At 60.9% G+C, this 56155-nt stretch carries 54 protein-coding genes and 1 tRNA gene (1 of these 55 cut by a window edge); 27 read left to right on the top strand and 28 right to left on the bottom strand.

Annotation, left to right across the window (positions count from 1 at the left end):
* The 4 genes from LGH70_RS06225 to LGH70_RS06240 all read right to left on the bottom strand — a co-directional run.
* A partial coding sequence (locus tag LGH70_RS06225; protein ID WP_226183751.1) for a TonB-dependent receptor plug domain-containing protein occupies window positions 1-1337 on the bottom strand: 1337 nt, incomplete at its 3' end.
* A gap of 181 nt (window positions 1338-1518) precedes the next feature.
* Window positions 1519-1878 (bottom strand): winged helix-turn-helix domain-containing protein, encoded by a 360-nt coding sequence (locus LGH70_RS06230; protein WP_226183753.1) that lies wholly within the window; start codon window positions 1876-1878, stop codon window positions 1519-1521.
* 191 nt (window positions 1879-2069) lie between these two features.
* Window positions 2070-2957, bottom strand: coding sequence for a 4,5-DOPA-extradiol-dioxygenase (gene ygiD / locus LGH70_RS06235; protein ID WP_226183755.1), 888 nt, complete (start codon window positions 2955-2957; stop codon window positions 2070-2072).
* Window positions 2958-3122: 165 nt separating this feature from the next.
* Window positions 3123-3704 (bottom strand): Crp/Fnr family transcriptional regulator, encoded by a 582-nt coding sequence (locus LGH70_RS06240; RefSeq protein WP_226183757.1) that lies wholly within the window; start codon window positions 3702-3704, stop codon window positions 3123-3125.
* A 322-nt stretch (window positions 3705-4026) separates the two neighbouring features.
* Between LGH70_RS06240 and LGH70_RS06245 the strand changes: the two genes are divergently transcribed.
* The 4 genes from LGH70_RS06245 to LGH70_RS06260 all read left to right on the top strand — a co-directional run bounded on the left by LGH70_RS06245 (window position 4027) and on the right by LGH70_RS06260 (window position 10142).
* Window positions 4027-6450: a TonB-dependent receptor gene (locus LGH70_RS06245; RefSeq protein ID WP_226183759.1), complete on the top strand. Its 2424-nt coding sequence runs from the start codon at window positions 4027-4029 to the stop codon at window positions 6448-6450.
* Between the two features lie 136 nt (window positions 6451-6586).
* Window positions 6587-7858, top strand: coding sequence for a PepSY-associated TM helix domain-containing protein (locus tag LGH70_RS06250; RefSeq protein WP_226183761.1), 1272 nt, complete (start codon window positions 6587-6589; stop codon window positions 7856-7858).
* Between the two features lie 197 nt (window positions 7859-8055).
* The gene (locus LGH70_RS06255; RefSeq protein WP_226183763.1) at window positions 8056-9312 is read left to right on the top strand and encodes a pyridoxal phosphate-dependent aminotransferase; all 1257 of its coding nucleotides are present in this window, start codon (window positions 8056-8058) and stop codon (window positions 9310-9312) included.
* Window positions 9313-9482: 170 nt separating this feature from the next.
* Window positions 9483-10142 (top strand): HAD family hydrolase, encoded by a 660-nt coding sequence (locus LGH70_RS06260; protein WP_226183765.1) that lies wholly within the window; start codon window positions 9483-9485, stop codon window positions 10140-10142.
* 228 nt (window positions 10143-10370) lie between these two features.
* On the opposite strand, the gene dnaB is transcribed toward LGH70_RS06260, so the two are convergent.
* Entirely contained in the window at window positions 10371-11903 is a 1533-nt protein-coding gene (gene dnaB, locus LGH70_RS06265) for a replicative DNA helicase (RefSeq protein WP_226184689.1), read from the bottom strand.
* Between the two features lie 289 nt (window positions 11904-12192).
* Between dnaB and LGH70_RS06270 the strand changes: the two genes are divergently transcribed.
* The gene (locus LGH70_RS06270; RefSeq protein WP_226183767.1) at window positions 12193-13578 is read left to right on the top strand and encodes a UDP-N-acetylmuramate--L-alanine ligase; all 1386 of its coding nucleotides are present in this window, start codon (window positions 12193-12195) and stop codon (window positions 13576-13578) included.
* An 85-nt stretch (window positions 13579-13663) separates the two neighbouring features.
* Window positions 13664-14362 carry an alpha/beta fold hydrolase gene (locus LGH70_RS06275; RefSeq protein WP_226183769.1) on the top strand — a complete coding sequence of 233 codons (699 nt, stop codon included), beginning with the start codon at window positions 13664-13666 and terminating at the stop codon, window positions 14360-14362.
* 64 nt (window positions 14363-14426) lie between these two features.
* Here the strand turns inward: LGH70_RS06275 and LGH70_RS23535 are convergent, their stop codons facing one another.
* From LGH70_RS23535 to LGH70_RS06285, 3 genes are read right to left on the bottom strand one after another with little or no spacing between them, the layout of a single operon-like run.
* The gene (locus LGH70_RS23535; protein ID WP_262905260.1) at window positions 14427-14558 is read right to left on the bottom strand and encodes a hypothetical protein; all 132 of its coding nucleotides are present in this window, start codon (window positions 14556-14558) and stop codon (window positions 14427-14429) included.
* Entirely contained in the window at window positions 14555-15127 is a 573-nt protein-coding gene (locus LGH70_RS06280; RefSeq protein WP_226183770.1) for a hypothetical protein, read from the bottom strand. The genes LGH70_RS23535 and LGH70_RS06280 overlap by 4 nt, the downstream gene beginning before the upstream one ends.
* Before the next feature lie 24 nt (window positions 15128-15151).
* Entirely contained in the window at window positions 15152-15946 is a 795-nt protein-coding gene (locus LGH70_RS06285) for a M48 family metallopeptidase (RefSeq protein ID WP_226183771.1), read from the bottom strand.
* Window positions 15947-16164: 218 nt separating this feature from the next.
* Here LGH70_RS06285 and LGH70_RS06290 point away from each other — a divergent pair, with 218 nt between their 5' ends.
* The 7 genes from LGH70_RS06290 (at window position 16165) to LGH70_RS06320 (ending at window position 23844) form a co-directional block, all read left to right on the top strand.
* A complete protein-coding gene (locus LGH70_RS06290) occupies window positions 16165-16779 on the top strand; it encodes a fumarylacetoacetate hydrolase family protein (protein ID WP_226183772.1) in 615 nt (204 codons plus the stop codon).
* A 66-nt stretch (window positions 16780-16845) separates the two neighbouring features.
* On the top strand, window positions 16846-18777 hold the full coding sequence (locus LGH70_RS06295; RefSeq protein WP_226183773.1) for a M23 family metallopeptidase: 1932 nt from the start codon (window positions 16846-16848) through the stop codon (window positions 18775-18777).
* A gap of 101 nt (window positions 18778-18878) precedes the next feature.
* Entirely contained in the window at window positions 18879-19454 is a 576-nt protein-coding gene (locus tag LGH70_RS06300; protein WP_226183774.1) for a lipocalin family protein, read from the top strand.
* A 19-nt stretch (window positions 19455-19473) separates the two neighbouring features.
* Window positions 19474-19923: a thioredoxin-dependent thiol peroxidase gene (gene bcp / locus LGH70_RS06305; RefSeq protein ID WP_226183776.1), complete on the top strand. Its 450-nt coding sequence runs from the start codon at window positions 19474-19476 to the stop codon at window positions 19921-19923.
* A gap of 374 nt (window positions 19924-20297) precedes the next feature.
* Window positions 20298-21176 carry a transketolase gene (locus LGH70_RS06310; protein WP_226183778.1) on the top strand — a complete coding sequence of 293 codons (879 nt, stop codon included), beginning with the start codon at window positions 20298-20300 and terminating at the stop codon, window positions 21174-21176.
* A gap of 269 nt (window positions 21177-21445) precedes the next feature.
* Complete coding sequence (locus tag LGH70_RS06315) at window positions 21446-22852, top strand: vWA domain-containing protein (protein ID WP_226183780.1); 1407 nt, start codon at window positions 21446-21448, stop codon at window positions 22850-22852.
* A 32-nt stretch (window positions 22853-22884) separates the two neighbouring features.
* On the top strand, window positions 22885-23844 hold the full coding sequence (locus tag LGH70_RS06320) for a transketolase family protein (protein WP_226183782.1): 960 nt from the start codon (window positions 22885-22887) through the stop codon (window positions 23842-23844).
* Window positions 23845-23942: 98 nt separating this feature from the next.
* Here LGH70_RS06320 and LGH70_RS06325 read toward each other — a convergent pair whose 3' ends face one another.
* Together LGH70_RS06325 and LGH70_RS06330 are read right to left on the bottom strand one after the other, a co-directional pair.
* Window positions 23943-24530 (bottom strand): hypothetical protein, encoded by a 588-nt coding sequence (locus tag LGH70_RS06325; RefSeq protein WP_226183784.1) that lies wholly within the window; start codon window positions 24528-24530, stop codon window positions 23943-23945.
* Window positions 24531-24775: 245 nt separating this feature from the next.
* Window positions 24776-25354, bottom strand: coding sequence for a hypothetical protein (locus LGH70_RS06330; RefSeq protein WP_226183785.1), 579 nt, complete (start codon window positions 25352-25354; stop codon window positions 24776-24778).
* A 461-nt stretch (window positions 25355-25815) separates the two neighbouring features.
* On the opposite strand from LGH70_RS06330, the gene LGH70_RS06335 reads away from it, so the two are divergent.
* Window positions 25816-26523, top strand: a complete 708-nt coding sequence (locus LGH70_RS06335) for a hypothetical protein (protein WP_226183787.1) — start codon at window positions 25816-25818, stop codon at window positions 26521-26523.
* 82 nt (window positions 26524-26605) lie between these two features.
* Here LGH70_RS06335 and LGH70_RS06340 read toward each other — a convergent pair whose 3' ends face one another.
* The 6 genes from LGH70_RS06340 to LGH70_RS06365 all read right to left on the bottom strand — a co-directional run bounded on the left by LGH70_RS06340 (window position 26606) and on the right by LGH70_RS06365 (window position 32026).
* Window positions 26606-27370 (bottom strand): sterol desaturase family protein, encoded by a 765-nt coding sequence (locus LGH70_RS06340; protein ID WP_226183789.1) that lies wholly within the window; start codon window positions 27368-27370, stop codon window positions 26606-26608.
* 176 nt (window positions 27371-27546) lie between these two features.
* Window positions 27547-28020, bottom strand: coding sequence for a hypothetical protein (locus LGH70_RS06345; protein ID WP_226183791.1), 474 nt, complete (start codon window positions 28018-28020; stop codon window positions 27547-27549).
* An 88-nt stretch (window positions 28021-28108) separates the two neighbouring features.
* Window positions 28109-29716 (bottom strand): ABC-F family ATP-binding cassette domain-containing protein, encoded by a 1608-nt coding sequence (locus LGH70_RS06350; protein ID WP_348533739.1) that lies wholly within the window; start codon window positions 29714-29716, stop codon window positions 28109-28111.
* Window positions 29717-29860: 144 nt separating this feature from the next.
* Window positions 29861-30706 (bottom strand): class I SAM-dependent methyltransferase, encoded by an 846-nt coding sequence (locus LGH70_RS06355; protein ID WP_226183793.1) that lies wholly within the window; start codon window positions 30704-30706, stop codon window positions 29861-29863.
* A gap of 154 nt (window positions 30707-30860) precedes the next feature.
* The gene (locus LGH70_RS06360; protein WP_226183795.1) at window positions 30861-31457 is read right to left on the bottom strand and encodes a hypothetical protein; all 597 of its coding nucleotides are present in this window, start codon (window positions 31455-31457) and stop codon (window positions 30861-30863) included.
* Window positions 31458-31516: 59 nt separating this feature from the next.
* Window positions 31517-32026: a hypothetical protein gene (locus tag LGH70_RS06365; RefSeq protein ID WP_226183797.1), complete on the bottom strand. Its 510-nt coding sequence runs from the start codon at window positions 32024-32026 to the stop codon at window positions 31517-31519.
* A 125-nt stretch (window positions 32027-32151) separates the two neighbouring features.
* Between LGH70_RS06365 and LGH70_RS06370 the strand changes: the two genes are divergently transcribed.
* Window positions 32152-32883, top strand: coding sequence for a DUF481 domain-containing protein (locus LGH70_RS06370; RefSeq protein WP_226183799.1), 732 nt, complete (start codon window positions 32152-32154; stop codon window positions 32881-32883).
* 12 nt (window positions 32884-32895) lie between these two features.
* Here the strand turns inward: LGH70_RS06370 and LGH70_RS06375 are convergent, their stop codons facing one another.
* From LGH70_RS06375 to LGH70_RS06385, 3 genes are read right to left on the bottom strand one after another with little or no spacing between them, the layout of a single operon-like run.
* Entirely contained in the window at window positions 32896-33219 is a 324-nt protein-coding gene (locus LGH70_RS06375; RefSeq protein WP_226183801.1) for a hypothetical protein, read from the bottom strand.
* Window positions 33220-33228: 9 nt separating this feature from the next.
* The gene (locus tag LGH70_RS06380; RefSeq protein ID WP_226183803.1) at window positions 33229-33378 is read right to left on the bottom strand and encodes a DUF2628 domain-containing protein; all 150 of its coding nucleotides are present in this window, start codon (window positions 33376-33378) and stop codon (window positions 33229-33231) included.
* Between the two features lie 18 nt (window positions 33379-33396).
* A complete protein-coding gene (locus LGH70_RS06385) occupies window positions 33397-34110 on the bottom strand; it encodes a hypothetical protein (RefSeq protein WP_226183805.1) in 714 nt (237 codons plus the stop codon).
* A gap of 298 nt (window positions 34111-34408) precedes the next feature.
* On the opposite strand from LGH70_RS06385, the gene LGH70_RS06390 reads away from it, so the two are divergent.
* The 4 genes from LGH70_RS06390 to LGH70_RS06405 all read left to right on the top strand — a co-directional run bounded on the left by LGH70_RS06390 (window position 34409) and on the right by LGH70_RS06405 (window position 37352).
* Entirely contained in the window at window positions 34409-34960 is a 552-nt protein-coding gene (locus LGH70_RS06390; protein ID WP_226183807.1) for an RNA polymerase sigma factor, read from the top strand.
* A gap of 30 nt (window positions 34961-34990) precedes the next feature.
* Window positions 34991-35443 carry a hypothetical protein gene (locus LGH70_RS06395; RefSeq protein WP_226183809.1) on the top strand — a complete coding sequence of 151 codons (453 nt, stop codon included), beginning with the start codon at window positions 34991-34993 and terminating at the stop codon, window positions 35441-35443.
* 35 nt (window positions 35444-35478) lie between these two features.
* Window positions 35479-35976: a hypothetical protein gene (locus LGH70_RS06400; protein WP_226183811.1), complete on the top strand. Its 498-nt coding sequence runs from the start codon at window positions 35479-35481 to the stop codon at window positions 35974-35976.
* Window positions 35977-36149: 173 nt separating this feature from the next.
* Window positions 36150-37352 (top strand): aspartate aminotransferase family protein, encoded by a 1203-nt coding sequence (locus LGH70_RS06405; RefSeq protein WP_226183813.1) that lies wholly within the window; start codon window positions 36150-36152, stop codon window positions 37350-37352.
* Between the two features lie 20 nt (window positions 37353-37372).
* Here LGH70_RS06405 and LGH70_RS06410 read toward each other — a convergent pair whose 3' ends face one another.
* Window positions 37373-37831, bottom strand: coding sequence for a tellurite resistance TerB family protein (locus LGH70_RS06410; protein ID WP_226183815.1), 459 nt, complete (start codon window positions 37829-37831; stop codon window positions 37373-37375).
* A gap of 250 nt (window positions 37832-38081) precedes the next feature.
* On the opposite strand from LGH70_RS06410, the gene pfkA reads away from it, so the two are divergent.
* Window positions 38082-39053, top strand: coding sequence for a 6-phosphofructokinase (gene pfkA / locus LGH70_RS06415; RefSeq protein ID WP_226184693.1), 972 nt, complete (start codon window positions 38082-38084; stop codon window positions 39051-39053).
* Window positions 39054-39261: 208 nt separating this feature from the next.
* Here pfkA and miaA read toward each other — a convergent pair whose 3' ends face one another.
* Both miaA and LGH70_RS06425 read right to left on the bottom strand, forming a co-directional pair.
* Complete coding sequence (gene miaA, locus LGH70_RS06420) at window positions 39262-40167, bottom strand: tRNA (adenosine(37)-N6)-dimethylallyltransferase MiaA (RefSeq protein WP_226183817.1); 906 nt, start codon at window positions 40165-40167, stop codon at window positions 39262-39264.
* Window positions 40164-41291: a glycosyltransferase gene (locus LGH70_RS06425; RefSeq protein ID WP_226183819.1), complete on the bottom strand. Its 1128-nt coding sequence runs from the start codon at window positions 41289-41291 to the stop codon at window positions 40164-40166. The genes miaA and LGH70_RS06425 overlap by 4 nt, the downstream gene beginning before the upstream one ends.
* Before the next feature lie 144 nt (window positions 41292-41435).
* On the opposite strand from LGH70_RS06425, the gene LGH70_RS06430 reads away from it, so the two are divergent.
* The 5 genes from LGH70_RS06430 to LGH70_RS06450 all read left to right on the top strand — a co-directional run bounded on the left by LGH70_RS06430 (window position 41436) and on the right by LGH70_RS06450 (window position 48951).
* Entirely contained in the window at window positions 41436-45536 is a 4101-nt protein-coding gene (locus LGH70_RS06430; protein WP_226183821.1) for a PAS domain S-box protein, read from the top strand.
* A gap of 61 nt (window positions 45537-45597) precedes the next feature.
* The gene (locus tag LGH70_RS06435) at window positions 45598-45975 is read left to right on the top strand and encodes a response regulator (RefSeq protein ID WP_135391568.1); all 378 of its coding nucleotides are present in this window, start codon (window positions 45598-45600) and stop codon (window positions 45973-45975) included.
* A gap of 124 nt (window positions 45976-46099) precedes the next feature.
* Entirely contained in the window at window positions 46100-46867 is a 768-nt protein-coding gene (locus LGH70_RS06440; protein WP_226183822.1) for an MBL fold metallo-hydrolase, read from the top strand.
* A 5-nt stretch (window positions 46868-46872) separates the two neighbouring features.
* The gene (locus LGH70_RS06445) at window positions 46873-47370 is read left to right on the top strand and encodes a hypothetical protein (protein WP_226183825.1); all 498 of its coding nucleotides are present in this window, start codon (window positions 46873-46875) and stop codon (window positions 47368-47370) included.
* A 27-nt stretch (window positions 47371-47397) separates the two neighbouring features.
* Window positions 47398-48951: an NFACT RNA binding domain-containing protein gene (locus LGH70_RS06450; protein WP_226183827.1), complete on the top strand. Its 1554-nt coding sequence runs from the start codon at window positions 47398-47400 to the stop codon at window positions 48949-48951.
* Between the two features lie 74 nt (window positions 48952-49025).
* On the opposite strand, the gene LGH70_RS06455 is transcribed toward LGH70_RS06450, so the two are convergent.
* Together LGH70_RS06455 and LGH70_RS06460 are read right to left on the bottom strand one after the other, a co-directional pair.
* Window positions 49026-49107: transfer RNA gene (locus tag LGH70_RS06455), tRNA-Leu, on the bottom strand.
* 318 nt (window positions 49108-49425) lie between these two features.
* The gene (locus LGH70_RS06460) at window positions 49426-50106 is read right to left on the bottom strand and encodes a Dps family protein (RefSeq protein ID WP_226183830.1); all 681 of its coding nucleotides are present in this window, start codon (window positions 50104-50106) and stop codon (window positions 49426-49428) included.
* A 178-nt stretch (window positions 50107-50284) separates the two neighbouring features.
* Between LGH70_RS06460 and LGH70_RS06465 the strand changes: the two genes are divergently transcribed.
* A complete protein-coding gene (locus tag LGH70_RS06465; RefSeq protein ID WP_226184695.1) occupies window positions 50285-50992 on the top strand; it encodes a VIT1/CCC1 transporter family protein in 708 nt (235 codons plus the stop codon).
* 77 nt (window positions 50993-51069) lie between these two features.
* On the opposite strand, the gene LGH70_RS06470 is transcribed toward LGH70_RS06465, so the two are convergent.
* Window positions 51070-52626 (bottom strand): hypothetical protein, encoded by a 1557-nt coding sequence (locus LGH70_RS06470; protein ID WP_226183832.1) that lies wholly within the window; start codon window positions 52624-52626, stop codon window positions 51070-51072.
* 180 nt (window positions 52627-52806) lie between these two features.
* Here LGH70_RS06470 and LGH70_RS06475 point away from each other — a divergent pair, with 180 nt between their 5' ends.
* Window positions 52807-53349 (top strand): MOSC domain-containing protein, encoded by a 543-nt coding sequence (locus LGH70_RS06475; protein ID WP_226183834.1) that lies wholly within the window; start codon window positions 52807-52809, stop codon window positions 53347-53349.
* Window positions 53350-53607: 258 nt separating this feature from the next.
* Here LGH70_RS06475 and LGH70_RS06480 read toward each other — a convergent pair whose 3' ends face one another.
* The 3 genes from LGH70_RS06480 to LGH70_RS06490 all read right to left on the bottom strand — a co-directional run.
* On the bottom strand, window positions 53608-54471 hold the full coding sequence (locus LGH70_RS06480) for a sulfurtransferase (protein ID WP_226183836.1): 864 nt from the start codon (window positions 54469-54471) through the stop codon (window positions 53608-53610).
* 170 nt (window positions 54472-54641) lie between these two features.
* Entirely contained in the window at window positions 54642-55415 is a 774-nt protein-coding gene (locus LGH70_RS06485) for a DUF2490 domain-containing protein (RefSeq protein ID WP_226183838.1), read from the bottom strand.
* Window positions 55416-55555: 140 nt separating this feature from the next.
* A protein-coding gene (locus tag LGH70_RS06490; RefSeq protein WP_226183840.1) for a hypothetical protein crosses the window boundary here: on the bottom strand, window positions 55556-56155 show its 3' portion. 24 nt of this gene lie beyond the right edge of the window; the window shows 600 of its 624 coding nt (coding positions 25-624); the start codon falls outside the window, past its right edge; the stop codon is at window positions 55556-55558.

Below are 56155 nucleotides of genomic sequence, written 5' to 3' on the forward strand. Positions count from 1 at the left end.
TGGGTTTCGGCATGCACCAGGTTGGCCTGCACGCGCAGGGCTGCACCCTGGTCCCAGTTGTTGATGTTTTGCAGCTCCCCGCGCTGCTGGTCAAACCGCGCGGTGCCGGGCTGGTAGCGGCCCGCGTCGGCGGCCACGCGCCCGGCCTGGTGGGCCTGAGCCACCGGCTGGCCCGCGCCGATGGCCTGGTCGTAGGCCGTGCCGTAGTCGCTCAGCCAGACGTTGTCGGGCTTGTAGCTGCGGTCCAGGTTTTCGGCCATGGAGCGCAGGTTGTAGCTGCGCCCGGTGTTTTCCCGGGTCAGGTAAGCACGGGCCTGCACCACGGGGCTGCTCAGCTGCAGGGCGTGCTGCTGCAGCCGGTAGCCCTCCAGCTGAAAGCGGTTGGAGCGCTGATACACGTTGTCGAACCAGGCCCCGCGGTAGGTGTAGCTCAGCTCGGTGGCGGGCCGCGGCCGGTAGTACAGCGCCGCGTCGGCTTTGCCCAGCTGCAGGCGGTAGTCTGCCACGTCCCGCTCGTCGTAGCCGGTGCGGGCCACCGAGTAGGTTTTGCCCCCGCGCCGGAAGGTCAGCCGGTTCGACGACTCGTTGCCGTAGCTGTTCACCGGGTCGAGGGCGGGGTTATCCGGGCCCAGCAGGCCGGTGGTGGCGTTGCCGGCCGGGTTCAGCTCGGTCTGGTCGTTGGCAACCCAGTCGTAGCCGCGGCTGTAGGTACCATTCACTTTGAAAGCCAGCTTCGGGACCAGCACCCGGGCGTAGCGCACACTGGTTTCGGCGTAGGCTTTCACGCCCACATTGCTGTCGTTCAAATGATTAACCCCGGTCTTCTGCTGTACGCTCAGCCCCTCGGAGCTGAACGGGTTGCGGGTGCTGAAGTTGGCCAGCCCGTTAATAGCATTCAGCCCGTAGAGCGCGGCGGCCGTGCCCGGCACGATTTCCACGCTGGCAATATCCAAATCACTTGGCCCCAGCACGTTGCCGATAGGTCCGCCGATGTGGGGGGCCTGGTTATCGATGCCATCCACGAGCTGCACGAAGCGCACGTTGGTGGTATTGGCAAAGCCTCGGGCGTTGAGCACCTTAAACCCCAGGCTGGGCGTGAGCACCTGCACGCCCTTCACCCCTTCCAGCGCGTCGAAAAAGGAGGGCGCGGGCGTCAGGTGCAGGGCCCGCGCCGTCAGCTTCTCCACCGTCACCGGCGACTTGAGGATGCTCTCCTCCACGCGCGAGGCCGTCACGACTACTTCGGCCAGCTCCAGCTGCCGCGTGCTGTCGGCGGGCAGAGCGACAGGCACCTGGGCCAGCCCGATACCCGGGCTCATCCCCAGAATGAGCAGCAACCCTAGAGGTTTTCCATTCCACAGCCATTCCCTTCGGGTAACGTTCAGCATAGGCGCCACAAGCAATATCCGGTCGTTATATTTTCTCAAACATAACGCTTGCGGACGGCAATAGTTTTCGCGCCCGTCTTTCTCAGGGGTTGGGTAACGCAGCGTAACCCAGGTGCCTGACCAGGCAGCGCTACTGCGCCAGGTGGCGGGATTCTTCGGCCAGAAAGGCCTGAAACCGGGCTTGCAGGGCCGTAAACTCCCGTATCATCTGCTGGCCGGCCTCCGTCACGACGGCTCCCCCGCCCTGCTTGCCGCCGGCCTGGGTGCTCACCAGCGGCTCGCGCGCCTGCTGGTTCATGGACGTGACCAGGTCCCAGGCCCGCTTATACGACATCTGCATTTCCTGCGCGGCCCGGGAGATGGAGCCTAGGCGGTCAATCTTCTCCAGCAGCTCTAGCCGCCCGATGCCCATAAACCGTTCGGTGGGGCCTTCAATCCAGAGGCGGCCATTGAGGCGAAAAGGCAAATCGGGGTGGAGCAGCTCTTGCATGGCTGCAAGTGTAGGAAAAGCTTCTTGCTTTATCCCGCTAAGCCGCTTTTTGGCACTTGCTCCGGCCTGTTTTCGTGCTGCTATGCTTGACTTGGTACATACAGTCTGAACAATCGGTCAACAAAAAAGCCCCGCCGTACAGTGCGTACGGCGGGGCTTTTCAGTGGCTAGAAATGCAGAAATACGGGCCTCTAGCCGGCCATAAACGTGCGCATGCTCAGGCCACCATAGCTCACTTCCTCGAACGTGTGGGTAATATCCTCCTCCTCGTCGGCCAGGCCCAGGCTGTAGAGCACCGGCAGGTAGTGGTCGGTGGTGGGCACGGCCAGCTGGCCACTGGCACCGCCCAGCTGCTGATACTTCACTAGGCTGGCAAAGTCGCGCTGGTCGATTTTAGCTTTCACCCACTCGTCGAACTCGGTGGCCCAGGCGTAGGGCGTCGCGTCGCCCTGCATCAGCTTGGGCATGCTCTGGCGCAGGTTGTGTACGATGTTGCCGCTGCCGATAATGAGCACGCCCCGGTCGCGCAGGAACCGCAGCTGCCGGGCCAGGTCGAAGTGCTGCTGCATGGATTTGGTAACGTCCAGGCTCAGTTGAAACACGGGAATGGTGGCCTCCGGGAACAGGTGGTGCAGAATGGTCCAGGTGCCGTGGTCGAGGCCCCAGTCGTGGGAGCCGTGCACGTCGGCCACGTGCTCGATGATGGACTGGGCAAACGTGGGCGCGCCGGGCGCGGGGTATTGCATGGCAAACAGCTCCTGGGGAAAGCCGCCGAAGTCGTGAATGGTTTCGGGCTGCTCGTTCAGGCCCGCGAAGGTGCCGCGCGTGAGCCAGTGCGCCGACACCACCAGAATGGCGTTGGGCACCTGGCGCTGCCGGATTTCCTGGCCCAGCCGCTTCATGCGGCGCGTAAAGGCATTGTCTTCCAGGGCGTTCATCGGGGAGCCGTGGCCCACGAAGAGTACGGGCATCCGCTCGGTGCGGGCAAAGGAAGTGGCGGTTGTATGAATGTCGTGTAGGTTCATGGCGGAGACAAGGGGCAGCAGAGCCAGCGTTTTAAGAAAGGTGGTGCGGTTCATACTGCTTCCGTAGGTACACAACAAAATTATCCGGCTTGCTTCCCTTCTGCCTTGATGTAGGATAAGAAATGAATGTGCTGCTGTTCGTCTGCTCGTCGTGTCCTCGCGAAGCGTAGCCGTGGCACCCGCAAGACAGAAAAAGAGCCGCTTATGAAAACCTTACCGCTACCGGTGGCCCGCCAGTTCCTTGCGGATACGGCTCAGCGACTCGGGCGTGATGCCCAGGTAGGCGGCAATCAGGCGCTGGGGCAGCCGCTGAGTCAGGGAGGGATAGGTCCGGATAAAGTCGAGGTAGCGCTCCTCGGCCGTGGCGCTGAGCGTGGCAATCAGGCGCTTCTGCATGGCCTGCAAGCTGTTTTGCTGCAGCTCGTAGAAAAAGGCCTGGAACGGCGGCCCGAGCTGGGGCAGCTGCTGGTAGAAGTCGGGCCCGAAGAGCAGCACCCGGGAGTCTTCCAGCGCATCGATAGAAAACAACGCCGGCTCGTGGTGAATCAGGCCGTACTGGTCGGCTATCCACCAGTTTTCGGGCGCAAACTGCAGCACGTGCTCCTTGCCCTTCTTATCGACCACGAAGCTGCGCAGGCAGCCCTGCGCCACGAAGGCTCCGTAGCGGCCCACCTCACCCTGCCGCACCAGCTGCTGCTGCCGCTTCAGCTCCTTCGGCACCAGCACCCGGCCCAGCGCGCCGAACTGGGCATCGGTAAGGGGCAGCTTATTTTGGAGATAGGCTTTGAGGTGGTCCAGCATAGACGAAGATAAGCGCGGAGGGCAAACCCAAGATTACGGTGGCCACTGGGTAAGCCAACTAGTCAGTCATCTAGCGCATGGCAATCAGCACCTTACCTAGGTATTGAGCGCAACTATAAAGTTGCTGCTCCCCGTTGCGCCTCCCGGTAAAGTAGATTCATTCTAAAAAACTGATATTTTATTTGGATGAATTCTAAACTAGCCTCACCTTTGTCTTAAGTTTAACGATTCTAAATAACTAATGCGCCGTTCCCTACTCCTTCCGCTCCTGCTTCTGACCTTCTTTTTGCCAGCTACCAGCTGGGCACAGACCTTAAGCGGCTTGATTGTAGGAAAGCTGGTGGGCACCGACGGCGCGCCCCTGGAAAACATTTCGGTGAGCCTGAAAAAAGCCGGCACCGGCGTCAATACCGAAGCCGATGGCAGCTTCAAGCTCCGGGCCGAAGCTGGCGTGCAGCTGCTGCATATCAGCGGCCTGGGCTACGTGACCCAGGAAACATCGGTGGAAGTGGTAGCTGGCAAAACCACTACCCTGCCTACCACCACGCTGCGCATCAATGAGCACGAGCTGGCCGAGGTGAAAATCATGGAGCAGCGCAGCCTGAACCAGCGTCCCGCCAGCATCAGCAAGATGCCCATTGCCCCCCTGGATTTGCCCCAGGCTGCCGTTACCATCGACCGGCAGGTGCTGGAGCAGCAGCAGGTATTGCGCCTGAGCGACGCGTTGGCCAACATCAGCGGCCTGTACGTGACCAGCACCACCGGCGGTACGCAGGAAGAGCTGGGCAGCCGGGGCTTCGCCTACGGCTCGAACAACACCTTTAAGAACGGGGTGCGCTTCAACAACGGCGTAATGCCCGAAGCCAGCTCCCTGGAGCGCATGGAAGTACTGAAAGGCAGCACCGCCATTCTCTACGGCAACGTAGCGGCCGGCGGCGTGCTAAACCTGGTGACCAAGAAGCCGCAGTTTGAGCGCGGCGGCTCGGTAGGTCTGCGCGTGGGCTCCTTCGGTTTCTGGAAGCCAACGGTAGACGTATACGGTGCCGTGGGCAACAGCCAGAAAGTAGCCTTCCGTATTAACGCCACCGCCGAAAAGGCCAACAGCTTCCGCGACAAAGTAGAGTCGGACCGCGTGTATGTGAACCCCTCCCTGCTGTTTGAGCTGACGCCCAACACAACCCTGGTGCTGGAGGGCGACTACCTGCGCGACAACCGCACGCCCGACTACGGCATCGGGGCCATCGACTACCAGATCCAGGAGTCGCGCACCCGCTTCCTGAACGTGGACGGTGCCAACAACGCGACCAACCAGACCAGCACCACCGCTACGCTGACCAACCGCCTGAACGACAACTGGCAGATCCGGGGCGTGGCCGGCTTCCAGCGCTATGCCAACGCCCAGCGCAGCGCTTCCCGCCCCGTGGCCAGCGCCGTGCCCGCTACCTACGGCAACCTGACCCGCGGCCTGCAGCGCTCCGAAACGAATGAAAACTACTACCTGGCGCAGTTCGACCTGACCGGCAAGTTCCGCACCGGCTTCCTGGACCACACCCTGCTGCTGGGCGCCGATGCCGACCAGTACCAGACGACAGCCATTGCCTACACCAACCCCGATTCGAAGCTGACGGCTAACGCGGCTAACACGGCCTTCGATATTATCAACATCCTGGACCCTAACAAGGTCATTGCCCAGCCCAAGGAGCGCCTGACGGGCTTCCAGGACCTGGTGCGCAACACCTACACTAAGGGCAACACCCGCCGCGCCGGCTTCTACGTGCAGGATCTGCTGAGCGTGACGGAGAAAATCAAGGTGCTGGCCGGCCTGCGCTGGAGCTACCAGGAAACGCCCAGCGACGTGTACTACTACAACACGTTCGTGAACCGCAACACCAAGCCCGCACCGGTAGCCGGCACGCTGGTCAACAACCGCCGCTACGACAATGCCTTCTCGCCCCGCCTGGGCGTGGTGTTCCAGCCCGTTAAAACCACGGCTCTGTTTGCTTCTTATTCCAACTCGTTTACGCCCAACACGGGCTTCGACCTGGAAGGCAAAAGCCTCGCTCCTTCCCTGATTGACCAGTACGAAGTGGGCATTAAGAACGACCTGTTCAAAGGCGCTCTGTCGGCCAACATCACGGCTTACCGCATCGTGAACAGCAACCAGTCGCAGAGCATTCTGCCCACCGACCCGCGCTTCGGCACCTCCCGCACGCCCAGCCCCCAGGAGCTGGCCGGCCAGGTAACCAGCAAAGGCGTGGAAGTGGACGTGCAGAGCAAGCCCGTGAATGGCTGGTCGGTGATTACCGGCTACAGCTACAACAACACGGCCTACACCAACAGCAACATCTACGAAAACGGCAGCCGCCTGCGCTACAACCCGGCGCACACGGCCAACCTGAGCCTGTTCTACAACTTCAGCAGCACCTTTGGCAACAATACCTTCCTGCGGGGCCTGAGCGCCGGCTTCACCACCTACTACGTGGGCGATAAGCTGGCCGGCCGCAACCCCCGCCTGCTCGACCCGGCTACCGGCCTGGCCTGGAAAACGGCGGACGCCAACAAGTTCATTACCATCCCCAACTACACGCAGTTCGATGCCTCGCTGGGCTACAGCTACGAGCGGGTGTCGCTGCGCGTGAAGCTGGCCAACATTCTCAACGAGCTGAGCTACAACATGCACGACGACAACAGCGTGAACCCCATTGCTCCCCGCAACTTCTCGGCCACGGCCAGCTACCGTCTGTAAGGAACTCGTTTCGAAAGCTAGTGATTAGGTGAGGTAAGCCCGGGAGGTGTCAGCTGCAACTGGCTACTTTCCGGGTTTACTGCCGAAAAATCCGCCCGGCTGTCCGTTCTTTGTCTTTCCGACTTCGTCCGTTTTTATGAAAATCCTGTTTCGCAACATTCACCTCTACCTGAGCCTGGCCTCGGGCCTCGTTATTGCCATCGTCTGCTTTACCGGCGGCGTACTGGTCTTTGAGAAAGAGCTGGACCAGGCCTGGCACCCCGAGCGGTTCTTCGTGACGCCGCCCGCCAGCCAGCAGCGCCTGCCCCTGGCCCAGTTGGTAGAGGCCGTAAAAGCCACCGACCCCAAAGCCAAAGTAGGCGGCGTGAAAGTATACGCCGACCCCAAGCGCACCGTAGAAATCAGTCTGGCGGGTGCGCCGGGCGGCCCCGGTGGCAAGCCGGAAGGCAGCCGGGACGGCGGCAAGGCCGAGGGTGGCAAAGCCCGCGGCGAGCAGCACGGCGGCGCCGAGCATGGCCCCAAGGGTGAGAAAGGCGGCGAGAAGGGCAAAGGCGGGAAAGGTGGCGAAGGTGGCCGCGGCCCCACGGTGTATGTAAACCCCTACACCGGCGCCGTCATCGACAAGGTGAACTACCGCGACACGTTCTTCTTCACCATGATGGCCCTGCACCGCGGCATGGTGGGTGGCGCTATCGGCAAGCTCATCGTGGGCGTCAGCACGCTCATGTTCCTGTTCATCATCGGTACTGGCATCGTGCTGTGGTGGCCCGCTACGCGCAAGGCCGTGAAGCAGCGCCTGACGGTGAAGTGGGACGCCAGCTTCAAGCGCCTCAACCACGATCTGCACATTGTGCTGGGCTTCTACAGCGCCCTGTTCCTGTTCGTGTTTGCCTTCACGGGCCTGGCCTGGTCGTTTGAGTGGTTCAACAACGGCATCTTTGCCGTGACCAGCTCCGACTCCAAAGGTCCTGAGGCGCCCAAATCGACGCTGGCCCTGAACGGCGCCACGCTCAACTTCGACCAGGCCTACACCGTGGCCCGGCAGCAGACGCCCGGCGCGCTGTCGTACGGCATTTCCCTGCCCAAGGACTCGACGGAAGCGGTGCGGGTAATGACCACCGGCCTGGATGCCGCCTATGAAGGCGCCACCGACGAGCTGTACCTCGACCAGTATACCGGGCAGCCCCTGGGTAAGCTCAACTTTGAAGACCGCAACCTGGGCCAGCGCGTACGCCGCACCTTCAAGCCGGTGCACACCGGCGCCATCTTCGGCACGCCCTCGAAAATCGTAGCGCTGGTGACCTGCTTACTGGGCGTCACCTTCCCCGTGACGGGCGTTATTATGTGGCTGAACCGCCTGCGCAAAGGCAAAAAGAAGGAACTGAAGAAAGCCGCTATGGCTGCGTAAGCCGTTTATAGTGAATCTTTTCATGCAGGGCCCGGGCAAAGCAATTTGCCCGGGCCTTGTTTATGGGGTGTAGGGCCAGCAGCAGGCCATTTCGCTGCCGGAATAAGTCAATCGTCCCGTTAGAAATCATAGGAACGCGGTAATTATTGCGGCCACATACAGCGACACCCCTATATTTGGCAAAAAACAACTCTATAATGATGGTATCTACAATGGCCGGCAGCCTCATTGGCTCCGAAATTATCAAGATTGGCAACGAGGTCAACGACATGATTCGCAAGGGCGAGGAAATCTGCAACCTCACTATCGGCGACTTCGACCCGAAAATCTATCCTATTCCCGAGGGGCTGCAAACCGCAATTGCGGCAGCCTACGAAGCCGGCAACACGAACTACCCGCCTGCCAACGGCATGGCCGACCTGCGTACGGCCGTCGCGGAGTTTACCACCGAGCGGCTGGGCCTCACCTACTCCGTCAACGACATTCTGGTGGCCGGCGGCTCCCGTCCGCTCATCTACGCCACCTACCTGGCCCTGATTGACCGCGGCGACAAGGTGGTGTTTCCGGTGCCTTCCTGGAACAACAACCACTACTGCCACCTCTCCGGCGCCGAGCCCGTGATGGTGGAAACCCGGGTGGAAAACAACTTCATGCCCACCGCGGCGGAGGTTGCGCCCCACCTGAAAGGCGCTACGCTGCTGGCCCTGTGCTCCCCGCTGAACCCAACGGGCACCGTTTTCTCCAAGGAAGACCTGGAGGCCATCTGCGACCTGGTAATTGCCGAAAACAAAACCCGCGCAGCTGGCGAGAAGCCGTTGTACATCATGTACGACCAGATTTACTGGATGCTGACCTTCGGCGAAACCCAGCACTACGACCCGGTAAACCTGCGCCCCGAGCTGCGCGACTACGTCATCTACATCGACGGCATCTCCAAGTGCTTTGCCGCTACCGGTGTGCGCGTGGGCTACGCCTTCGGCCCCAGCAACGTCATCGACAAGATGAAGTCGATTCTGGGCCACGTGGGCGCCTGGGCCCCCAAGGCCGAGCAGGTAGCCACGGCCGTTTACTTGAAGCAGGGCGCCGACGTGGATGCCTTTATCACCAGCTTCAAGGTGAAAGTGCAGCGCAGCCTCGACGCGCTCTACAATGGCTTGCAGGACCTCAAAAGGCAGGGCTACCCCGTCGATGCGGTGGTGCCCCAGGGCGCCATCTACCTCACGGCCCAAATCAACGCCATCGGCAAAACCACGCCCGAAGGCAAGCTGCTGGCGACCAACAAGGATATTACCTTCTACCTGATTTCGCGGGCCCGCCTGGCGGTGGTGCCGTTTGGCGCTTTCGGCACCGACGAAACCTCGACCTGGTTCCGCATGTCGGTGGGTGGGGCTTCCCTGGAAAGCATGGAAGCGGCCCTGCCCCGCCTCAAAGAAGCCCTGGACGCGCTGAAGTAGCCATTGCCCGCTGTAGAGACGCATAGTTGCGTCTCACTCGTTGAACGATAATCGTTGTGACGGCAGCAACGACGAGACGTAAGTATGCGTCTCTGCTGCATTTACTGAACACCATAAGTTGGGGCAGACCGCGCAGGTTTGCCCCAACTTTTTGTAGTATCCCTCCCCCCATGAAGGCCTTCCTTTTTGATTTGAACGGCACGATGATTCACGACATGGATTATCATACCGACGCCTGGCACCACATCTTCAACCACGAACTGGGCGGCAGCTTCACCCGCGAGGAAGTAAAGCCCCAGATGTACGGCAAAAACCAGGAGGTGCTCGTGCGCATGTTCGGGCCCAACCGGTTTACTGCCGCCGAAATGGACGAGCTGGCCTTTCGCAAGGAGCAGCGCTACCAGCAGGAGTTCCGGCCTCACCTGGCTTTGCTGCCGGGCCTGGCGGAGTTTCTGGAACGAGCCCACCAGCAGGGCATTCTCATGGCCATTGGCTCGGCCGCTATTCCCTTCAACATCGACTTCGTGCTCGATACGCTAGGCATCCGGCGCTACTTCGGAGCAGTCGTCAGTGCCGACGACGTGACGCTAAGCAAGCCCCACCCCGAAACCTTCCTGAAAGCCGCCGCCCAGCTCGGTGTGGCCCCGGAAGACTGTATCGTATTCGAAGACGTACCCAAAGGGGCCGAGGCAGCTTTACACGCGGGCATGAAAGCCGTCATCCTGACCACCACACATGAGCAGCACGAGTTTATGCACCTGCCCAACATCCTGCACTTCGCCGCTGATTTTCGGGCCGAAGCAATAGAGAGCATCATCGACAACATTTAAGGGCCGTTCGAAGCCGCATTTCAACCGTACGAAGCCACTTCAAGGCCTTACGAAACCGTACTCAAGGTGTACGAAGCCGTACTTCAGGCGTACGGAGCCTCATTCCAGGTATTCGAAGCCGTACTTCAGCTGGACGGAACCGTACTTCGAACGTACGGAGCTACCAGTGCCAACAAAAAAAGCCTCCTGCATTGCTGCGGGAGGCTTTCTTGTTGGCTGCAACACCGCTTAAAACGGCGGGTCGTCGTTGCCGAAGTTGCTTTTCGGGAAGGGCACCGGCCCCGGGCCGCCCTCGTTGATCTTGCTGCCCAGCCGGATGGTGTTCGGCGCGAAGCCGGGCTCGTCGTCGAAGGTGCTGGCCGGGAAGGCGCCGGTGTTGTAGTCGGCATCCATGCCGAAGGCGCCGCCCCCGTCGAGGTCGGCAAACTTGGTAAACTTGCCGATAAACTTGAGCTGCACGGTTTCCAGGGAGCCGTTCCGGTGCTTGGCAATGATAACCTCGCCCGTGCCCTGGGTCGGGTTGCCCATTTCGTCCTCCGTAATCTTGTAGTACTCGGGGCGGTAGAGGAACACTACCATGTCGGCGTCCTGCTCGATAGAACCCGATTCGCGAAGGTCACTGAGCTGGGGCTTTTTGTCGCCGCCCCGGGTTTCCACCGAACGGGAAAGCTGCGACAAAGCCAGCACCGGTACGTTCAGTTCCTTAGCAATACCCTTCAGGGCCCGCGAAATCGAGGCAATTTCCTGCTCGCGGTTGCCGGCGCCCTTGCCCCCATCCGAGTTACCCGTCATCAGCTGCAGGTAGTCGATGATAATCATCTGGATGTCGTGGTGGGCCTTGAGGCGGCGGCACTTGGTGCGCAGCTCCCGGATGCTGAGGCCCGGCGTGTCGTCGATGTAAATCGGGGCCGACGAGAGGCCGGCAATCTTGTGGTTGAGCTGGGCCCACTCGTAGTCGGCTAGGTTGCCTTTCTTGATTTTCTCGGAGTCCAGCTCGGCTTCGGCCGAAATCAGACGATTCACGAGCTGAATCGAGGACATTTCCAGCGAGAATATGGCCACTGCCTTCTTGTGGTCCACGGCCGCGTTGCGCATGGCCGACACTACGAAAGCGGTTTTACCCATACCCGGCCGAGCCGCAATAATCACCAGGTCAGACGGTTGCCAGCCCGAGGTGACGCGGTCTAGGGCCGAGAAGCCCGAGGGTACGCCGGTGAGGCCGTCCTTCTGGTTTTTCTTTTCCTCCAGCTCCTTGATGGCCTTGCCCATCAGGCTGCGCATGTCATCGAAGTTCTTGCGGATGTTGGATTCCGACACTTCGAACAGGGCCTGCTCAGTGCTGTCGAGCAGGTTAAACACGTCGGTGGTGTCCTCGAACGCGTCGCGGTGAATGGTGCTGGCAATGTTGATCAGCTCCCGCTTGATGGCGTTTTCGGTGATGATGCGGGCGTGGTACTCGATGTTGGCCGCCGAGTTTACCTTGAAGGTGAGGTTGGCCACGAAGTGGGCCCCGCCGCCGGCTTCCAGCTCGCCCATTTCCCGCAGCTCGTGGGTTACGGTCAGGATATCAATCGGCTCGGATTTGTCGAACAGATTCAGGATGGCCTTGAAGATGCGGCGGTGCTTCTCGTCGTAAAAACTCTCGGGCTTGAGGATGTCGATAACGGTGGTCAGGGCATCCTTTTCCAGCATCAGGGCACCCAAAACAGCGGCTTCCAGCTCGCGCGCCTGGGGCGGGAGCTTGCCCGACGGCGTGCCCATGGACAGCTGCGGGGGGCGGCTGTTCCAGGCAGCTTTGGCCCGCGAGGCAGATTGTTTTAGGCGGTCATCCATCCGATCATTCATCGATACTCAGCAAATCTAACGCAAAAGGGGCACAAAGCTAACGGCTGAACGGCAGAATATGAGGCATGCTGTCGTCCTTTCTTTTCGGTATCTTCCCCGGCCCTCCCCTCGTGCTCTGCAATCAGGCCCCGGTACAACGGCCCCGGTTTATTACCTTTGCCGCCCGGCTCTGTAAAGCCCATCCGCCCTGATTTAGTTTTAATACATGGCCCCAACGCCCGCTTCTCTCCAGCGCCTACACCTGATTGCCACCGGTGGCAGCATCATGCACAACCTGGCCCTGGCCCTGCACCGCCGCGGTGCCCAGGTCACCGGTTCCGACGACGAAATCTTTGAGCCCGCCAAAAGCCGCCTGGCCGCCGCCGGTCTGCTGCCCGCCGCGGAAGGCTGGTTTCCGGAGAAGGTAACGCCCGAGCTGGATGCCGTGATTGTGGGCATGCACGCCCGCGCCGACAACCCCGAGCTGCTCCGGGCTCAGGAGCTGGGCCTGCGCATCTACTCCTTCCCCGAGTTCATCTACGAGGCCTCCAGGGACAAGCAGCGTATTGTCATTGGCGGCTCGCACGGCAAAACCAGCATCACCTCGCTGATTCTGCACGTGCTGCGCTACCATAAGCGTAAGTTCGACTACGCCGTGGGCGCCCAGCTCGAAGGCTTCGATCTGATGGTACAGCTTTCCGAGGACGCGCCTATTATCATCATCGAGGGCGACGAGTACCTGTCGTCGCCGATTGACCGGCGGCCCAAGTTTCATTTGTACCAGCACCACATCGGGGTGATTTCCGGCATCAGCTGGGACCATATCAACGTGTTTCCGACCGAGGAAGACTACCGGGAGCAGTTCCGCATCTTCGCCGAGATGACGCCCAAAGCCGGCGTGCTTATCTACGACCAGAACGATGAGCAGGTGCAGCTCGTGACCGTGCCCACCACCCCCGACGTGAAGTACATCGGCTACGGCCCGCACGAGAACAAGGTGCGCAACGGCAAGACGGTGCTGATAACCAAAAAGGACGAGGAAGTGCCGATTCAGGTGTTTGGCGAGCATAACCTGCGCAACATCTCGGCTGCCAAGGAAGTCTGCAAGCAGTTGGGCATCAAGGGCAAGGACTTCTACGAGGCCCTGGCGACCTTCAAGGGCGCGGCCCGGCGCCTGGAGCTGGTGGGCGAGGGCGAAACCTCAGTGGTCTACAAGGACTTTGCCCACGCCCCGTCCAAGCTTAAGGCTACGGCTACGGCCTTCAAGAAGCAATTCCCGAAGCGCCGCTTGGTGGCCTGCCTGGAGCTGCACACCTTCAGCTCGCTGAATCCGGCTTTCCTGCCCCAGTACGCCCACACCTTCGACGCGCCCGACGTGGCCGTGGTCTACTTCAACCCCCACGTGCTGGAGCACAAGCGCCTGCCCGCCCTGCCCGCTGAAGCTGTGCAGCAAGCCTTCCAGCGCCCCGACCTGAAGGTTTTCACCGACAGCAAAGCCCTGGCCGCCTTTCTGCACGAGCAAAACTGGCAGGATGCCAACCTGCTGATGATGTCTTCCGGCACCTTCGATGGGCTGGACCTGGCGCAGCTGGCAGCGGAAGTGACGAAGTAGGGTGTTTCGTGTAATTTTAGCGTCATTCCGAGCTTCGCTCGGAATGACGCTCTTTTTTAACCTGCCTCCTTTCCAATCGTCTCCCATGAAAGAAAACCTGCTCCTCCTCCACGGCGCACTGGGTTCTGACAAGCAACTCCGGGCTCTGGCCCGCGACTTGTCGCAGTTTTACCAGGTGCACACGTTTTCTTTCAGCGGCCACGGGGGGCGGGCACTGGAGCCGGCTGCGTTCAACATGACTGGTTTTGCCCGGGAGGTAGTAGAGTTTATCCGGGAGAAAAATCTGACGGGCGTCCACGTTTTCGGCTACAGCATGGGCGGCTACGCGGCGCTGCTGGCCGCCGCGGAAGCGCCCGACCTGATACGCACCATCACGACGCTGGGCACCAAGTTCGACTGGTCGCCGGAAACGGCTGCGGCGGAAACCCGGATGCTGGACGCGGAGAAGATTCGGGAGAAGGTGCCGCAGTTTGCCGAGCAGCTCGCCCAAACCCACGCCCCCATCGAGTGGACGGCCGTGCTGGATGCCACACAGCGGATGATGCTGGAGCTGGGCCAGCACCCGCCCCTGACGCCCGAGAAGCTCACCAGAATCATGATTCCGGTGCAGATTCTGGTGGGGGAGCTCGACAAAACAGCCGGCGTGGATGGCTCTTCGCTGTTTGCTTCCTACCTGCCCCAGGCCACGTTTGAAATCCTGATGAACACGCCCCACCCGCTGGAGCGCGTCAACCCCGATGAGCTGGCCGGGCGCATTAGCCGCTTCATTGCCAGTGCCGCGTAAGCCGTTGGGATTTTAGTACGCCCAGAAAACAAAAAGGCCCGCTACCTGAGGTAGCGGGCCTTTTTTACGGGGTAGTTTCAGGCTGCTTATCCGGCTCGGACGGTTCCGGCGGCTTGGGCTTGGCGCGGCGCCGGTCAGTGGTGACCAGCAGGGCCAAGGCCGTCAGGCTCAGGTGCAAAATCCACTTGCGGCTCATTTCTTTCGGAAGAGGTTGTTGGTGTTTTCCACCACTAGGTCGCAGCGGCTGCCACCGCTGTTGTCGCCGCAGGTGGTGCCGGTAATCTGGTTTTTCTCGAACGAGAAGTAGCAGAACGAGCAACCGACGCTGGTAATCGTGTACCGCTCGGCGTTGGAGCTCAAATACAGGCTTTGGTCGGAGGACGTTATCAGCGGAATGGCCATGGAGCGGAACATTCCGTCGCGCAGACCCATGCCTACCAGGTAGTAGATGGGTTTGTCCTTGGCGCTTTCCTGCACCTTGCGAATCATGGTTTTATCCACCACGGTGCCGTCGTTGAACTCCCGGATAAAGGCCGTGGCCAACTGGGCCCGGGGCATGGTATACTCTACCTTGCCTTCGTTGATGCGGGCCAGCTGGGTGCTGATGCCTTCGCGCTTGCGGCGGGCCGCATCCTCGTCCGGATCGGAGGAGGGAGAGCTCATTTCCGGAAAGCCGCGCTTGGTGGTTTCGCAGGACGACAGCGCGCCGAATACCGGCAACGCCAGCAGGGCAAGATAGAGAATGGAACGGGGGGATACTTTCATCAGGGGTGGGCCGGAGCCCCACAATTAGCGGGCTTTGTAATACTTACGGGCCTCGGGCAGCTCGCGCTGAATATCCGCAATGCGCGTTCCGTTGGAGGGGTGAGTGGAAAGGAATTCCGGGGGTGAGGCCTGGTTTTCGCGGGCATCCATGCGCTGCCAGAACGTAATAGCGCCATCAGGGTTGTAGCCGGCCATGGCCATAAAAATCAGACCCAGGTGGTCGGCTTCCGTTTCCTGGTTGCGGCCGTATTTGAGCAGCCCCACCGACGAGCCCACCCCGAAGGCCTGCAAGGCCAGCTGCTGCGTAGCCTCGGGCCGGGTGGAAAGCGCCGCCGACAAGGCCTGGCCGCCCGCCTGCTGCAGCAGGCCCTGGCTCATGCGCTCCGAGCCGTGCTTGGCCACGGCGTGGGCCACCTCGTGGGCCATGACGACGGCCAGCCCGTTTTCGTCCTGGGTGATGGGCAGAATACCGGTGTAGACGGCCACTTTGCCGCCGGGCATGCACCAGGCGTTTTCCTGCTTGTCCTCAATTACGTTGAACTCCCAGGCGTAGCCGGCCAGCTGCTCCTGCTGGTTCTGGCTGCGGAAGTAGGTTTCGACGGCCTGCTGAATGCGCTGGCCCACGCGCCGTACCATAGCCACCTGGGTCGAATTGGAGGAAAGCCGGCTAGTTTTAAGTACTTCCTGGTACTGCTGCACGGCCAGGGCGTTGATTTCGGCGTCGGATACTAGGCTGAGCTGGCGGCGGCCCGTGATGGGAACGGTAGAGCAGGCGGCGGCCACAAACAGGCAGCTGGCCAGCATGAGCTTCTTTATCATGGTAAATTCACGTTTAGAGAAGATGTTGCCCCGGTGCCATCAAGCAGCAACCTCCACAGCAACCGGCTGGAATGCTATACGACGGGCGCCGGGTAAAATGTTTAGGCCACCGGCTCCAACGCGGACCGGCGGGGTTACGTAGGCGGCATTTTGATTTTCCGGGCCGCGAATAAGCGCTATTTTTGGCCAAATACCTTTTCTTCCCTCGACTTCCCTCCATGAAAATACTCTGCATAGGCCGCAACTACGCCGAACATATTGCCGAACTCAACAACGAAACGCCCGACGAGCCCGTCATCTTCACTAAGCCCGAAACCGCGCTTCTGCAGCGCGGCATGCCGTTTTTCTACCCCGATTTCTCCACCGACATTCACCACGAAATCGAGCTGGTGCTGCGCGTGAGCAAAAACGGCAAGAACATCGACCCCAAGTTTGCCCACACTTATTTCGACGCCATTGGTCTGGGCATCGACTTCACGGCCCGCGACCTGCAAAGCAAAGCCAAGAGCAAGGGCCTACCCTGGGATCTGGCCAAGGGCTTCGACGGCTCGGCGCCCCTGTCGCCCACGTTTAAGCCGGTGGCCGAGTTTGCCGATCTGGCCAACATCAACTTCCACCTCGAAGTAAACGGCGAGGTGAAGCAGCGCGGCAACTCGGGTATGATGCTGCACAACTTCGCGGCCCAGATTGCCTACATCTCGCGCTTTATCACCCTGAAAATGGGCGACCTGATCTTCACCGGCACGCCCAGCGGCGTGGGTCCGGTCCAGATTGGCGACCAGCTGACGGGCTACCTGGAGAATGAGAAGGTGTTGGAACTGTCGGTAAAATAGAGTCGAGTGCTGCATACGTCTTTCCGGGGGAAAACCTCCGTTTTACTGCTCACGCTGCTCACTACCATGAGCTTGCGTCCCGCTCCCATGGCCGGGCAGGAGCCCGACTCCCTGCCCAAGCCGGCCCGCCAGAACGGCCCGGCGTCCCGCCTCACCATTGCGCCGGGCTACTACCTGTTTCCCATCAAGCCGGGCCAGCCCAACTTTCTGGCCGCCAGCATGGGCGAGCTGCGGCCCAACCACTTCCACGGCGGCCTCGACATCAAAACCGATGGCCGCACGGACTTGCCCGTGTATGCTTCGGCCGACGGCTACGTCTCGCGCCTGAAGCAGTCGGCTTTCGGCTACGGCAACGTGCTCTACATCACCCACCCCAACGGCACTACCACGGTGTATGGGCACCTGAACCGGTTTATGGGCCCGGTGGCCGCCGCGCTGCGCGAAAAGCAGTACGAAAAGCAGACCTACGAGCTGGAGCTGTTCTTCACCAAAGACCAGTTTCCGGTGAAGCGCGGCGAAGTCGTGGCCCTGTCGGGTAACACCGGCGGCTCGGCCGGCCCCCACCTGCACTGGGAAGTGCGCGACGCCCAGGACAACCAGCTGAACCCGCTGCAGTGGGGCGGCTTTACCGAAATCCAGGACCATATTGCCCCCACCCTGCAGGCCTTTGCCGTGGAGCCACTCAGCATCGACGCCCGCGTGCAGAGCCGCTTCGACAAGGCGGTGTTCGTGCCCAAAGTAGCCCCGGCGGCCGGCGTGGCCACGGCCTGGCCCGATACCATTACGGCCTTCGGTACCGTGGGCGTGCTGCTCCAGGCCTTCGACCGGTACGACAATGCCTGGAACAAGAACGGCCTGCAGAAGGTGGACGTGACGGTGAACGGGCAGCCGCTCTACTCCCACGTGGTCGACAACGTGCCGTTTCCGACGGGCACGCGCGCCGTGAATCAGCACGTGGACTACGAGTGGATGATGACTCAGGGCCGCACCCTGCAGAAGCTGTTCGTGGACGACGGCAACGAGCTGACGATGTACACCACCGGCCCCGGCAAGGGCAAGCTACGGGTGGAAGACGGCAAGCTCTACGCGGTGGAGGTGCTGATGAGCGACTCCTACGGCAACACCACGCCCCTGCGCTTTGTGCTGCGCGGGCAAAAGCCGGAGTACACCAAAACCCGCAGCGCGGCGGTGAAAAAGCCCGGCCTGCGCTGGGAAGTGACCCGCAACATCCTCAAGGTTATTGCCGCCGACCCCGACACGGCCCGGCAGGCAGCCAACGCCGTGCTGCTGCGCGGCTCCCGCCGCCTGGAGCTCAAGCCCAGCTATACGGCCCAGAGCCAGAACGTGTACCTCTACGACCTGCGCGCCGGCCTGCCCGACTCCATCCGCTTCGGGGGCCTCACCAAGCGCTTCGACCGGCAGGCAGCTATTCCGGCTGGCACCGAGCAGGGCTTTGCCGACAACTTCCTGAACCTGAGCTTCGGCACCCAGACGCTGTTCGACACCTTGTATCTGCAAACCAGCTACAAGGACGGCGCCTGGACTGTACACAGCCCGCGCCAGTCGTTGTATTTGCCGCTGCGCATCACGCTCAAGCCCCAGGCGGAAGTAGTCGATAAGGAGCACTCGGCCGTGTACTTAGTCAATGCCCGCGGGGGCCGCAGCTACGTGGGCGGCAAGTGGGAAGGCAACCAGGTGAGCTTCCCGGCCAAGGTATTCGGGCAGTTCCGCATTTTCGCCGATACCATTGCACCCTCGGCCCGTCTGGTGCGCAAAGGCCCCGGCGGCCTCACCTTCCAGGTCGGCGACAACCTCTCGGGCCTGAACAGCTACACGCTCATGGTCGGGGGCCGGTTCCGGCTGCTGCGCTACGAATACAAGAACTCCACCCTCTTCACCGAGCCCAACGACACGGTGGGGCCACCCCTGCGCGGACCGGCCACGCTGCGCATCACCGACCAGGCCGGCAATGAAAAAGTGCTGAGCTTTAATTTATAGAGAAAAGGCGGGCCGTGTGGTCCGCCTTTTTTGTTGTAAAACCCAGAAAGCTGTTCTGGCCGTAAAGCTGACTTCCCGTATTATTTCCTGTCTCTGTTATTATGGCCAACTTCCCCAAACGCCGTCAGCCCGTTATCCTAGGCGCCGCCGTGGCTACCGTTGCCACCGGTATTGCCGCCTACGCCTATATCCGCCGTAAGCTGTACGCTCCGCTGCCGGTGTCGCCCCACGTGGATGTGCACCGCTACATGGGCCTGTGGTACGAAATTGCCCGCCTACCCACGCGCTTCGAAAAAGGCTGCGAGCATGTCACGGCCCAGTATAAGCTGCTGCCCAATGGTAAGGTGAGCGTGCTCAATACCTGCCACAAGGACGACGTGAACGGGCCGGTGGAGTCGGTGAAGGGCACGGCCCGCATCGTCGATACTGCCACCAACGCCAAGCTGCGCGTCAGCTTTTTCTGGCCCTTCGAGGGCGACTACTGGATTCTGGACCACGACCCGGAGTACCGCTACGCCCTAGTAGGGGAGCCCAGCCGTAAGAACCTGTGGCTGCTGTGCCGCACGCCCCACCTGGAGCGCCCCATCCGTGACCGGCTGGTGGGTTTGGCCCATTCGCTGGGTTTTCCGACGGAAAACCTGATTTTTACGCCCCAGCCCGTAGCTGGCAAACCGTAACCGCCCTAATCCGCCCCTCATGGCCCTCACCCCCGGCACCCCCGCTCCCGATTTTGAAGCTCTCGACCAGGATGGCAACCTCATTCGCCTCCAGGATTTGCGCGGCAAGAAAGTCGCCCTCTACTTCTACCCCAAAGATGACACGCCCGGCTGCACGGCCCAGGCCTGCAACCTGCGCGACCACCAGGAAGAGCTGACCGCCAAGAACGTGCAGGTTATCGGCGTGAGCATCGACAGCGGCAAGTCCCACCAGAAGTTTGCCCTGAAGTACGAGCTGCCCTTCCCCCTGCTGGTCGATACCGACAAGAAAATCGTGGAAGCCTACGGCGTGTGGCAGGAGAAATCCATGTACGGCCGCAAGTACATGGGCACCATGCGCCACACCTTTCTCATTGACGAGCAGGGCATTATCGAGAAGGTCATCGAGAAAGTCGACACCAAGAACCACGCCGCCCAGCTGCTTTCGTAATGGGCTGATGTGCTAATCGTTTGTCCTTGCGAGGAGGCAGGCCATTCCGCGCATCCAGCGGCGTCAAGCTATCTGCTGCGCAGTACGGCCCGCCCTTTACCCAAAAAGCCCTTTCCTATCTGCGTGGGAAAGGGCTTTTCACTGAAGGAAGCTCGGCACATCTCAGAGGACGGACTACTTCGTGCCTCGCAAGGACATACTCTCTGCATTCCACACACTTCTCACATTAATTAGTAGCCCATTCCCCGCATTAGCACCTCAGCCCATTAAACTCGCCTATCGTTATCGGTTGTGGTAAGAAGCCTGGGCCGCGGGGCTGGGCGGCTTCGCCAAGACCATTACCTTTGCCAGCGTAAACCCTCCTTCTCATTTCCATGTCCCAGGAAAATACCCTTACCGCCACCGACCAGAAAAGCGTGGCCGAGTTGAAGCAGATTGCCTCCCAGGTGCGGCGCGACATCGTGCGCATGGTGCACGCCGTGAACTCCGGTCACCCCGGCGGCTCCCTTGGCTGCACCGACTTGCTGGTGGCCTTGTACTTCCGCATCATGAAGCACAATCCCAGCTTCAGCATGAAAGGCGAAGGCGAAGACCTGTTTTTCCTCTCGAACGGCCACATTTCGCCCGTGTTTTACTCGGTGCTGGCCCGCTCGGGCTACTTCCCCGTGAGCGAGCTGGCGACCTTCCGTAAGCTGAACTCCCGCTTGCAGGGCCACCCCGCCACCCACGAGCATCTGCCCGGTATCCGCATTGCTTCGGGCTCGCTGGGCCAGGGCATGAGCGTGGCCATCGGCGCGGCCCAGGCCAAGAAGCTTGATGGCGACAAGAGCCTCGTGTACGTGCTCATGGGCGACGGTGAGCTGGAAGAAGGCCAGGTATGGGAAGCGGCCATGTATGCCCCCCACTGCAAAGTCGATAACCTGATTGCCATTGTGGACCGCAACGGCCAGCAGATTGACGGCTCGACCGACGAAATCATGAATCTGGGCAACCTGCGCGCGAAGTTCGAAGCCTTCGGCTGGCGCGTGCTCGAAACCGACGGCAACGACTTCGAAAAGCTCGTTCCCACCCTGGAAGAAGCTGGCCAGCTCAGCGGCCAGGGCCAGCCCACGATGATCCTGATGGACACCCAGATGGGCTTCGGCGTAGACTACATGATGGGTACCCACAAGTGGCATGGCACCGCCCCGAACGACGAGCAGCTGGAAAAAGCCCTGCAGCAGCTGCTGGTAGAGCAGGCTTCGGACTACTAGCCTTCGTTACCGGTCAGGATGCAGGAGCTGCTTAAGCCCCAAGTGTACAGAGCCATTATGATGGGTCTTTGGATGATACCGATTCCAATGATCCTCATGGGCTCTGTAAGCGACGGGGCGAGCTTAGTAGCTGGCATTGTGGGAGTAGCAATAGGAGTTAGTATTGGTAGAGCCACTGCTGATACATCCAATATGGTAAAGCTGTCAGCGTTAGCAATTTCAGGGGTTCTAATCGGTACAATGGGAATGCTTTTCAGCAAGTAAACAGCATGAACAACCGCGGGTTCTGGGTACGCTGTACGGTGTTTTTGCTGGCCACATTGTGGCTGGTAGCGCCGGTAGCTGCCCAGAACGTGCCGCCGGAGAAGCCCAAGGTCACCCGGATTCTGTTCGTGCTCGATGCTTCGGGCTCCATGTTGGCCCCTTTGGAAGGCACCCCGCGCTGGACAGTGGCCAAGGAGCTGCTGGCCAAGATGGTGGATTCGCTCAACGCCTACCCCAACCTGGAGCTGGCGCTGCGCGCCTACGGCCACCAGCACGACGACGACGAGAACAACTGCGAGGATTCGCGGCTGGAAGTGCCCTTCGCCCCCAAAAACGCCAAGGCCATCAAGGACCGGCTCAAAACGCTGGAGGCCCGCGGCAACACCCCAATTACCTACTCCCTGCAACAGTCGGCCAACGACTTCCCCAGTGACAAAGCCTCGCGCAACGTGCTGATTCTGATTACCGACGGCCTGGAATCCTGCAAGGGTGACCCCTGCGCCACCTCGGTAGCCTTACAGCGGCGGCGGGTTTTTCTCAAGCCGTTTGTCATTGGCCTGGGCGCGGAAAAGGACTTTGGCCGGCAGCTCGACTGCCTGGGCCAGTACTACAACGCAGCCAATGCCAAGACTTTCCGCCGGGTGCTCGACAACGTCATTGCCCAGACGCTAACCAAAACCACGGTCAGCGTGAACCTGACGGACGAGGCGGGCAAGCCGGTGGAAAGCAACGTGAATCTGACCTTCGTGAACAACGTCACGGAAACGCCGGAGTACAACTACGTGCACTACCGCGACGCGCAGGGCAAGGCCGACGTACTCGACATTGACGCCCTGCAGAGCTACGACCTGGTCATCAACACGGTGCCGCCGGTGCGCCAGCCGAACCTGGTTATCCGGCCCGGCAAGGCCAACGTGCTGACCTACAAAACACCCCAGGGCACCCTGGTGCTGCAGTCGCCAAACCTGACGCCCAACCCCTACGGCAAGGTGCAGGCGGTGGTGCGGGCCCAGGGCAACGCGGCGACGGTGGTCAGCCTGCCCTTTGGCAGCAGGCAAAAGCTGCTGGCCGGCAACTACGAGGTGGAGCTACTCACGCTGCCCCGCATCGTGCGCCGCATCAGCATTAAGCAGGGCCAGGAAACGGCCGTGACCTACGACGCGCCCGGCACGCTCAACATCGTGACGGACCTGAAAGGCCACGGCAGCATCTACCGCCTGAACAACGACGAGTCGCAGACCTGGGTGCACAACCTGCCCGAGGCCAGCAGCAAAGTCAACCTGCCTATGCAGCCGGGGGCTTACCGCCTGGTGTTCCGCACCGCCACGGCCACCGGCAGCAAGTTCACCGACGTGCGCAACTTCACCATTCGCAGCGGGCAAACCAGCTCGGTGAGCATGTTTAACAAGTAAAAAGAAACACAAAACTTCCCTTCCCATACCGAATGAAAGATTTTCCCTACACCGAATCAAAAGATACCCGCTCCGGCTTTGGCGTGGGCTTGCACGAGCTGGGCAAAAGCAACCCCAACGTGGTAGCGCTGACGGCCGACCTGACTGGTTCGCTCAAGATGGACGCCTTTAAGAAAGACTTCCCCGAGCGGTTCTTCCAGGTGGGCATTGCCGAAGCCAACATGATGGGCATTGCGGCCGGCCTCACCATCGGCGGCAAAATTCCCTTCACCGGCACGTTTGCCAACTTCAGCACCGGCCGCGTCTACGACCAGATCCGCCAGAGCATTGCCTACTCGGATAAGAACGTGAAGATCTGCGCCTCGCACGCCGGCGTTACGCTGGGCGAAGATGGCGCCACGCACCAGATTCTGGAAGACCTGGGCATGATGAAGATGCTGCCTCACATGACGGTCATCAACCCCTGCGACTTCAACCAGACCAAGGCCGCTACCATCGCCATTGCCGAGCACGAAGGCCCCGTGTACCTGCGCTTTGGCCGCCCGGTGGTGCCCAACTTCACACCCGCCGACCAGAAGTTCGAAATCGGTAAGGCCGTGATGCTGAACGAAGGCACCGACGTGAGCATCTTCGCCACCGGCCACCTGGTGTGGAAGGCCATCCTGGCCGGCCATATCCTGGCCGAGAAAGGTATTGACGCCGAAATCATCAACATCCACACCATCAAGCCCCTCGATGCCCAGGCCATCTTGGAATCGGTGCGCAAGACGCGCTGCGTGGTATCGGCGGAGGAGCACCAGATGAACGGCGGCCTCGGCGACAGCATCGCCCAGTTGCTGGCCCGCGAGGAGCCCCTGCCCCTGGAAATGGTAGCCGTGAACGACTCCTTCGGCGAGTCGGGCACTCCCGACCAGCTCATGGAGAAATACGGCCTGATGGAAAACGACATCGTGGCTGCCGTGGAGAAAGTATTGGCCCGCAAGGCGAAGTAATTTCCCCTGGTCTTAGCAAAAAGCCCCCGCAGCAACCTAGCTGCGGGGGCTTTTTCAGTTGTAAGTTCTACCCGATGCCTGGGTAGGCCGCCGCGGGATTAGCTATTGGCGCCGGGCTTGCCTACCGCTCGTAGCGGCGCCAGCTTCGCAACACCATACAGCAGGCCACGCCGGATAACGCCGTGCAGCACCAGACCGATCAGCCCTAATACGGTGCCGATTATCATTGGCAGCACCGCCCCGAAGGTATAGGTCATGGCCAGCACAAAGCCCAAAAGGCACTCGGGCCGGTAAATCGGGACGAAGAAGGCAACCACGAACAGGCCCAGCATGGCATTGCCCGCCATATCGGATGCGCCGGCCGTGAACAGTACCGATATTAACACCCCGAACGCTAAAGCGCCAACAAAGCCGTATAGGGCGCGCCGCAGGGCCCGGGGCGCGTCGGCCGACGAAGCATTCGGGCCAAACGCCTGCCGCCGGATGCGCTGCAACAGCAACCAGGTGAGCACCGGCAGCAGCAGTCCGCCCCACCAGTTGGAAATAGCGGGCATGTCCTCCCGGGCCAGAAAATGGTGGCTCGGTACGCCGCCGTGGTAGTGGCTCCAGGCCAGCAGCGCCCAAATGGCTGCCGTTATGAGTAGGGTACCATACAAGCTGAGGGTAGAAAAGCGCGTTTCCGTCATGCGTTTTGCCAGTGAGTATCGGTTTAAACTTCCCAGACGCCCTTCGCTGAGGAATCCGGAACAATATATGGCAATACTAATACTTTACAGACCAGTTGCGGAGAAAGTACTGGCCCTCAAGGCGCATTAATCAATCCAGCCGCAACAGCACGTCATGCTGAGCCTGTCGTTGCCTGACTATCAACATCAAAACGGCCCCTGCTACATGATGCAGCAGGGGCCGTTTTGCATTACTGCTGCTGTAGTCAATCCAGTTGGATTTCATCTACCCGCCGAGGGGAGAAATCCACCTTTGGCTCCAGCTTGCCATAGCTCACAAACCGAATACCCTGGTACCGCAAAACGGTAATCCACCTCTCCTTTTTTGTATGTCTGTCGATGCGGGCCTGGTATATGTAAGGCGGTTCCCGTAAGTCTTTATTCACATCAATGGCACCATACGCAGCCACGACATCGGCGAACGTGCTTTTTCCAGGCTGGATTCCTTTGGCCGTGACAATAGCGGCGGCAGGCCTAAAGGCGATGCGGCTTAGCTTATGCGTTTCTTCTTCAACAGTGAAATTTACCCCCCGCCTTTTGTAGCTGAATGTATAGCCCACAAGACTTTTACTGGTAAAGGACCCACCTTCCCGAAAATGGCCATACTTAATGTTGACCAGTTTTTTCTTCGAGCTGGGCCAGCCCATTACGCGCTTAATATCTGCCAGGCTGGATTTATTAGTTTGCAGATTCTGGTAAACCGAATCCCCCTGCAATACCTGCTGCCCGGCAGCAGTCAGGGAGCCGCTAACTAATAAACTACCTAATAGGCCATATTTTATCATGCTGCCAAATTGGTTAATCTTTCCCTGCCTGAAAGTATTCCATGCAAGTGAAAATCATCTCCGCCGGTCCGAATTACTGTATTTACTCTCTGTTTACATGCCGTCCTGATTGTTAGCTCTCGGCTGTACGCTCCCCCAAATCCCACCCCACTCGTCACAACCGTGACAGGTCCTTTCACCAAGCGCCCCCTGCCTGTCACGACTGTGGCAGGCACCCGGCAAAAGTGCGGAGTGCCCGTCACAGTCGTGACGGAGGCCCGGCAAAAGCGGCGGGCGCTTATCACGACTGTGACAGGCATTCGGAAAAAGCGGCGGGGGCTTGTCACGACTGTGATGGGCAGGGGCGGAAAGCGGCGGGCACCTGTCACAATTGGGGCAAGTGTGTCCCGGTTTGCCCGTTGACTAGCTCAACTATTCTCTCTACCTAGCCGCATCTTTAACCTATTTATGCCCTTTCGATTATGCTTGCGTTTGAAAAGATTTTTAGCAACTGGTTTGATGATGACAAGCTGAGCTACGCCGACCTCGAAGCCGGCACCCGCGACCATCTGGAGCGGCTGCGGAAGGGCAATGACAGGGACCGTTTCGCCGGCCTGATTATCGCTACCGAAACTCGCTACGAGGCGTATTTCGGGCAGCGCAGTCAGTCGGCTACGGCGCGCAGCACGGGCAAAGGCACCAGCCTCACGCTGGCCGAAGCCATGGAGGCTCTGACCCAGTGGCTGGTGGGCGAAGGCCAAGAAGCTATTTACTACAAGCTTAAAAAGGAAGCTGACCGCCTGCGCTTTTTCCCGCGCGGCAACACCGAATACCACCAGGCCAGCCGCGCCGCTTGGCCCGGCCTGCTGGAGCGGCTTGACACAGCCTTTCAGGACCTGGGCGGCTCGTTCGAGGCCGACGTGAAGACGACTTACGCCACCCACCGCCAAGCCCTGCTGGCGGGCCTGGCCACCCAGAGCGGGCAGAAAAAGCAACAAGCCGACGCCAGTCTGGGCAGCGCCGCCGAGCGGGCATTGCTTACGCTCCAGCTCTCGCACAACGCCCGTACCCTGGGCCTCACCTTCGCCGAGCAGCCCCAGGAAGCGGCCTCGTACTTCGACAAGAAGTACTTCCGGCAGCACAAGGCCAGCCCGGAGAAAGTAGCCGCCCCGAAACCATCCGTAAACTGAAGCGGCTGGCAGCAGCAAAAAAACGGCCCCGGCTGCAGTGCGCAACCGGGGTCGTTTTTATTATTTGCTCACTACAGTATGGTTAGTGCTTGTCATAGACGTCTTTAAATCGAAGCATCTCCCATATTCTTCGTTCGTTGTTGTTGGGAAAGCCACAATTAGGGGCAAAATCATCGGCCTCCTTAAACGTTCCGAACATTCTGTCCCACCACGTTATATCACCGTAATTGTATTTATGAACACCCAGCTGATGATGAATAGAATGGTGTTCGGGCCTTTGCAAAAAGTAGCCAAACCATTTAGGCGTCCTGATATTTGAGTGATAGAAATACTCACCGGTAGCACCAAAAAAGGAAGTCCAGGCGGCGGCCTCCGCCGTAGCACCAAAAATGAAGAACAGAAAAAAACTGGTAATGACGGAGTCTGCCAGTATTTCAACAGGGTGCTTATAGAACGAGGTCAACAGTTCTATCCTGGTCGGACTATGATGAATTTGGTGAAAAACAACCCAAAATCCATTGGCGTGCCGTAAACGATGCCACCAATAGAAAACGAAGGTTCCAAAGAACCAGTAGACAAATCCCTCGGTAATCGGGGTGTGCCAATTCCCAAGCTGCAGTAAAGAATACTGCCTGAAGTATGTATTCCATGTCAAACCACCGATTCCAATAAGCGTGATTTGAACAATATTCATAAGTATAGACCGAAGATACCAGCCCTTCGTCTCAGGAAGCTCCCTGCCGGGAAACCTTCGTTCCAAAGTAAAAAACACCAAAGTCGATACAAGAATCAGGATTACCTGAATTCCCTGCGTTGCCAAAATTTTGCTAACACTTATCTCATTCATAGAACGGCGGCTTACAGAGTATCAGGAACTGTTTTGAAGATTTCGTGAAATTATCACCAGCAAAAGGATGCGAGTTAATTAACCAAAAAACTCTATTTTTTATTATAGCAAGATACTTAAGTCGCGCGCTGCAGCCGGAGCCGTTCCAAATTTATAGAAGTCGTTTTGGTTGTGGGCTAAGGCCCGTTTCCATTTTCCAGTCGGCTGATGATAAATGCATCATCCTGGTCAGCTTTCCAGTCAGCGAAAGGATAGAGAGCCTGGTTGACAATTACAAAAAAGGGCTGGCCGCGGTGCTTACTGATGACATCTTGCAATTCAGCAGACAGATTGTACATAAGCGGCTCCTGCATCGGCAATGTTATCAGCAGATAGTTCTTTTGAGCCGCCTCGATTACCGCTGGGCTTTTAATAATACCCCACCCCAGCTGCTGATTCGCCTTCAGATCATTCTGCACGAAAGCCAGCAGGTACAATCTCTTATCGGCGGCTGTAGCAGCTCCGGAATCCTGAGTGATACACGCCGCAGCGCTTGTGATACTGGTGTAGGTACTATAGCAACACGCACAACTGGTAACGCCCCTTTTATTAAGAAGCAAACAGCCCGGCAAGCCTAATAGCAACAGACAGAAAAAAAGAATTCTGCTCATGTTCAATTTCTACAAATACACCGCCTGATACCGTTTTTGGTCAGAAAGTGAGTGGGACCAGGGGCGGCTGGCGGGCAAAATATACGTCTTATTCCAGCGCAATAATCCGCGCCACGCCAACCTGCGCCAGAAAAACCGGGTCGTGCGACACGACCAGCAGCGTGCCCTGGTAGTCGTTGAGGGCCGCCGTCAGAATTCCGATGTTCTGGAGGTCGAGGTTGTTGGTGGGCTCGTCGAGGACGATGATGTCGGGGGCCTGCTGGCCGATGGTGAGGCAGCAGAGCAGCAGGCGCATCTTTTCACCGCCGCTCAGGGCACGGCCGGGCTTGTCCCACTCGTCTTTGCCAAAGAGAAAACGGCTCAGCCGGATTTTCACCTCGTGCTCCTGCAGGCCGGCCACGTTGAAGCGCTGGGCCTGTGCGTACACGGTCAGCTGGTTGTCAAGCAGGGAGTATTCCTGGTCGATGTACACTGTTTTGTTGCCGGCGGCCCGGTACAGCGTCCCCGACTGCGGCTCGGCCGCCCCGATGATAAGCTGGATGAGCGTGGTTTTGCCCGAGCCGTTCAAGCCCTTCAAAGCAATCCGCTCCCCGCTCGTAATCTGAAAGCTCAGGGGCCGGGGCCACAGCGGCTGCGGCCCGTAGCCGTAGTTGATGGCCGTGGCCGTCACCAGGATTTTGCCGGTGTGCAGCCCCGACGAGTCGAAGCCAAACTTCATCTTGTCCGTGTCGGGCAGTTCCTGGCGCAAGTCGCTTAGTTCCTGGGCAATGCCGCCCAGCTTCTCGGCGTGCACGCTTTTGAGGCGGGAAGAGGTTTTCTCGGCGTTGTTGCGCAGCGTGTTCAGCATGATGGTGGGCACGCCGGCCTTCTCCTGCTTTTTCCTGCCGCGCGCGTCCAGCTTCTGCTGCCGCTCGGCGGTTTCGCGCTCCACGTCCCGGGCTTTGCGCAGGGCTTTTTCCTTGCTGCGCACGTCCTCGCTCAAGGCCTGGCTTTCCAGCTGCTTCTGCGCCTGATAAAAGTCGAAGTTGCCCCCGTACACCGCCAGGCCGCGCCGGCTCAGCTCGCACACCGAATCCAGCAGGTTCAGCAGCGTCCGGTCGTGCGACACGACCAGCAGCGTGCTTTGGGTTGTCCGGATAAAGTCGTAGAGCCGCTGCCGGCCGGCCGTGTCCAGATGGTTGCTGGGCTCATCGAGCAGCACAATTTCGGGCTGGTGTAGGGTAATGCCGGCCAGAAACACCTTCGTTTTCTGCCCGCCGCTGAGCGTCGCCATCGGCTGCGTCAGCTCCAGCCCGGCCAGGTCCCACTGGGCCAAGGCCTCCGTGCACCGCTCCTCGATGGTCCAGTCGTCGTTGAGCGCGGCAAGGTTGGCCTCGGTGACGGTGCCGGCTAGGATTTCGTGCAGGGCCAGCCGCTTTGGCTCTATGCGCAGGGCCTGGGCAATGGTCAGGTCGTTGAACTGCCCGAAGATCTGGGGCACGTAGTACGGCGCGGCCTCCAGCCGGACCACACCGCTGGCCGGGGCCAGCTCGCCGGCCAGAATGCGCAGCAAGGTTGATTTGCCGGCGCCGTTGTTGCCGATCAGGGCAATCTTCTGATGCCGGCCAACGCTCAGCTGTAGGGAATCGAACAGAACATCCCGGTTGGGATGGGCGTAGGCAACGCTTTGTAAAACCAGCATAATTTCTTTCTTCAAACACACGAATACCAGGAGCAAGCCGCTTGGCGACATGGCTACCTGCTTCCTTCTGAAAGAAATTACCTATTACATAGAGTGCGTTTAGTGCGCTGCGGGGATACGGCGGCAAAGTTAAGCAGAACTTTCGGGGACGTCCAACGGCTACTTCTGCCCGCTCACGACCACCGTACCGTAGTCGAGGGCGGAGCGGCCGTCGGCGCACTGGCTGTCGACGACGGCAAAGGCCTCGCGCTTGATTTTCTCCGTGGTAGCCGCATCGGCTTTGCTCAGGGCAAACACCACGGGGGCCGCCACTTCGTTCATGAAGCGCCAGTAGTTTTCCTTACTGCCGCAGGTCAGCTGGCCGGTCAGTTCTTTTTCCGAAATGCCGTGCAGACCGGCCTGCTCAAACAGGCTGGCCAGAAAGCCGGGGCTGCCGCACCGAAACATACCCGGAGCGCCGGGCGGCGGCGCGGGCAGGTCCATATTCCGGCTGATGGTGCCCATAATGGCCGTAATCCAGGCGTTTTTCTCGGGCACGCTCCACACGGCGGCGGCTATGCGGCCACTCGGCTTCAGCACCCGCACCATTTCGCGGGCGGCCAGCTGCATATCCGGGAAAAACATGAAGCCAAACCGGCAGCTCACGGCATCAAAGGATTCGTCGGGGAAGGGCAGCGCACAGACGTCGCACACCACGGTTTCGTAGTTGGTGATGCCTTTGCGGCGGGCATTGTCGCGGGCTACCGCCAGCATATTTTCGGCCAGGTCGGTGATGACGACTTCGCCGTGGCTCACCAGGCCGGCAATGGTCAGGCCGGGCTCCCCGGTCCCGGCGGCCACATCCAGCACCCGGTCCGTTTCCCGCAGGTCCAGGGCCCGGATGATTTCGTCGCCCATGGGTTTGAGCCAGTGCATGGTGAAGTCGTCCCACTTCTGCCACCCCGCCGAAAACCGGTTCCAGGTCTCCTTCTGCTGCTCCCGAATTTGCTCCAATTGTGCTTCCATATTTTGTAGCCTTAAGTGGTAAAACAGTCACGACACATCCTCCTTCCTCGCCTGGCACTACCAAGCGGCCCAACGCCACCGGGGCGCGGCCGCTGCAGCCGGCTGCTCAGTACATAATATACAAAAAAACAGATGTTAATCAGCCGTCCGGCGCTTAGTGCAGGCAGCCAACAAACAGGCTCGACTTGATCTTGAACACGTTCCGGCTGGCGGGCCGCAGCACGGCCAAGGCGCTATCGGCTGTAGCCTCCCGCTCATAAATACCGGTTATCAGGGCTATGGTCTGCTTGCCGGCCGCCGACTGATACGCCTCCAGGTATTCCAGGCTGAGGCTGTGGGCCGGAAACCGCCGCATAGTGTATTCGCCGGCATACATTTCGTCGCTCGACGTATCGGGCAGAATTATCCGGTTTTTGGCCGGGTCATAGTAACGGCCCAGCGTGTCGATACCGATGGCAAACTGCTGGTTCAGGGTCAGCATTTTACGGTGCAGTGCCGCGTAGGAAAGGCTGGTGTCGGCCACTACCACGTAGTAGGTTTCGTACTCGGCAGCGGCGCTGTCGGCCGGCGCGGGCGGTGTTTCTGCCGCTGCTGCCGGCCCCGGGTTGGAGGCCCTGACGGCGCGGGGCGGGTTAGCGGCGGGGGCTACTGCTGCACTCCCGGCTTTTTGGGTGGGAGCTGAGGTAGTGTTTGGCTGGCAGGCAACTAAGGCACATACCCCCAGAAGCAGTGCGGGCAGCTGTTTTATCATCGTGGTGCTGGTAGTGGCGGGGATAAATATAGGGGAAGGGCGGATGGCTGGCTACCGCTTTAGCACGGCTCCCAGAATTCGAGCTGGGCCAGCCGGCCGCGCTCGAAGTAGAGCCGCACCTGTCCCTCACACTCCTTGCAGGGCGCCAGCACAACCAGCTGCCCCTGCGGGGTTTTGGTGGCGGCTTTGGTGGCAGCCGGGTACACTTTCTGCAGGTCGGCAAAGGTCGTTTGGCCGGACAGCTTGATGCGCGGCGTTTGGTAGGACAGCTTGCCGGTTCTGAAATCCAGGATCATCAGATCGGCTTTAGCGTCGTAGATATAGAACTCCGTCTTGCCGTAGCAGTACACCTGCTGCACGTTGGCTTCGCTCTGCGCTTCGGTCAGGCCGCACTCGTAGTCGGCAGTCCGGATGCGGGTGGGCTTGCCAAACTGCCGGAGCACCTGCTGCCTGGTAGAAAACGTAGGCAGCGTGGCGTTTACCGCAGATTTGGCCGGGTCCAGCACCGGCAGATTGATCTGACCGAAGGCACTGGTGCTAAGCAACGTAAGGGCAACGAGTAAGCGCATAGAGTGGTGGCGGAAATAAGAATAGCCAAGGAAAACGGGAGCAATATGCGCAGAAAACCAGGCTTGCGGCAGCGCCGGGAAAGTACCTTTGCCACTTCGCTATGTACTTCTTGCGCCCTGTCCGGATGTTTTTTCGCAGTCTGCTTCTGCCTGTTTGCCTGGTTCTATGGGCGGCGTTACCCGCCCGGGCCCAGAAGCCCGACACCACCCTCATTCGCTACAGCGGACAGCTGGCGGGCCAGTATTCGGCCGGGGGCGTCAACCGGGCGCTGTTTTCGACCTCCCACTCGGCGACGCTGCTGCGCGGCCTGCACTTTGGCGCGCCCCTGACGGGCAGCTTTCTGTATGGCAAGCAGGATGGGCGGCTGCGGGAGCGGGAATGGGTGTTCAATGCGACGCCCTACTACTGGAAAGGCCGGTTCCGGTTCTATGGCATCGGGGGCTACGAGCGCAGCAACCTGCGCGGCATCAACAACCGGTTTCAGCTGGGCCTGGGGCCGGGCTGGGCCTTCTACTCCGATTCGCTGGGGCGGGAAGTAGCCGTCAGCAACCTGCTGATTCGGGAGGCGACCTACTTCCAGGGCGGCACCGAGCGGCGCGTGTCGCGCAGTTCCACGCGGCTGAAGGTGGTATATTCCTACCGCGTATTCTCGCTGAATTCTACCACGCTCTACCAGCCCAATCTGGCCAATACCGCCGACTACCGCGCGACCCAGCTTACCACCCTGGCCCTGCGCCTGAGTTCGCGCTTTGCCATTACGGGCACCTATACCTACACCTTCGAAAGCCGGGTGCTGGAAGGCAAGCCTACTGACAACACCAACGTGACGGTGGGCGTGGCCTTCAGCACCAAATAGGGCCACTGGCGTCTACTGCCGGAACGCCTCGGGGTAGAGCCTGGCCAGAGTAATAATGACCGCCACTACGGCCAGGATGCTAATGACAAACAGCTGGTTCGTTCCGCCTTCGTGGCGCAGCCGCCGCAGCGTTTCTTCCTCGGAAAGGCCCTTTCGCACTACCCGCGCAATTTTACGCTCGGCGTGTTTGAGGTACAGCCAGTTGGCAAAACCCGACAGCAGGCTTGCCCCCAGCAGGTTGCTCCCGATAATCCAGGATGGGGAGTTGGCAGTGTAGGGCGGGAGCAGCTCCCGCAGCAGGGCATTTTCGAGCGGCGTGACGACAAACAGCACCACCGCTCCCAGCTACATCCGCCGGTAGATAACCCAGAAAATGCCGAACAGAAAGGCGTGCAAATTGAACGACGCGCGCTTCCCCTCCCGCACCAGCCGCCAGTAGTAGAGGTAGTAGCTGGTATTGCCGCCGACAAAGGCTTTCAGATAGCTCTCGTTCATCGGCAGTCAGCAAGCAGCTTACAGGGCCAGGCGGCGCAGCGTAGGCACTCCCTGCCAGGCGGCTACCGGCTTGCCCGTGGCGTCATATACACCCAGCTCGGCCTTGTCGGCATCGGGGCCCAAGCCCACCAGAATGGAAATGTTGCGGGTGGGCGTTTCGAGCATGTACTCGGAGGCTCCGTACGAAACCTGGCTTTCGGTGTCCTCGGGCACTTCGGCGGCCATCATGAAGCCCGGATTCAGATCGGCCACGCCTTCTTCCTGGCGGGGGCTGTTCTTGCCCCCCAGCAGCTCGGCGGCAAAGCGCACACTGGTGTAATTGAGCCGGGTGAGCGTGAGGCTAATCGTGTGGGTACCCTGCCGGCCGGTGTAGGTCACGGGTTTGCCTACGGGCAGGTCGGTGGGGAAGTCAGCCGAGCCGAAGGCGTCCATCACCAGGGTTTTGCCCTTCACCTGGTAGGCTCCCGCGCCGGCCAGGTCCCGCAGCCCCTTCAGAAATTTGGGCGACAGGGCGGTGGAGTCGGCCGTGGGCAGCGCGGCGGTGCTAGCCGAATCAGAGGCCAGGGGCACTTGGGTAGCCGCCGTATCGGGGCCAGCGGAAGTCGGGGCCTGGGTGGCCGCCTGGTCGTCGGCTTTCTTGGGCGAGCAGGCCTCCAGGCCGGTAAAAAGCAGCAACAGAGCACCGCACGCGGCGGGGGCAAAGCGGGAAGAATACACGCGGCAAGAAGGCATAGGGTTGGCACAGGCGGCAGGAAGGCACAACTGCCCAACGCCGCGTTTCAGGCCGCAACTTACTCAGGAAATTGCCCGTGAGCCTCCTGCTGGCGAACCTACTGGCCCTGATTTATCCGGCGGGCAGCAGCCTTGTACGACGTTGTGATGCGGCGGGTACCACCCGAGCCATCAGGAATGGGGGCTGAGCACCGGCAGCCCCAGGCCCCGCAAAGTTTCTGCTCAGCCCGACTAAACCCTGCCGTACTTTGGCCCTCTAAGCCCGTACAGCCCTGCCGCTCCTAACCCGCTCCCCTGCTTGGAAGACCAGGAAATCCTCGCCAAGTTCGCCGACCCCGCCGCCCGCAATGTGGCCTTCAACCAGCTGGTGCGCAAGTACCAGTCGAAGATCTATTGGCATGTGCGCAAGATGGTTATCGACCACGACGATGCCGACGACCTGACCCAGGACGTGTTCGTGAAGGTGTGGAACCACCTGGAAAACTTTCGCCGCGACGCCTCGCTCTACACCTGGATTTACCGCATTGCCACCAACGAGTGCCTGAACTTTCTATCGTCGAAGCGGCGCAGGTTTTTTCTGCCCCTCAACGACGTGGGCGCCGAGCTGGCCCAGAAAGTGGAAGCCGACCCCGGCCTGGCCGGCGACGAAATCGAGCTGCGACTGCAAAAGGCCATTCTGCGCCTGCCCGACAAGCAGCGGCTGGTGTTCAATATGAAGTACTACGACGAAATCACCTACGAGCAGATGGCCGACATTACCGGCACGAGCGTCGGCGCGCTGAAGGCCTCCTACCACCACGCCGTCAAGAAGATTGAGCAATACGTCAACGAAGAATCCCGCCCCGATTAAACCTCAGGCCCTGAGCCCTATCTAAGTCCTATGAACACTCCTTTTCGTCTGGATGACCATAAGCGCCGGCCCCAGCCCCTGGCCCCGCCGCCAGCCGACTACTTCGAGCGGCTGCCGCGCCAGGTGATGGCCCGGGTGCAGCCCCCGGCCGGTTCCGGCAGCGCCGCGTTTGGCTGGCTGGCTTTCCTGCCAATGCCCCTGCGCACGGCCCTGGCCTCGGTGGCAGTGCTGGGCGGCTTTGCGGCCAGCTTTTTCCTGAGCCAGCCCACCGCGCCGGCCTCGGTGCCGATAGCAGCTCTGGAAGCCGTGCCTCACACCGAGATGGTGCAGTATCTGCTGGCTTCCGACTCGCGCCTGACCCTGACCGACCTGGCGGAGCTGTCGGCCGCCGACCACACGCTCACCGACAGCTTCCTCCAGGCCTCACCCGGTGAGCTGCAGGATGCCCTGGATGCCCAGCCCACCGAAGAAAACTATCTGTAACTCCTACTTTTGCCCCGTCCTTGCCTTTCTCTCCCATGAAATATCTTCTCCGTAGCGTCCTGGCCCTGCTGCTTCTGCTGAGCGTGCATAGGGCCGGTTTTGCCCAGGGCGGCCGCCGCCAGGGTGGCCGGCTCAGCCAGCTGGAAAATGCCAAGATTGCCTACCTGACCGATAAAATTTCCCTAACCCAGGAGCAGGCCCAACGCTTCTGGCCCGTTTACAACGAGTTTTCGGACAAGCGCCGCGACGTGGCCCGCCGCATGCGCCAGCTGCGCACTGAAAACCCCGACGGCCTCTCCGACCAGCAGATTAAGGACAACCTGACCCAGGCCCTGGCCCTGCGCCAGAACGAGGTAAACCTGGAAAAAGAGTACTTCGACAAATTCCAGAAAGTCCTCTCTATCCGCCAGGTCAGCAAGCTGTTTATTGCCGAGCGCGACTTCACCAAAGAGGTGCTGAAGCGCGTGGCCGACCGGCGCGGGGGCGGCCCCGGGCCCGGAGCCGGCCAGTTTACCGGTCCTCCCGAAGACTAATTTTTTCCGCACGCTCTATTGCACTGAACAGGCTGCCCCGGCAGCCTGTTTTTGTTTGTGGCCACCAGCCCTAGCATCAACTTCGACTGCGCCCACCTTCTGTTACTGGTCACGCTGTTACTCCGCCGGCACTATGCGTACCTTTGCGCCCCGAAACCGAATCCGCTTTCCATATGCTCACCCCCCGTCAGCTTTTTCTGCGCCATCAGGCCCAAACATCCGACTTCCCGCTGCTGCTCGAAATTGAGCGGGCCGAAGGCGTGTATATGTACGGCGCCGACGGCCGCCGCTATCTGGATTTGATTTCGGGCATTGGGGTCAGCAACGTGGGGCACCGCCACCCACGGGTGGTGCAGGCCATCAAAGACCAGGTCGACAAGTATCTGCATCTGATGGTGTACGGCGAGCTGGTGCAGGCCCCGCCGGCCGAGCTGTCCCAGGCCCTGCACCACACCCTGCCCACCTACCTCGACAGCGTGTACTTCACCAACTCCGGGGCCGAGGCTATTGAGGGCGCCCTAAAGCTGGCCAAGCGTCATACCGGTCGCACCGAGTTTATTTCCTGCCACAACGCTTACCACGGCTCCACCCACGGCGCATTGTCCATCACCGGCTCCGAGGGCTTCAAGAACAGCTACCGGCCCCTGCTGCCCGACGTGCGCCATATCCACTTCAACCAAGTGCCCGATCTGGCGCTGATTACCGAGCGTACCGCCGCCGTCATCGTCGAAACGGTGCAGGGTGAGGCGGGCGTGCGGGTGGCCGAGCCTGGCTACCTGCCCGCCCTGCGCCACCGCTGCCAGCAGGTAGGCGCCCTGCTGATTCTGGACGAAATTCAGTGCGGCTTTGGGCGCACGGGTTCCTTCTGGGCCTTCGAGCAGTTCGGCATTACCCCCGATATTCTGGTGTGCGCCAAGGGCATGGGCGGCGGCATGCCCATCGGGGCGTTTATTTCATCCCAGGAAATCATGGCTGGTTTCAAAACCAACCCTATTCTGGGCCACTGCACCACGTTTGGCGGCCACCCCGTATCGTGCGCGGCCTCCCTGGCTACGCTACGCGTGATTCAGGAGGAAAATCTGCTGGCTTCCGTGCACGAAAAAGCCGCCCTGTTCCGGCGGCTTCTGCAGCATTCTGCTATTCGGGAAGTGCGGGGCCACGGCCTGCTCATGGCCGTGGAGTTTGACTCCTACGCGGTGCTCAAGCCCATCATCGACCACGCCCTGGCCCACGAAGGTATCCTGACCGACTGGTTTCTGTTTTGCGACAATTCCCTGCGCATTGCCCCGCCACTTACTATTTCTGAGGCGGAAATTGAGGCAAGCTGCGCGGCCCTGCTGCGGGCCGTGGCGCACGTTACCGGCTCGGAGAGCTAAAGCTAGAGCCGGCGCCGCTCTTACAGGCCAGTGCCTTTGGGGTGGGTGCCATTGTAGTTCAAAAACGACTCAGACTCGGTTTTGATTTGCTCCCGGGGCAGGCCGTCTTTCACGCCCACTGAAATCTTGCGCACCAGTACGCCCACAATAGCTTTGCGGAAGCCCAGCTTTTCGGCCATGCCGATACAAAAGTCCATTTCGTGGTCGTCCACGATGCCGTCGGCCAGCATCATATCCACGAGGTCAAAAATCTGGTCGAACCGCTCGGAGTCGTTGTCGGGCAGCACCAGATTCACGCTGCCGGAGTTGGCCACGATGGACCGTACATCGTCGGCCCGCATGCCATTCTTCTTGCCTACCGCCACGATGAAGCTCATTTCCCGCTCGTCCAGATGCCCGTCGGCTTTGGCCAGCGCTGCCAGATTCATCAGGTGACTTTTCACTTTCTTGGTTTGCTCATTTTCAAAAAAGCCAAACATATAGGGCGTCGCTTAAGTAACGGTGAAGGAAAAGAACAGAGGCAGCAAGCCAGCCAAACGGCCGCGGCAGGGCGGTTAAGATACTCGGCAGGAAGCTTTCTTCCAATACGCAGTTCTAAAAAAAACAGCCAGACGGCCCAGGTAATCTGCGGGGTTTTTTGCCTTTCCCGCGGCCGGAGACTTTGTTTTCAATTTGGATTTACCACCTTTGCGCGGCCCGCACTGGGCAGTTCTGATTACCTGAGTTATGATGAAACGTATTGCAGTTTTCACCAGCGGCGGCGACTCGCCGGGTATGAACGCCTGCATCCGGGCCGTGGTGCGCACGGCCGTGTACCACGGCATTGAGGTCTATGGCATCATGCGCGGCTACAGCGGCATGATCAAAGGGGAGTTTGTGCGGCTGGATTCGGCCTCCGTGGCCAACACCGTGCAGAAGGGCGGCACCATCCTGAAGTCGGCCCGCAGCCAGAAATTCCAGACCAAGGAAGGCCGGCAGCAGGCCTTCGACCAGCTTGTCAACAACGGCATTGATGGTCTCGTGGCCATCGGCGGCAATGGCACTTTCACCGGCGCCACCATCTTCGAGCAGGAGTTTGGCATTCCCACCGTGGGCGCCCCTGGCACCATCGACAACGACCTCTACGGCACCGACTACACCATCGGCTACGATACGGCAGTTAATACGGCCCTCGAAGCTATTGACAAAATCCGCGACACGGCCGACTCGCATGACCGCTGCTTCTTTATCGAAGTGATGGGACGCGACTCGGGCTACATTGCTATTCCCTGCGCCATCGGCGGCGGGGCCGAAATCGTCATGATTCCGGAAACGCAGATGTCCACGGAAGCCGTTATCGACACACTGAAAGCCGGTTGGAAACGGTCGAAAACCTCGTTTATCGTGGTAGTGGCCGAGGGCGACGAGGAAGGCAACTCCCACGCCGTGGCCAAGCGGGTGAAGGAAGCCATTCCGGAGCTCGACACCCGCGTCACCATCATCGGCCACGTGCAGCGCGGGGGCTCCCCCACCGCCGCCGACCGCCTGCTGGGCTCCCAGATCGGTATTGCCGCCGTGGAGGGCCTCATGAACGGCATGCGCAACGTCATGGCCGGCATCGTGGACCGCAAGCTGGTCTACACGCCCTTCAACGACACGATTCACAAGAAAAAGCTTATCAACCAGACCTTCATGCGTATGGTCGAGATTCTCTCCGTGTAAGCGGTGAGATGGTGAGGTAGTGCAATAGTGTCCTTGCGAAAAGGCACGACGAAGCAGTCTGTGCTCTGAGCTGAAAAGCCCTTTCTCGTTGCTCACGGGAAAGGGCTTTCTGTGTAAAAGAACGTTTGCCACTGCGCAGCGGACGGATTAGCGGCGCTGTCCTGCGGGTGTCACGGCGGCGCCTCGCCAGGAAACCGGAACGTCAAACTCACCACTTCACCTCCTGCGGGTGCAGCCACTGGTACTGCGGGTCGCGGCGGAGCCAGGTGAGCTGGCGCTTGGCATAGTGGCGGGTGTTGCGCTTGAGCAGGCGCACGGCCTCGGGCCAGTCGTAGAGCCCGTCGAGGTAGCCGAAGATCTCCTGGTAGCCCACCGTTTGCAGGGCATTGTGGCGGCGGAACGGCAGCAGCGCGGTAGCCTCGACCAGCAGCCCCTGCTCCAGCATCTGGTCCACGCGCCAATCGATGCGCTGGTAGAGCTCTTCCCGCTCCCGGCTGAGGGCAACTTTGATGGTCTGAAAGGGCCGCTCCTTGGCTATTTTGGGCGTGTGGAAGCTGGAAAACGGCTGTCCGGTGCTGCGCGTTACTTCCAGGGCCCGCACCACGCGCTGGTGGTTCTGCCGGTCGATGCGGGCGTGGGTAACCGGGTCGAGGCGGGCCAGCTCAGCCACCAGCGGCTCCAGGCCGTGCTCGGCCAACTCCTGTTGCAGCTGGGCGCGCACGGCCAGGTCGGCCAGGGGCATTTCGTCCAGCCCTTCCGTTACGGCCTGCAGGTAGAGGCCCGAACCACCGGTGAGAATTACGAGCTTTTTTTTTCGGAACAGCTCACTGAGCAGCTGCAGGCAGTCTACCTCAAATCGGCCGGCGTTGTAGTCTTCCGTGATGCTGTGCGAGTCGATAAAATGATGGCGCACGCCCTGCATTTCGGCCGGCGTGGGCTTGGCCGTGCCAATGCTCAGCTCCCGGAAAAACTGGCGCGAGTCGGCCGAAATAATGTCGGTTTGGTAGTGCTGGGCCAGCTGCACGCACAGGGCCGTTTTGCCCACGGCCGTGGGCCCGGAAATAACCAGCAAGGTGGGTTGGTCGGGCAAAGCGCCGGGAAAAGGAAAGGTCATGTGGGAATGGTTTGGGGTGCCCACAGGCCCCGGTAGAGGCCCAATAGGTGCTGTTCTTCGTGCTGCCAATTAAATACCAGCCGGGCTTGGCGGCAGTTGCCGGCCAGCTCGTGGTAGCGGGCCGGGTTGTCGCGCAGCAGCCTGTTAAGCGCCGCCGCAATGGAATCGGGCGTGAGCTCCACCACCTCGGCTACTTCGTACCGCTGGTTGAGCAGGCGGTACTCGGGGAAATCGACGATGAGCTGCGGAATACCGGCGTGCAGGTAGTCGAAGAATTTATTGGCCAAGGAATAGTAATAGCTGAGGCCCTGGTTTTCGAGCAGCATAATGCCCACCGCCGCCCGGCTGGTTACCGCGCGCAGCTCCTCGGGCAGCACGTAGCCGCGAAAGTCAACTTTACCGGAATCGAGCAGGCCCAGCCGGGCCGCCCGCTCCCGCAGCGCAGCCGATAAGTCTCCCTCGCCACAAACTATCAGGCGGCCCGCCACCTGGGGCATGGCATCGAGCAGGGTCTCCAGGCCCCGGCCCGCATTCAGGGCGCCCTGGTACAGAATGTAGCCACCCGGCGGAGCAGCCGGTGGGGCAACGGGCAGTTCGGCTTCCGTTAGTCGGCTGATATTGCGCACCACGGCGAAGGGCTGGCCGTAGCGCTGCTCAAACACCTTAGCCAGGGCCGGGCCCACCGTGTAGGCCAGCGCGGCGCGGGGCACGATAAACCGCTCGACGGCCCGCCACAAGCGCTGCACGCCGGGCCGACTTACTACCTCAGGCACCTCCGTGAACAGTTCGTGAGCGTCGTAGATAAACGGCTGACCGGCCAGGCGTGCGCGCAGCCATACGGGCAGGGCTGTGTCCAGGTCGATGGCGCACCAGGCACTGGCTTGCTGACGGAGCAGGTAAAAAAACAGCCTGAAATTGAATTCCAAATAGAATAATTTGCCTTTATTGTTCCAGCAGCGCAGCCGGTGCTGCTCATACGGTTGCACTGTCAGGGGCCGTGAGGCGGCCACTTCCCGGCCCACCAGCAGCACCTGGTAGCCATGCTGGGCCAGGCTGCCACAAATTCGCTGCATGCGCTGGTCGTAGTTTAAGTCGGTGGTTACCGTGAAGATAAGGCGGCGCATACGAAAGTCAGCAGTGTTTTTCCGGGCTCTAGCGGCCGTAGAAACACGCTATTTGGGATATTTTTGACAAATTTAAGGAGTTAAAACTCGCGTACTGGTTACGAGTGATGGGCTACCCTCATCACCGGCCCCCTATCCTACCCGATGTCGATTCGACCTGTATCACCGGCTGCCGCAGCGCCGGGGGCTCCTTCTGCCCCCAGCGCCGACCTTTACCGCGCCCTCTTCGAGGAAGCCTACGATGCTATGCTTCTCTACGATGAGCACGCCGCGCTGGTCGACTGCAACAACACTGCCCTGCACCTGCTGGGCACTACCCGCCCGGAGCTGCTGAGCTCGGGGCTGATGGCCTTTGCCCGGCCCGCCGGCCAGGAAGCAGAAGCCTGGAACACGGAGCAGATGCTGCGCGAAGCGGTGGTGCAAACGGCCCAGACGGGCGCCCGAATTGCCAAGCGCTGGCTGGGTCAGAGTACTGACGGCACCCTCGTAGAGGCCCAGGCCACGCTGCACCGTATTGCGGTGGGCGGCGCGGCGCGGGTGCAGCTCACGCTGCGCGACGTAGCCCAGCAAAGCCTAGCGCAGGCCGACAGCAGCGACATCCGGCAGCTGGTGCTGGACCGTACCCAGGGGCAGCTGCGCGACTTGCTGAGCCGCACCAACCTAAGCTACGTAGCCGCCGATTGCTCAGGCACGATTGTCGACGTGAATGACCATTTCCTGCACTACACGGAATATTCCCGCGAGGAAGTATTGGGGCAAAACTTTCACCAGACCTTCTCGCCGCCCGCCCAGCGCGACAAATTGCGGCAGGCTTACCTTACCTGCATCGAAACCGAGCAGCTGCAGGACTTTTACGAGCGCGCCATCGTGACCAAGTCGGGGCAGACGCGTATGGTGTACTGGCACGCCGAGTTTTCGCGCGACCTGCAGGGCCACATCACGGGCATCTTCGTGGTGGGGCGCGACTACACCGACCGTCACATGGCGGCCCGCGCCCTAACCGACAACCGCCACCGCCTGCAGGATTTTCTGGACAACGCCCACGACCTGATTCAGAACCTGAGCATCGACAACCGCTTCCTGTTCGTGAACAAGGCCTGGAAGGAAAAGCTGGGCTTCAGCGACGAAGACCTGAGCCAGATGACGCTGGGCGACGTGGTGCACCCCTACTACAAGGCCAAGCTGCTCTACCAGCTGCGCAACCTGTACAAGGGCGAAAAGGTCAACAAGCTCGAAACGGTATTTCTGACCAAAACCGGCAAGCCGATTCACCTGATCGGCTCCATCAGCTGCTCCTGGCAGGACGATGAGCCGGTAAGCACCCGCGCCATTCTGCACGACATCACCGACCGCATCAAGGCCGAGCGCCTGCAGAAGGTGTACTACAGCATTGCCAACCTGGCCATCAGCTCCAAAGACTTACAGTCGCTCTACGGGGCCATTCACCGGGAACTGAGCAAGATCATCGAAACCAACAACTTCTACATTGCCCTCTGCGACGACGCGCGCACCCAGCTGCAGTTCAGCTACTTCGTCGACCAGAACATTCAGGGCGAGCAGGGGCTGGTGTCGCGGCCGTTTTCGTCGGGCGTATCGGAGTATATTATCCGCACCGGCCGGCCGCTGTTTCTGCTGCGGGCCGAATTGCAGGAGCTTATTGCCAACGGCACGATTACGGCCTTCGGGCTGATGCCGGAGGTGATGCTCTGCTCGCCCCTGAGCATCGGGGAGCGGATTATCGGCGTCATTGCCGTGCAGGACTACCACAAGGCCGATGCCTACGCGGCGGCCGACATCGAGATTCTGCACTTCATTTCCAACCAGGTGGCCCTGGCCATTGAGCGCAAGCGCAATGAGGTGCAGATCAACAAGCAGAACGCCCGCCTGAACGCTATTTTCGAGAGCGGCACCCACCTGATGTGGTCGGTGGACATGCACTCGCGCCTGACCTCATTCAACCGCAACTACTCGGCGTACTTCCTGCGTCGCAACGGCGTATATCCGTCGCTGAACGTGAACCTGTGGCAGGCCGACCTGGGCATGATGGAGGAAGAAACCCGGGAAGCCTTTATCGAGAACTACCGGCGCGCTTTTCAGGGCCAGCCCCAGCGCTTCGAGGTGCGCCTGCGCGACTCGCGCGGGCAGGACACCTGGCGCGAAATCTACCTCAACCCAATTTACCTCGACGACGGCACTTTCGAGGAAATTTCGGGCATGGCCCACGACATCACCGAGAAAAAACGCTCCCAGCTGGAGCTGGCCGCCCAGGAAGAGAAGTTCCGGGCCATCTTCGAGTCGTTCCAGGACGTGTACTACCGCACCGACGGCAAGGGTATTCTGACCCTGGTGAGCCCCTCGGTGCAGGACATGCTGGGCTATGAGCCCGAGGAAGTCATCGGCACGCCCATCATGAGCTACTACGTGCACCCCTCGCAGCGCGACGAGCTGCTCAGCAACGTGCAGCATTTTGGCGAGGCACGCAACATCGAGGTAGCCATGCGCCACAAGCTGGGCCACTCGGTGAGCGTGCTGGTGAATGCCCGCAAGGTGAACGACGGGCCGGAAGGCACCGAAGGCATCGGGCGCGACATCACCGAGTTCAAGCAGATGCAGGACGACCTGCGCCACGCCAAGGAGGAAGCCGAAACCGCGCTGGAAGCCAAAACGCAGTTTCTGGCCAACATGAGCCACGAGCTGCGCACGCCCATGAACGGCATCATCGGCATGATTGACTTGCTGCACCAGACCGTGGCCTCGGAAGAGCAGGAAGAATACGTGGACACGCTGCGTAAATCCTCGGACGCGCTGCTGACCATCCTGAACGACATTCTGGATTTGTCGAAGATTCAGGCCGGCAAGCTCCAGCTCAACGAGTCGGGCATCGATTTGCACTACACGCTGGAAAAGATTCATTCGCTCTTTGCCAACCGCGCCAACCAGAAGCACCTCAAGTTCACCTACCACATTACGCCCCACACGCCGCGCTTCATCATCACGGACGAAACCCGCGTGCTACAGATTCTGAGCAACCTGACCTCCAACGCCATCAAGTTCACCTCGTCGGGCACGGTCAGCATCATCGTTTCGTCGGTGAGCACCGACGGGATTGAGCACACGCTGCGCTTTGCGGTGCAGGACTCGGGCATTGGTATTTCGCCCTCGAATGCCAAGCTGCTGTTCACCAATTTCACCCAGCTCGACACCACGCCTACCAAGGCATTTGGCGGCACGGGACTGGGCCTGGCCATCAGCAAGCAGCTGGCCGAGCTGCTGGGCGGCGAAATCGGCATGATTTCCAACACCGACGACGGCTCGACGTTCTGGTTTACGATGCGCTGCACGGTGGCTACCAACGAGGAGGAAATCGTGCAGGAGCGCGTGGCCTCCCGCGACCGGAGCCACGAAATCATGCGCCTGGAAACGGCCCCGCGCGTGCTGCTCGTGGACGACAACCCCATCAACCAGAAAGTGGCCGTGCGCCTGCTCGACAAGCTGGGCTGCCAGATCGACGTGGCCAGCGACGGGTTTGAGGCCATCAGCAAGGCCACCGCGCCCACGGGCAACTACGAGCTAATTTTCATGGACATCCAGATGCCGGAAATGGACGGCATCACGGCCATGAATCAGATTCGGCAGCGCCTGGGCCGGCAGTGCCCACCCATCGTGGCCATGACGGCCTACTCGATGAAGGAAGACGCCGAGCGGTTTGTGCAGCAGGGCATGGACGACTACATCTCCAAGCCGGTGAAGTCGCAGGACCTCTACACGGTGCTGCTGCGCTGGACCGGCGCCGCCGAGCGGCTGGCGGCCCTGCACCTGTCCAATGCCGCCGAGCCGGACGTAGTGGCTGAGCCCGTGGCTTCCGAGCTGGCGCCCCCCGCGCCCGAAGCCGCGCCGGAAACCACCTTTATCGACCCCGAGGTGCTCGACCAGCTGCGGCAGCTGGGCGGGGCCGAATTTGCGGCCCAGCTCTACGCCGATTTTGAGCAGGAAGCCGGCCAATTGCTCAGCGAAGCCCAGCAGCTGGTCGACGAGAAACAGTACGAGCAGATTCTGCCGCATTTGCACCAACTCAAGGGTACCGGCTTTACCTTGGGCATAAATGAGCTGGCCGAATGCGTAAAAAGCTTGGAACATGACCTAAAAAAAGGCCAACTTGACCACGTGGAACAGGATTTCCGCCTTATCATGCGCCATTTCACGGCTTTCGTAAATACTTATCAGGCTGTTACCCAGAGCGAGTAAACGCCGTAGTAGTTTTTAACCGACCCTTCCATACCCGTCCGACCCCTAAACCTTCTCTTCCATGGCTGATTCTAAAACGATCCTGATAGCAGAGGATAGCTCTGTTATTCTGAACCTGACCAAAAAAATCCTGGAGCTCCAGAAATACCGCATCGTGTCGGCTAAAAACGGCGGGGAGGTAATCAAGCAAGTCGAATCCCAGCCCATCGACTGCGTGCTGATGGATATCAACATTCCGGTGAAAGACGGTATGGAGTGCACCCGCGAAATCCGGCGCAATGCCGACCCGCGCATCGCCCAGATTCCGATTATTGCCATTACCGGCAACGCCAATAACTACTCGATGGAACAGTTCCGCGAGGCCGGCGTGACGGACTATCTGCCCAAGCCCCTCGACTTCGATGCGCTGGTGCGCGTGGTGAAGCAATACATTGGATAAGGCAATTAATAATTAAGGAATTAGCAATTAAGAATTAAGAATTGTCAAAGCTGATCTGATGCATATTTAGGTTGGAGAAGCAGCAATTCTTAATTCTTGATTCTTGATTACTACTTCAGAAAAAGTGCAAGTTACTTTTCTCGGTACCGGTACGTCCCAGGGAGTCCCCATGATAGGGTGCCACTGCCCGGTATGCAGCTCCGTGGACTACCGCGACAAGCGCCTGCGCGTGTCGGTGCACGTGCAAACGCAGGGGAAAAGCCTGATTGTCGACTCGGGGCCCGACTTCCGCCAGCAGGTGCTGCGGGCCCGCATCGACCACTTGGACGCGCTGCTGTTTACCCACGAGCACAAAGACCATACGGCCGGCATGGACGACATCCGGGCGTATAACTTCAAGCAGCAGCAGGACATGCCCGTGTACGCCGAGCCGCGGGTGCTGGAGCAGCTCAAGCGCGAGTACGCCTACATTTTTGCCGAACACAAGTATCCGGGCGTGCCCAAAGTGGCTACGTTCCCCATCGTCAGCGACTCGGACAGCTTTTGGGTGGAAGGCGTGGAAGTGCATCCCATCCGGGCCCTGCACTACAAGCTGCCGGTGCTGGGCTTCCGCATCGGGAACTTCACCTACATCACCGACGCCAACTACCTATCGAAAGAATCGTTGGCCCGGGTGCGGGGCTCGGAGGTGATTGTGCTCAATGCCCTGCGCCACGAGCAGCACATTTCGCACTTCAGCCTGCAGGAAGCCGTGGATATTCTCACCGATCTGGCCCCGCGCGTGGGCTACATCACCCACATCGGCCACCAGTTGGGCCGGCACCGCGAAGTGGAAGCTACGCTGCCCCAGAATATCCGCTTGGCGTACGATGGGCTGCAAGTGGCGCTGTAATTTACATGCAACTATTTCCCTGGATTACTGAGCAGTTTTACTCAGCCCTCCCTTCCAACCAAGTAATTGATCAGGTGCAAGCTAATTTGCCCGGGCCTTTTACTTGGCACTCCCTTTTTGCGGCAAAGGCCAGCGCTCTATTTCGAGGAGAGGTAAAGGCCAATACCTTTACCCTACGCAGAACCATAAGTTACCAGAACTCTTGGCTGCCACAGATTACGGGGTGGGTAGAGCCAGATACTGATGCAGAGGGCAGCATTGTGATACTGAGGCACCGAGTTCGTCCAGCAGTACTCACTTTTGGTGCTGTATGGTTTCTGGGGGTGGTTTTGGCAGCAATTCGCCCATTTTGGCTGACTCTTGCAACCGGCATCTTTGCAGCTGAATTATTGATTCCGCTCGGCATGCTGACCTTTGGCCTAGTTCTTTTCACGGGGCCTTTTTGGCTTGAAGTGCGCAAATCCCGCCATTTGCTAATCAATCTCTTACAGCTGCAACAGTAGCCCGGCAAGCGGATTTGCTCCATTTTCATGCACAATAACTATTATTTCCTGCGCCAGCTGGCCCCCGCCCTCACCCGGCAGCTAGCCGGCTTTCGGGTAGCCACCTGCTTTTCGCAGGAAAAGGACGAGCTGGTCATTGGCCTGCTCAAAGACGAGCAAGAATTCTGGATCAAGGCCCAGCTGTCGGCCAACTTCCCGGTGCTGGCTCTGCCCGAAACCTTCCACCGGGCCCGCACCAACTCCGTGGACCTACTGCCCAGCCTGCTGGGCCAGGAAGTGGCCGACGTTAGCGTGTTCCCCCACGACCGGGTGCTGCGCCTGCACTTCACGGGCGGCGGCTCCCTGCTGTTCAAGCTCTACGGCCCACGGCCCAACGCCGTATTCCGGGCTGCTGCCGAGGCGCCTGCCGAGCTGTTTCACCAGCGCTACACCGCCGATGCCGACCTGGCCCCGGCCCCGGAGCCCCTCCCCGACCCCACGAACCCATTGCGCAGCTTCCCGGGCCTGGGCGACGTGCCGCCGCGCTACCTGCGGGCCCACGGCTACGACGCGGCCGATGCCGACACGCGCCAGCGCATGGTGCGGGAAGTGGTAGCACAGCTCGAAAACCCAGCCCACTTCTACCTAGCTGCTGTAGAGGACAAAACCCGCCTGACAATGCTACCCGTGGGCGACGTGGAGCAGGAGCTGGCCCCCGACGCTGTGGCGGCCCTGCGCCTGTTTGTGCCCCTGACGCTGGGCCGCCGGGCCTACGAAACCGAGCTGCGCCAGGTGCGCCAGCAGCTGGAGAAGCGCGCCGAGGAAGCGACCATCAGCGCCAGCCAGGCCCGCACCCGCCTCTATGCCCTGGAGCACACGGCCGGCTACCGCCAGACGGCCGACCTGATTATGGCCAACCTCAGTCAGATTCCGGCCGGGGCCGCGCAGGTCGAGGTCGTGGACTTTTACCAGGACAATCAGCCGCGCACCATCAAGCTCAAGCCCTCGGAAACGCCCCAGCGCACGGCCCAGAACCTGTACCGCAAGGCCAAAAACCAGAAGATAGAAACCGAGCAGCTGCAGGAGCGCATCGAGCGGCGCGAAACCGAAGCCCTCTGGTGCCTGGAGCGCCTGGAGGAGCTGGCCGCCATTACGGACCTGCGCGCCCTGCGTACCTGGCGCAAAACCCACGATTTGCTGCCCGCCACCAAGGCCCAGGAAGCCGCCGAGCTGCCCTTCAAGGTGTTTACCGACAGCGGCTACACGATTCTGGTGGGCCGCAACGCCCAGAACAACGACCTGCTGACCCAGCGCTACGCTCACAAAGACGACCTGTGGCTGCACGCCAAAGACGTAACCGGCTCCCACGTGGTCATCAAACAGAAGCCGGGCCACACCACGCCCGAACCCGTGGTGGAGCGGGCGGCGCAGCTGGCGGCCTGGTACTCGCGCCGCAAAAACGACTCGCTCTGCCCCGTGACCGTGACACCCAAGAAGTTTGTGCGCAAGCGCAAGGGCGCCGTGGCCGGGCAGGTAGTCGTGGAGCGGGAGCGGGTGGTACTGGTCGTGCCGGCTAATCCGTTCGAGCGGGCCGGGGCCTGATTTAGGCCCAAATGACTAAAAACAAAAAGCCCAACCTGCAGCAGGTTGGGCTTTTTTGGCTGATTCAGCCGGAGTGCGCGCGGGGAGATTCGAACTCCCACACCCGAAGGCACCACCCCCTCAAGATGGCGTGTCTACCAGTTTCACCACGTGCGCAAAAGGGCAAGAAAGCGGTACTCGCAGCAGCGGCCGGGGCCACTGACTTCGCTGAGGCGGCGAAGTGGGGACAAAAGTAGGGTCTTGCACCAAGCGGTGCAAGTCAGCAGCTGTTTTTTCTGCGAAAAAGAGCTATCCGACCCTTCTCCCAACTGCTGACCGGCTAAGAATCAGGGATAAAGCCGGGAAAGAAAATTCGGAGTTTTTTGCGACTTAATAATCCAAAACCCACGTAATCGGGCCTTATACCGTAAAAACAGTAAGCCCGCCATCCTATGCGGACAGCAGGCTTGCTGTAAGTATCGGCTGAGTCGGCGCTTACTCGGCGCGGGCCAGCGGGGTATCGACTACGTGCTCGGAGACGAACCACACCTGCATTTCGTTGGCGCGCAGCACTTCGCTGATCAGCAGATCGTTGGTGCCGTCGTCGCCGCTTTCATCGGCCTGATCGGCAAACTTATGGCAGTTTTTGAGGATAATCTGGTGGGCTTCCAGCAAACGGGACACCTGAATGGGTGCCTCCTCCCGGTCGCGGGGCGGGCGCGGAATGCTGGCCAGCTCGGCCACATCGTGGGCCATGGCCACGGCCACGCCACCCAGAATCTGGATGCGCTCGGCAATGGTATCTACCAGCACGCTTTGTTCCTCGTAGTGCTTGTCGTAGAGCAGGTGCAGCTGGTAGAACGTGGGGCCTACCACCTGCCAGTGGTGCTTTTTGTACAGGTCGCGCAGGGTGATGGTGTCGGCCAGCATCTGGTTGAGGTTATTCACGCTCTCCTGGCGGGTCTTTTCATCGAGCCCGATGGGCAGGCGCTGTGACACGGTGCCGTACTTCTGGAGCGGCGCCGGGGCATTAAACTGCTGGTTGAGCACGGGCTGCACGCTCGGGCCGGCTTGGCCGTTGCTGCCGGCAGCGCCGATGGAGGCCGTGGGGGAAGCTTTTTTGGGAGCCGCAGCTTTGGCCGCGGCGGGTTTCTTGGTGGTGTCTTTGGTAGCCATGGGTAGGTAGTGTAGCAGAAAATGGGAGCGGCCAGGGCGGCCACGGTAAGGCTTTACGAGCGCCGACGCGCTAGGTTCCGGGTTTTGCCGCCCGCGGGCCGGTTTCCGCCGGCCTTTTCGCCTGTTCCGGCTTACTTTACCAAACCGAAAGCCCCGCCATAAGTTGGTACTAGCAATGATGCCACCCGCCCACGCCCACCCGCACCCCGAAGACCACCTGACCAGCTCGGCCATGCTGCAGGACATCGTTATCGGTCTTTCCGACGGCCTGACGGTACCTTTCGCGCTGGCCGCCGGCCTGAGCGGGGCTGTGTCGTCGTCGGCGCTGGTGATTACGGCGGGGCTGGCCGAAATCGTGGCGGGCTCTATTGCCATGGGCCTGGGCGGCTACCTGGCCGGCCGCACCGAGGTAGAGCACTACGAGGCCGAGGTGGCCCGCGAGCATCGGGAGGTGCGGGAAGTACCGGAAGTGGAGCGGGCCGAGGTGCGCGACCTGCTGGCCGAAATCGGCTTGTCGGAGGCCACCCGGGAGCTGGCCGTGCGGGAACTCACGGCCGACCCCGAGCAGTGGGTGAAGTTCATGATGAAGTATGAGCTGGGCCTGGAAAAGCCCGACCCGCGCCAGGCCCCCAAAAGCGCCGCCACCATCAGCCTGGCCTACGCCGTGGGAGGACTCATTCCGCTGAGTGCCTACTTTTTCACTGCTACGCCTACCGAAGGCCTGCTTTGGTCGGCCGTTATTACGCTGGTATGCCTGTTTCTTTTCGGCTACCTGAAAAGCCGCCTGACGGGCCAGCCGCCCGTCGCCGGGGCCCTGAAAATGGCCGGCATCGGGGCCTTGGCCGCTGGGGCGGCCTTCCTGGTGGCCCGGCAGTTCAGTGAGTAAAGCCGCGCGGAAGGCCATGAAAAAAGCCGTGACCTGACCGGCCACGGCTTTTTCGTACTTTACTTCGCACCAGCAGCTTACTCGGTGCGCAGCAGGCGGGCCACTTGGCGGCCGTCGGCGGTGCGGGCCAGGTAGAGGCCGGCGGGCACGCCGGCCGCCGGGCGCCACTGCACCTGGCCCGTAGGCTGGCTCTGCAGCGTCGTTACCTGCCGGCCCAGCTGGTCGAATACCACGACCGTCTGCACGCCGGGGCGGGCCAGCGTGAAGCTCACCTGGCTCTGAAACGGCGTGGGCACGGCGCTCAGCGCAGTAACCTGCCGGGCTACCTGCGTGGCCAGCGTAGGGGCACTTACCCGGAAGGTCAGCGTCTGGGTATTTACGCCCTTGATGGGGCAGTTGCTGTCGGTGGTGGTAACGGTGCAGTAGTACAGGCCGGGAGCCAGGGTAGCCGGGGGCAGCCAGTCGATCTGCACCGTGGGGCTGAAGCCGGGCGCGGCCGGGGTGAACTCCGAGTTGGGCAGCAGTTGCTCGGCGTTGCTGCTCATGGTCAGGATCTGGTTCGTATTAGCATCGGTGCCGGTCAGGCGCACGCTCACCAGCTGGCCGGGCCGCGCGGGAATTACGGCGCTGGCCGGCTGGGTGAGGCTGCCATTGATGACTACGGGCCGCAGCGTCGGATTCTGGTTGGTGCCGGGGTCTACGACTATCAGCAGCAGTTCCCGCCGAATGGTGCCCACCAGCGTGATGACGGGCTGCCCGTTGCTGCCGGTGCTGCGCCGATACTCGGACACCTTCACTGCTACGGCGTACTTGTTTTCCGGGCTGTTCACGCCTGGGTTGTACAAGGCCGGCTGGCAGGAAATAGCTCCGTTGAGCGGGTTGAAGCGGAAGTAGGGCTGCACCTGCCGCAGCGGGCAGGAGCCGGTTACGTTGAAGGACAGCAGCGGAAACGTCGGCGAGTAGGGCGTAGTGGGCACGGCCGTGAAGCAGGTCGGGTCGGCCGGGTCGACGATGATTGTGCTGCTGAACGACTTATAGGTCAGGGGCTCATTGCAGCCGACTAAAGGCGCTACCAGCTCGTAGGCCAGGGAATCGCCGTCGGGGTCGGTGGCCTGCTGGCTGAGGGTGGTCGGCAGGTTCCAGCCCAGGAAGGGCAGCACCAGGGAGTTGCTGATAAAGGTGGCCGACGTGTTGCCCAGCCCGTTGCGGTTGTCCAGCGTCGCCTCGCAGTACAGACTTCCGGTGGCGTTGTTCACATTGCCCATGGCCGGCCGCGCTACCGATACCGCGCTGAGCGTCCACTGGCCAGGCGGCAGCGGCACCGTCGCCTCAAAGTCGCCGCTTTCCATATTGATGCGCTGGCCCGGGCCGCACTGCGGGCCCAGGGCTGCGCAGTACGGGTCGCCGGCCCGGACGGAGCTGCCCACCAGCGTCAGGGGAATGGTGGCGCCGCCGCTGCACCCACTGGTGCGGTACACCAGCTCCGGGTTGATAGCGCTCAGCGCGCTGCCCGCACAGTCCCGGTAGAGGCGCAGCGTCACGCGGTACTGGTTGCCGCTGAGGTGGCGGTAATACAGCTCCCCGGCCTGCACATGAGAAGCCTGCAGGCGCTGGCCCCCGAGCAAACAAACCATTAAGAACACCCAGCGAATAAAGAGTAAAGGTTTTCCCACAGGCAACAAATAGGTAGATGATGACGAGTAAAATCCCGTATAGATAAGCAAAAGCGCTGGGCTCTTATACAGTGCCTTGAACATTCTGTAGTTAGTTACTTTCGCAGCCTACCGCACCGTTTCCCCACCAACTTTCCCGCTATGGCTTTCCCCTTCTTCGGCGACGACAAATCGAAAATTGCGCAGATGCTGGCTACCCTGCCCCAGCTGGGCCGCGTGGAGTGGATCGGCATTCGGCCGGTGCGCCGCGAGCCGCTGGTGAGCGTGCCCGAAGTGGAGGTGCTGACCGACGCCCGTCTGCACGGCGACCATGCCCGCGTAAAGGCCGGTGGCAAGCGGCAGGTAACCCTGGTGCAGCACGAGCACTTGACGGCCGTAGCCGGCTTTCTGGGCCAGGCGGCGCCCGTAGATCCCGGCCGCCTGCGCCGCAACCTGGTGGTGAGTGGCTTGAACCTGCTGGCCCTGAAAAACCGGCGCGTGCAGCTCGGCCAGGAGGTAGTGCTGGAAATAACCGGCGAGTGCCACCCCTGCTCCCGCATGGAAGAAGAGCTGGGCCCTGGCGGCTACAACGCCATGCGCGGCCACGGCGGCCTCACGGCCCGCATCATTCAGGGCGGCCTGCTGCGCGTCGGCGACGTGGTGCAGGTGCTGGCAGCGGAAGGCCAGGCCCATAGCGCGGAGTAGCAGGCCCGGCGCGGGCGGTATCAGCACAGGACGACGGGCATGCCCACTGCGCCTGACGCATCCTGCACGCTGCCGTTGCTGGTGAAACTGGAGCTACCTACAAGCGTCCGTCATGCTGAGCAAAGTCGAAGTATCTCTCCTGCCGGAGTAATCAGAGTTACCACTGCGGGAGAGATGCTTCGGCAAGCTCAGCATGACGGCCTTTGGTTGTTCAACTCCCTCCATCTATCCTCACCCCCCATACCCTTATTCCCTCCCTCACTTCTCCCCTATTGCCATGGGAAAGTCGTTGCGCGACCATTCACTCCAGGAGCCGACGTAGAGCTTGGGTATCTCCAGGCCGGCCTGGGCGAAGGCCAGCAGGGTGTGGCAGGCCGTTACGCCCGAGCCGCAATGCACTAGTACCTGCTGCGGCGGCCGGCCGGCCAGCACGGCCTCGTATTTGGCCCGCAGCTCGGGAGCCGGCAGGTAGTGACCCGCCGCATCCAGATTGCCGGCGAAAGGCACGTTTACGGCTCCGGGAATGTGGCCCGCAATCAGGTCGATGGGCTCGGTTTCGCCGCGGTAGCGCACCGCCTCGCGCACGTCGATAATCAGGGCCTTGCCCGTGGCGGAGGCCTGCTGCACCTCACTGGTCGGGGCCAGGGGCAGCTGCCAGAAGCTCACCGGATACGGCGACACGGGCACGGGCCGCTCCGGGGTATCGGTCAGGGCGAAGCCGGCAGCCTGGGCAGCAGCCAGGCCCCCATCCAATACCTGCACGGCCGTGTGGCCGGCGCTGCGCAGCATCCACCAGACGCGGGCTGCGGCGTTGGCCCCGCTTTTATCGTCGTACACGACCACCGTCGTGGCCGGCCCGATGCCCAGCTGCCCCAGCAGGCGGGCAAAATCGGTGATGGGCGGCAACGGGTGACGCCCGCCCTGGGCTGCGTCGGCCGGGGGCCGGGCCAGGTCCTGCTCCAGATCCACGAACAGGGCGCCGGGCAGGTGGCCGGCCTGGTAGCGCTGCCGAGCCTCGGGACCGGAGCGGGCATCGAGCAGCACGAAGCTTTCGGTGTGCTGGCGCTGCTGCAGCTCCGGGGCCTGGAGCAGGGCAAGCGTGGGGTTAGACTTCTGCTGCATAATTCGGGGCTTCAACGAAATACAATCCGTGTCGTCAGTAGGGCCGACGGGGCAGTAAGATACGCCCCCGCAGGTTGGGCCGGCACCAACGTCGGTTTTTTACCCCGCTGCCGGCCAGCGCTGGGCGAGGGCGCGGCGCAAAACAGAGTTTTGTATCTGCCACCCGCTGCTTAGTCGAGTTGGGAGGGCAGGGTTTCGGGGCGGGGCGTGGTGCCCCGGTGGCTGAGGCGGTACTGCAGGGTCAGGACCACGTTGTTTTTGACGGACGTGCTCAGGGGCACCAGCTGGCCCTGCTTCAGGGTGGGCTGGCTGTAGTTGTCCTGCCGCAGCCAACCCAGCTGGGCGCTCAGGTGGCGGTCGAGCTGGTAGCCCAGGCCGGCATACACACGGTTGCGCTCCAGCACCGGCCCCTTCGGGTTCAGAAATATCTCGTCGTAGACCGACAAGAACACGGTGCGGTCGGTAACGGTCTTGTTGTTCAGGGGCAGGAAGGCGTTCAGGCGGTAGCGCAGACGCTGGCGAAAGGCGGTGCTGTCTTCGGCCCGGTACGTGAGCCAGCGCTGCTCCACGCGGTAGCGGTGCTCAATCTTGAGGCGGTCCAGAAACTGGTTGAGCACCAGCTGCTGCCACAGGCGCTTCTCCGTGTTCACGGGGCCGGGCTCGTCGAAGGTATCGTAGCGGCCGAAACCCAGCAGCGTGGTGAAGTTCTTGTCCAGGTCGTAGCTCACGCCGCCCTTCAGCTCGTTGTAGAAGTACTGATTCAGCAGGCGGTTGCTGCGGGCCTGCACCTCCACGTAGCCGCCCCACTTCTTCTCCACGCTGCCCGGCAGCACCACCGTACCGATATACCAGTTGCCCCAGGTGCCCGGCGTCTGGGCCTGGGCAACGGGGCTGGTGAGGAACCCGGCCAGCAGGGCGCCGGCCGCAAATACTGCTTTGTTCATTCGAAACGCGTGAGGAAGAAGCCGCGAAGGTAAGCCCGGAGTGCGGCACTCCTCTCACCACCTGGGCTGGCTACCGGCTTCTACGCGGCCCGCCGGCCCTGGTTACCGCCCGGCGGGTGGCCCCGCCCACCCGCCGCGGCTTACTGGCCCAGGCGGTCCACGTCGGTCAGCTCACCCTTGTTGAGCATCACCTGCAGGTCGAGGTAGGTCAGGGAGAAAGGCACCCGGCTGTACTTCTCCGGGTCGTTGAGGCGGCTGAGCGGGTGCACGTCGTTGGTGACGTACTCGTTGGTGACCAGCTCCACCGTGTTGCCCCGGGCGCTGACCACCTTCAGCAACGAGTACTGGGCCGCACCCACGCTGTCTTGGCTGCGCACCGTGTACACGTCGCCCACCTGCGGGGCGGCCAGGTAGGCGGCGTTGTCCTTCTCGTCCTGGTTGTTGGCAATAAGGGCCCACCCGATGCCCAGCGCCAGCAGGGCCAGCCCCACCCACTGCCACCACGGGGCGCTGGTTTCCTTTTTCAGGGCCGTGGCCAGGGGCTTCAGCTCCCCGGGCAGCTCTTTTTCCTCCCACACCCGCTGGCAGTGCCCGCACTGGCCCGCCACGGGCTTGCTGTAGGGAAACAGCGGCACCCAGTAGATGTGGGTGTAGCGGCTGAACACGCTCAGATGCAGCGCGTCGGGGGTGGCACAGGCCGGGCAGGCAAGGCCGGGCAGGGCCTGGGTGCGCCGGTGCGA

It is taken from the genome of Hymenobacter nitidus, from assembly GCF_020447315.1.
Classification (GTDB): domain Bacteria; phylum Bacteroidota; class Bacteroidia; order Cytophagales; family Hymenobacteraceae; genus Hymenobacter; species Hymenobacter nitidus.

Bases quoted from the DNA above. Each gene is read 5' to 3' on its own strand.
- LGH70_RS06405 (WP_226183813.1), top strand. From the start codon at position 36,150: ATGCTCACCCCCCGTCAGCTTTTTCTGCGCCATCAGGCCCAAACATCC.
- LGH70_RS06450 (WP_226183827.1), top strand. From the start codon at position 47,398: ATGCACAATAACTATTATTTCCTGCGCCAGCTGGCCCCCGCCCTCACC.
- LGH70_RS06355 (WP_226183793.1), bottom strand. From the start codon at position 30,706: ATGGAAGCACAATTGGAGCAAATTCGGGAGCAGCAGAAGGAGACCTGG.
- LGH70_RS06240 (WP_226183757.1), bottom strand. From the start codon at position 3,704: ATGCTGGACCACCTCAAAGCCTATCTCCAAAATAAGCTGCCCCTTACC.
- LGH70_RS06270 (WP_226183767.1), top strand. From the start codon at position 12,193: ATGGCCCCAACGCCCGCTTCTCTCCAGCGCCTACACCTGATTGCCACC.
- LGH70_RS06380 (WP_226183803.1), bottom strand. From the start codon at position 33,378: ATGAACGAGAGCTATCTGAAAGCCTTTGTCGGCGGCAATACCAGCTAC.
- LGH70_RS06395 (WP_226183809.1), top strand. From the start codon at position 34,991: ATGAACACTCCTTTTCGTCTGGATGACCATAAGCGCCGGCCCCAGCCC.
- LGH70_RS06370 (WP_226183799.1), top strand. From the start codon at position 32,152: ATGTTTTTTCGCAGTCTGCTTCTGCCTGTTTGCCTGGTTCTATGGGCG.
- LGH70_RS23535 (WP_262905260.1), bottom strand. From the start codon at position 14,558: ATGAGCCGCAAGTGGATTTTGCACCTGAGCCTGACGGCCTTGGCCCTG.
- LGH70_RS06470 (WP_226183832.1), bottom strand. From the start codon at position 52,626: ATGGTTTGTTTGCTCGGGGGCCAGCGCCTGCAGGCTTCTCATGTGCAG.
- LGH70_RS06330 (WP_226183785.1), bottom strand. From the start codon at position 25,354: ATGATAAAATATGGCCTATTAGGTAGTTTATTAGTTAGCGGCTCCCTG.
- ygiD (WP_226183755.1), bottom strand. From the start codon at position 2,957: ATGAACCGCACCACCTTTCTTAAAACGCTGGCTCTGCTGCCCCTTGTC.
- LGH70_RS06430 (WP_226183821.1), top strand. From the start codon at position 41,436: ATGTCGATTCGACCTGTATCACCGGCTGCCGCAGCGCCGGGGGCTCCT.
- bcp (WP_226183776.1), top strand. From the start codon at position 19,474: ATGGCCCTCACCCCCGGCACCCCCGCTCCCGATTTTGAAGCTCTCGAC.
- LGH70_RS06260 (WP_226183765.1), top strand. From the start codon at position 9,483: ATGAAGGCCTTCCTTTTTGATTTGAACGGCACGATGATTCACGACATG.
- pfkA (WP_226184693.1), top strand. From the start codon at position 38,082: ATGAAACGTATTGCAGTTTTCACCAGCGGCGGCGACTCGCCGGGTATG.
- LGH70_RS06425 (WP_226183819.1), bottom strand. From the start codon at position 41,291: ATGCGCCGCCTTATCTTCACGGTAACCACCGACTTAAACTACGACCAG.
- LGH70_RS06280 (WP_226183770.1), bottom strand. From the start codon at position 15,127: ATGAAAGTATCCCCCCGTTCCATTCTCTATCTTGCCCTGCTGGCGTTG.
- LGH70_RS06360 (WP_226183795.1), bottom strand. From the start codon at position 31,457: ATGATAAAACAGCTGCCCGCACTGCTTCTGGGGGTATGTGCCTTAGTT.
- LGH70_RS06410 (WP_226183815.1), bottom strand. From the start codon at position 37,831: ATGTTTGGCTTTTTTGAAAATGAGCAAACCAAGAAAGTGAAAAGTCAC.
- LGH70_RS06475 (WP_226183834.1), top strand. From the start codon at position 52,807: ATGGCTTTCCCCTTCTTCGGCGACGACAAATCGAAAATTGCGCAGATG.
- LGH70_RS06365 (WP_226183797.1), bottom strand. From the start codon at position 32,026: ATGCGCTTACTCGTTGCCCTTACGTTGCTTAGCACCAGTGCCTTCGGT.
- LGH70_RS06255 (WP_226183763.1), top strand. From the start codon at position 8,056: ATGATGGTATCTACAATGGCCGGCAGCCTCATTGGCTCCGAAATTATC.
- LGH70_RS06285 (WP_226183771.1), bottom strand. From the start codon at position 15,946: ATGATAAAGAAGCTCATGCTGGCCAGCTGCCTGTTTGTGGCCGCCGCC.
- LGH70_RS06250 (WP_226183761.1), top strand. From the start codon at position 6,587: ATGAAAATCCTGTTTCGCAACATTCACCTCTACCTGAGCCTGGCCTCG.
- LGH70_RS06485 (WP_226183838.1), bottom strand. From the start codon at position 55,415: ATGAACAAAGCAGTATTTGCGGCCGGCGCCCTGCTGGCCGGGTTCCTC.
- LGH70_RS06345 (WP_226183791.1), bottom strand. From the start codon at position 28,020: ATGAGCAGAATTCTTTTTTTCTGTCTGTTGCTATTAGGCTTGCCGGGC.
- LGH70_RS06230 (WP_226183753.1), bottom strand. From the start codon at position 1,878: ATGCAAGAGCTGCTCCACCCCGATTTGCCTTTTCGCCTCAATGGCCGC.
- LGH70_RS06445 (WP_226183825.1), top strand. From the start codon at position 46,873: ATGCAACTATTTCCCTGGATTACTGAGCAGTTTTACTCAGCCCTCCCT.
- LGH70_RS06275 (WP_226183769.1), top strand. From the start codon at position 13,664: ATGAAAGAAAACCTGCTCCTCCTCCACGGCGCACTGGGTTCTGACAAG.
- LGH70_RS06325 (WP_226183784.1), bottom strand. From the start codon at position 24,530: ATGACGGAAACGCGCTTTTCTACCCTCAGCTTGTATGGTACCCTACTC.
- LGH70_RS06400 (WP_226183811.1), top strand. From the start codon at position 35,479: ATGAAATATCTTCTCCGTAGCGTCCTGGCCCTGCTGCTTCTGCTGAGC.
- LGH70_RS06310 (WP_226183778.1), top strand. From the start codon at position 20,298: ATGTCCCAGGAAAATACCCTTACCGCCACCGACCAGAAAAGCGTGGCC.
- miaA (WP_226183817.1), bottom strand. From the start codon at position 40,167: ATGACCTTTCCTTTTCCCGGCGCTTTGCCCGACCAACCCACCTTGCTG.
- dnaB (WP_226184689.1), bottom strand. From the start codon at position 11,903: ATGGGCACGCCGTCGGGCAAGCTCCCGCCCCAGGCGCGCGAGCTGGAA.
- LGH70_RS06290 (WP_226183772.1), top strand. From the start codon at position 16,165: ATGAAAATACTCTGCATAGGCCGCAACTACGCCGAACATATTGCCGAA.
- LGH70_RS06340 (WP_226183789.1), bottom strand. From the start codon at position 27,370: ATGAATGAGATAAGTGTTAGCAAAATTTTGGCAACGCAGGGAATTCAG.
- LGH70_RS06295 (WP_226183773.1), top strand. From the start codon at position 16,846: ATGAGCTTGCGTCCCGCTCCCATGGCCGGGCAGGAGCCCGACTCCCTG.
- LGH70_RS06300 (WP_226183774.1), top strand. From the start codon at position 18,879: ATGGCCAACTTCCCCAAACGCCGTCAGCCCGTTATCCTAGGCGCCGCC.
- LGH70_RS06480 (WP_226183836.1), bottom strand. From the start codon at position 54,471: ATGCAGCAGAAGTCTAACCCCACGCTTGCCCTGCTCCAGGCCCCGGAG.
- LGH70_RS06460 (WP_226183830.1), bottom strand. From the start codon at position 50,106: ATGGCTACCAAAGACACCACCAAGAAACCCGCCGCGGCCAAAGCTGCG.
- LGH70_RS06465 (WP_226184695.1), top strand. From the start codon at position 50,285: ATGCCACCCGCCCACGCCCACCCGCACCCCGAAGACCACCTGACCAGC.
- LGH70_RS06435 (WP_135391568.1), top strand. From the start codon at position 45,598: ATGGCTGATTCTAAAACGATCCTGATAGCAGAGGATAGCTCTGTTATT.
- LGH70_RS06385 (WP_226183805.1), bottom strand. From the start codon at position 34,110: ATGCCTTCTTGCCGCGTGTATTCTTCCCGCTTTGCCCCCGCCGCGTGC.
- LGH70_RS06320 (WP_226183782.1), top strand. From the start codon at position 22,885: ATGAAAGATTTTCCCTACACCGAATCAAAAGATACCCGCTCCGGCTTT.
- LGH70_RS06315 (WP_226183780.1), top strand. From the start codon at position 21,446: ATGAACAACCGCGGGTTCTGGGTACGCTGTACGGTGTTTTTGCTGGCC.
- LGH70_RS06335 (WP_226183787.1), top strand. From the start codon at position 25,816: ATGCTTGCGTTTGAAAAGATTTTTAGCAACTGGTTTGATGATGACAAG.